The sequence below is a fragment of the Nocardioides cavernae genome (genome assembly GCF_013410035.1).
Taxonomy (GTDB): domain Bacteria; phylum Actinomycetota; class Actinomycetes; order Propionibacteriales; family Nocardioidaceae; genus Nocardioides; species Nocardioides cavernae_A.
Genome location: NZ_JACCBW010000007.1, coordinates 56,493 through 113,111 on the forward strand (window position 1 = coordinate 56,493; position 56,619 = coordinate 113,111).

Annotated in this window: 57 protein-coding genes and 1 riboswitch (1 of these 58 cut by a window edge); of the genes, 27 read left to right on the forward strand and 30 right to left on the reverse strand. The window is 72.0% G+C overall.

From position 1 onward, the window contains the following. Positions 1-100, reverse strand: the 5' end (the start) of a protein-coding gene (locus tag F4692_RS20050) for a hypothetical protein (RefSeq protein WP_179621506.1). It extends 155 nt beyond the left edge of the window; only the first 100 of its 255 coding nucleotides appear in the window; the start codon lies at positions 98-100; its stop codon lies beyond the left edge, outside the window. Positions 101-164: 64 nt separating this feature from the next. Between F4692_RS20050 and F4692_RS20055 the strand changes: the two genes are divergently transcribed. After that, a complete protein-coding gene (locus F4692_RS20055) occupies positions 165-1,151 on the forward strand; it encodes a carbohydrate kinase family protein (RefSeq protein ID WP_179621507.1) in 987 nt (328 codons plus the stop codon). Between the two features lie 19 nt (positions 1,152-1,170). On the opposite strand, the gene F4692_RS20060 is transcribed toward F4692_RS20055, so the two are convergent. Beyond that, complete coding sequence (locus tag F4692_RS20060) at positions 1,171-1,410, reverse strand: sulfurtransferase TusA family protein (RefSeq protein ID WP_308645395.1); 240 nt, start codon at positions 1,408-1,410, stop codon at positions 1,171-1,173. After that, on the reverse strand, positions 1,407-2,534 hold the full coding sequence (locus tag F4692_RS20065) for a cysteine desulfurase family protein (protein ID WP_308645396.1): 1,128 nt from the start codon (positions 2,532-2,534) through the stop codon (positions 1,407-1,409). The genes F4692_RS20060 and F4692_RS20065 overlap by 4 nt, the downstream gene beginning before the upstream one ends. A gap of 165 nt (positions 2,535-2,699) precedes the next feature. Here F4692_RS20065 and ctaC point away from each other — a divergent pair, with 165 nt between their 5' ends. The 5 genes from ctaC (at position 2,700) to F4692_RS20090 (ending at position 8,364) form a co-directional block, all read left to right on the forward strand. Next, positions 2,700-3,590: an aa3-type cytochrome oxidase subunit II gene (ctaC, locus tag F4692_RS20070; RefSeq protein WP_308645397.1), complete on the forward strand. Its 891-nt coding sequence runs from the start codon at positions 2,700-2,702 to the stop codon at positions 3,588-3,590. Then, positions 3,587-5,365, forward strand: a complete 1,779-nt coding sequence (gene ctaD / locus F4692_RS20075; RefSeq protein WP_179621508.1) for an aa3-type cytochrome oxidase subunit I — start codon at positions 3,587-3,589, stop codon at positions 5,363-5,365. The genes ctaC and ctaD overlap by 4 nt, the downstream gene beginning before the upstream one ends. Continuing rightward, positions 5,362-5,760 (forward strand): cytochrome c oxidase subunit 4, encoded by a 399-nt coding sequence (locus F4692_RS20080; RefSeq protein WP_179621509.1) that lies wholly within the window; start codon positions 5,362-5,364, stop codon positions 5,758-5,760. Before ctaD ends, F4692_RS20080 begins: the two co-directional genes overlap by 4 nt. A 105-nt stretch (positions 5,761-5,865) precedes the next feature. Then, positions 5,866-7,098 carry a L,D-transpeptidase gene (locus F4692_RS20085; RefSeq protein WP_179621510.1) on the forward strand — a complete coding sequence of 411 codons (1,233 nt, stop codon included), beginning with the start codon at positions 5,866-5,868 and terminating at the stop codon, positions 7,096-7,098. Positions 7,099-7,200: 102 nt separating this feature from the next. Beyond that, positions 7,201-8,364 (forward strand): RtcB family protein, encoded by a 1,164-nt coding sequence (locus tag F4692_RS20090; protein ID WP_179621511.1) that lies wholly within the window; start codon positions 7,201-7,203, stop codon positions 8,362-8,364. Between the two features lie 82 nt (positions 8,365-8,446). Here F4692_RS20090 and qcrB read toward each other — a convergent pair whose 3' ends face one another. The 4 genes from qcrB to ctaE are packed head-to-tail and all read right to left on the reverse strand — an operon-like array spanning position 8,447 to position 12,893. After that, positions 8,447-10,201 carry a cytochrome bc1 complex cytochrome b subunit gene (qcrB, locus tag F4692_RS20095; protein WP_374757312.1) on the reverse strand — a complete coding sequence of 585 codons (1,755 nt, stop codon included), beginning with the start codon at positions 10,199-10,201 and terminating at the stop codon, positions 8,447-8,449. After that, positions 10,198-11,316, reverse strand: a complete 1,119-nt coding sequence (gene qcrA, locus F4692_RS20100) for a cytochrome bc1 complex Rieske iron-sulfur subunit (RefSeq protein WP_308645398.1) — start codon at positions 11,314-11,316, stop codon at positions 10,198-10,200. Before qcrA ends, qcrB begins: the two co-directional genes overlap by 4 nt. After that, positions 11,313-12,185: a cytochrome bc1 complex diheme cytochrome c subunit gene (gene qcrC, locus F4692_RS20105; RefSeq protein ID WP_179621513.1), complete on the reverse strand. Its 873-nt coding sequence runs from the start codon at positions 12,183-12,185 to the stop codon at positions 11,313-11,315. The genes qcrA and qcrC overlap by 4 nt, the downstream gene beginning before the upstream one ends. Positions 12,186-12,215: 30 nt before the next feature. Further along, a complete protein-coding gene (ctaE, locus tag F4692_RS20110; RefSeq protein ID WP_475118977.1) occupies positions 12,216-12,893 on the reverse strand; it encodes an aa3-type cytochrome oxidase subunit III in 678 nt (225 codons plus the stop codon). 38 nt (positions 12,894-12,931) lie between these two features. Between ctaE and F4692_RS20115 the strand changes: the two genes are divergently transcribed. From F4692_RS20115 to trpD, 3 genes are all read left to right on the forward strand, one after another. Beyond that, on the forward strand, positions 12,932-13,909 hold the full coding sequence (locus tag F4692_RS20115; protein WP_308645399.1) for a cytochrome c oxidase assembly protein: 978 nt from the start codon (positions 12,932-12,934) through the stop codon (positions 13,907-13,909). After that, positions 13,893-14,318 (forward strand): Rv3143 family two-component system response regulator, encoded by a 426-nt coding sequence (locus tag F4692_RS20120; protein ID WP_179621515.1) that lies wholly within the window; start codon positions 13,893-13,895, stop codon positions 14,316-14,318. The genes F4692_RS20115 and F4692_RS20120 overlap by 17 nt, the downstream gene beginning before the upstream one ends. 87 nt (positions 14,319-14,405) lie before the next feature. After that, the gene (trpD, locus tag F4692_RS20125; protein ID WP_179621516.1) at positions 14,406-15,434 is read left to right on the forward strand and encodes an anthranilate phosphoribosyltransferase; all 1,029 of its coding nucleotides are present in this window, start codon (positions 14,406-14,408) and stop codon (positions 15,432-15,434) included. Here trpD and F4692_RS20130 read toward each other — a convergent pair. From F4692_RS20130 to F4692_RS20140, 3 genes are all read right to left on the reverse strand, one after another. Beyond that, a complete protein-coding gene (locus tag F4692_RS20130; protein ID WP_179621517.1) occupies positions 15,431-16,147 on the reverse strand; it encodes a hypothetical protein in 717 nt (238 codons plus the stop codon). The two genes, trpD and F4692_RS20130, sit on opposite strands and share 4 nt — an antisense overlap. 81 nt (positions 16,148-16,228) lie before the next feature. Then, the gene (locus F4692_RS20135) at positions 16,229-16,855 is read right to left on the reverse strand and encodes a YgjV family protein (protein ID WP_179621518.1); all 627 of its coding nucleotides are present in this window, start codon (positions 16,853-16,855) and stop codon (positions 16,229-16,231) included. A gap of 41 nt (positions 16,856-16,896) precedes the next feature. Then, complete coding sequence (locus F4692_RS20140) at positions 16,897-20,928, reverse strand: Ig-like domain repeat protein (protein WP_179621519.1); 4,032 nt, start codon at positions 20,926-20,928, stop codon at positions 16,897-16,899. A gap of 157 nt (positions 20,929-21,085) precedes the next feature. Between F4692_RS20140 and F4692_RS20145 the strand changes: the two genes are divergently transcribed. Beyond that, positions 21,086-21,364, forward strand: a complete 279-nt coding sequence (locus tag F4692_RS20145; protein WP_179621520.1) for an Lrp/AsnC family transcriptional regulator — start codon at positions 21,086-21,088, stop codon at positions 21,362-21,364. A gap of 4 nt (positions 21,365-21,368) precedes the next feature. Here the strand turns inward: F4692_RS20145 and F4692_RS20150 are convergent, their stop codons facing one another. Continuing rightward, complete coding sequence (locus F4692_RS20150; protein WP_179621521.1) at positions 21,369-23,159, reverse strand: DEDD exonuclease domain-containing protein; 1,791 nt, start codon at positions 23,157-23,159, stop codon at positions 21,369-21,371. A gap of 94 nt (positions 23,160-23,253) precedes the next feature. Between F4692_RS20150 and F4692_RS20155 the strand changes: the two genes are divergently transcribed. The 5 genes from F4692_RS20155 (at position 23,254) to F4692_RS20175 (ending at position 27,527) form a co-directional block, all read left to right on the forward strand. Continuing rightward, positions 23,254-23,529, forward strand: a complete 276-nt coding sequence (locus F4692_RS20155) for a hypothetical protein (protein WP_179621522.1) — start codon at positions 23,254-23,256, stop codon at positions 23,527-23,529. A 10-nt stretch (positions 23,530-23,539) separates the two neighbouring features. Beyond that, positions 23,540-24,793 carry an NYN domain-containing protein gene (locus F4692_RS21920; protein ID WP_179621523.1) on the forward strand — a complete coding sequence of 418 codons (1,254 nt, stop codon included), beginning with the start codon at positions 23,540-23,542 and terminating at the stop codon, positions 24,791-24,793. Positions 24,794-24,833: 40 nt separating this feature from the next. Then, on the forward strand, positions 24,834-25,040 hold the full coding sequence (locus tag F4692_RS20165; protein ID WP_179621524.1) for a hypothetical protein: 207 nt from the start codon (positions 24,834-24,836) through the stop codon (positions 25,038-25,040). 121 nt (positions 25,041-25,161) lie between these two features. Continuing rightward, a riboswitch (cyclic di-AMP (ydaO/yuaA leader) is annotated at positions 25,162-25,318 on the forward strand. A 99-nt stretch (positions 25,319-25,417) separates the two neighbouring features. Next, entirely contained in the window at positions 25,418-26,335 is a 918-nt protein-coding gene (locus tag F4692_RS21925) for a C40 family peptidase (RefSeq protein WP_308645400.1), read from the forward strand. A gap of 61 nt (positions 26,336-26,396) precedes the next feature. Beyond that, positions 26,397-27,527: a hypothetical protein gene (locus tag F4692_RS20175; RefSeq protein ID WP_179621526.1), complete on the forward strand. Its 1,131-nt coding sequence runs from the start codon at positions 26,397-26,399 to the stop codon at positions 27,525-27,527. 107 nt (positions 27,528-27,634) lie between these two features. Here F4692_RS20175 and F4692_RS21930 read toward each other — a convergent pair whose 3' ends face one another. The 10 genes from F4692_RS21930 to F4692_RS20225 all read right to left on the reverse strand — a co-directional run bounded on the left by F4692_RS21930 (position 27,635) and on the right by F4692_RS20225 (position 38,852). Continuing rightward, positions 27,635-27,799 carry a Flp family type IVb pilin gene (locus F4692_RS21930; protein ID WP_218858817.1) on the reverse strand — a complete coding sequence of 55 codons (165 nt, stop codon included), beginning with the start codon at positions 27,797-27,799 and terminating at the stop codon, positions 27,635-27,637. Between the two features lie 115 nt (positions 27,800-27,914). Continuing rightward, positions 27,915-28,100 carry a Flp family type IVb pilin gene (locus F4692_RS20185; protein WP_179621528.1) on the reverse strand — a complete coding sequence of 62 codons (186 nt, stop codon included), beginning with the start codon at positions 28,098-28,100 and terminating at the stop codon, positions 27,915-27,917. 178 nt (positions 28,101-28,278) lie between these two features. Further along, positions 28,279-28,929, reverse strand: a complete 651-nt coding sequence (locus tag F4692_RS20190; protein WP_179621529.1) for a response regulator transcription factor — start codon at positions 28,927-28,929, stop codon at positions 28,279-28,281. Further along, entirely contained in the window at positions 28,926-30,491 is a 1,566-nt protein-coding gene (locus tag F4692_RS21490) for a histidine kinase (RefSeq protein ID WP_179621530.1), read from the reverse strand. The genes F4692_RS20190 and F4692_RS21490 overlap by 4 nt, the downstream gene beginning before the upstream one ends. Then, positions 30,488-31,408, reverse strand: a complete 921-nt coding sequence (locus F4692_RS20200; protein ID WP_179621531.1) for a type II secretion system F family protein — start codon at positions 31,406-31,408, stop codon at positions 30,488-30,490. Before F4692_RS20200 ends, F4692_RS21490 begins: the two co-directional genes overlap by 4 nt. A gap of 5 nt (positions 31,409-31,413) precedes the next feature. Further along, the gene (locus F4692_RS20205; RefSeq protein WP_179621532.1) at positions 31,414-33,318 is read right to left on the reverse strand and encodes a type II secretion system F family protein; all 1,905 of its coding nucleotides are present in this window, start codon (positions 33,316-33,318) and stop codon (positions 31,414-31,416) included. After that, entirely contained in the window at positions 33,315-34,721 is a 1,407-nt protein-coding gene (locus tag F4692_RS20210; RefSeq protein ID WP_179621533.1) for a TadA family conjugal transfer-associated ATPase, read from the reverse strand. The genes F4692_RS20205 and F4692_RS20210 overlap by 4 nt, the downstream gene beginning before the upstream one ends. A gap of 1 nt (position 34,722) precedes the next feature. Continuing rightward, positions 34,723-35,985 (reverse strand): CpaE/TadZ family protein, encoded by a 1,263-nt coding sequence (locus F4692_RS20215; protein ID WP_179621534.1) that lies wholly within the window; start codon positions 35,983-35,985, stop codon positions 34,723-34,725. Then, positions 35,982-36,764 carry a Flp pilus assembly protein CpaB gene (cpaB, locus tag F4692_RS20220; protein ID WP_179621535.1) on the reverse strand — a complete coding sequence of 261 codons (783 nt, stop codon included), beginning with the start codon at positions 36,762-36,764 and terminating at the stop codon, positions 35,982-35,984. Before cpaB ends, F4692_RS20215 begins: the two co-directional genes overlap by 4 nt. A gap of 291 nt (positions 36,765-37,055) precedes the next feature. Continuing rightward, entirely contained in the window at positions 37,056-38,852 is a 1,797-nt protein-coding gene (locus F4692_RS20225) for an AMP-dependent synthetase/ligase (protein ID WP_179621536.1), read from the reverse strand. 84 nt (positions 38,853-38,936) lie between these two features. Between F4692_RS20225 and F4692_RS20230 the strand changes: the two genes are divergently transcribed. From F4692_RS20230 to F4692_RS20245, 4 genes are read left to right on the forward strand one after another with little or no spacing between them, the layout of a single operon-like run. Further along, a complete protein-coding gene (locus F4692_RS20230; RefSeq protein WP_179621537.1) occupies positions 38,937-39,374 on the forward strand; it encodes an SRPBCC family protein in 438 nt (145 codons plus the stop codon). 14 nt (positions 39,375-39,388) lie between these two features. Further along, positions 39,389-40,585: an ArsA family ATPase gene (locus F4692_RS20235; RefSeq protein WP_179621538.1), complete on the forward strand. Its 1,197-nt coding sequence runs from the start codon at positions 39,389-39,391 to the stop codon at positions 40,583-40,585. Further along, positions 40,582-40,983: a hypothetical protein gene (locus F4692_RS20240; RefSeq protein ID WP_179621539.1), complete on the forward strand. Its 402-nt coding sequence runs from the start codon at positions 40,582-40,584 to the stop codon at positions 40,981-40,983. Before F4692_RS20235 ends, F4692_RS20240 begins: the two co-directional genes overlap by 4 nt. Then, entirely contained in the window at positions 40,980-41,948 is a 969-nt protein-coding gene (locus F4692_RS20245) for an ROK family protein (protein ID WP_179621540.1), read from the forward strand. Before F4692_RS20240 ends, F4692_RS20245 begins: the two co-directional genes overlap by 4 nt. Here F4692_RS20245 and F4692_RS20250 read toward each other — a convergent pair. Together F4692_RS20250 and F4692_RS20255 are read right to left on the reverse strand one after the other, a co-directional pair. Next, on the reverse strand, positions 41,933-43,171 hold the full coding sequence (locus F4692_RS20250) for an ornithine cyclodeaminase, nickel-pincer nucleotide-dependent (RefSeq protein ID WP_179621541.1): 1,239 nt from the start codon (positions 43,169-43,171) through the stop codon (positions 41,933-41,935). The genes F4692_RS20245 and F4692_RS20250 overlap by 16 nt on opposite strands. Positions 43,172-43,219: 48 nt before the next feature. After that, positions 43,220-43,717, reverse strand: coding sequence for a hypothetical protein (locus F4692_RS20255; RefSeq protein ID WP_179621542.1), 498 nt, complete (start codon positions 43,715-43,717; stop codon positions 43,220-43,222). Between the two features lie 84 nt (positions 43,718-43,801). Here F4692_RS20255 and F4692_RS20260 point away from each other — a divergent pair, with 84 nt between their 5' ends. From F4692_RS20260 to F4692_RS20280, 5 genes are read left to right on the forward strand one after another with little or no spacing between them, the layout of a single operon-like run. Then, positions 43,802-44,614: an alpha/beta hydrolase gene (locus F4692_RS20260; protein ID WP_308645401.1), complete on the forward strand. Its 813-nt coding sequence runs from the start codon at positions 43,802-43,804 to the stop codon at positions 44,612-44,614. Positions 44,615-44,623: 9 nt separating this feature from the next. Next, positions 44,624-45,415 carry a lysophospholipid acyltransferase family protein gene (locus F4692_RS20265; protein ID WP_179621543.1) on the forward strand — a complete coding sequence of 264 codons (792 nt, stop codon included), beginning with the start codon at positions 44,624-44,626 and terminating at the stop codon, positions 45,413-45,415. After that, positions 45,412-46,566: a MacS family sensor histidine kinase gene (macS, locus tag F4692_RS20270; protein WP_179621566.1), complete on the forward strand. Its 1,155-nt coding sequence runs from the start codon at positions 45,412-45,414 to the stop codon at positions 46,564-46,566. The genes F4692_RS20265 and macS overlap by 4 nt, the downstream gene beginning before the upstream one ends. A 4-nt stretch (positions 46,567-46,570) precedes the next feature. Beyond that, a complete protein-coding gene (locus F4692_RS20275) occupies positions 46,571-47,077 on the forward strand; it encodes a flavin reductase family protein (RefSeq protein ID WP_179621544.1) in 507 nt (168 codons plus the stop codon). A gap of 38 nt (positions 47,078-47,115) precedes the next feature. Beyond that, the gene (locus F4692_RS20280) at positions 47,116-47,763 is read left to right on the forward strand and encodes a response regulator (protein ID WP_179621545.1); all 648 of its coding nucleotides are present in this window, start codon (positions 47,116-47,118) and stop codon (positions 47,761-47,763) included. Positions 47,764-47,772: 9 nt separating this feature from the next. On the opposite strand, the gene F4692_RS20285 is transcribed toward F4692_RS20280, so the two are convergent. From F4692_RS20285 to F4692_RS20295, 3 genes are read right to left on the reverse strand one after another with little or no spacing between them, the layout of a single operon-like run. Continuing rightward, positions 47,773-48,726 carry a hypothetical protein gene (locus tag F4692_RS20285; RefSeq protein ID WP_179621546.1) on the reverse strand — a complete coding sequence of 318 codons (954 nt, stop codon included), beginning with the start codon at positions 48,724-48,726 and terminating at the stop codon, positions 47,773-47,775. After that, complete coding sequence (locus F4692_RS20290; protein ID WP_179621547.1) at positions 48,723-49,388, reverse strand: class F sortase; 666 nt, start codon at positions 49,386-49,388, stop codon at positions 48,723-48,725. The genes F4692_RS20285 and F4692_RS20290 overlap by 4 nt, the downstream gene beginning before the upstream one ends. After that, entirely contained in the window at positions 49,385-50,251 is an 867-nt protein-coding gene (locus F4692_RS20295) for a DUF4397 domain-containing protein (RefSeq protein WP_179621548.1), read from the reverse strand. Before F4692_RS20295 ends, F4692_RS20290 begins: the two co-directional genes overlap by 4 nt. Positions 50,252-50,422: 171 nt before the next feature. Here F4692_RS20295 and F4692_RS20300 point away from each other — a divergent pair, with 171 nt between their 5' ends. Then, positions 50,423-51,319 carry an arylamine N-acetyltransferase family protein gene (locus tag F4692_RS20300; RefSeq protein WP_179621549.1) on the forward strand — a complete coding sequence of 299 codons (897 nt, stop codon included), beginning with the start codon at positions 50,423-50,425 and terminating at the stop codon, positions 51,317-51,319. Next, entirely contained in the window at positions 51,316-51,762 is a 447-nt protein-coding gene (locus tag F4692_RS20305) for a GNAT family N-acetyltransferase (RefSeq protein WP_179621550.1), read from the forward strand. Before F4692_RS20300 ends, F4692_RS20305 begins: the two co-directional genes overlap by 4 nt. 10 nt (positions 51,763-51,772) lie before the next feature. On the opposite strand, the gene F4692_RS20310 is transcribed toward F4692_RS20305, so the two are convergent. The 4 genes from F4692_RS20310 to F4692_RS20325 all read right to left on the reverse strand — a co-directional run bounded on the left by F4692_RS20310 (position 51,773) and on the right by F4692_RS20325 (position 55,528). Continuing rightward, positions 51,773-52,246, reverse strand: a complete 474-nt coding sequence (locus tag F4692_RS20310; protein ID WP_179621551.1) for a GNAT family N-acetyltransferase — start codon at positions 52,244-52,246, stop codon at positions 51,773-51,775. A 410-nt stretch (positions 52,247-52,656) separates the two neighbouring features. Next, positions 52,657-53,076, reverse strand: coding sequence for an HNH endonuclease signature motif containing protein (locus tag F4692_RS21980; protein WP_179621552.1), 420 nt, complete (start codon positions 53,074-53,076; stop codon positions 52,657-52,659). Between the two features lie 128 nt (positions 53,077-53,204). Further along, positions 53,205-54,638, reverse strand: a complete 1,434-nt coding sequence (locus tag F4692_RS21495) for an HNH endonuclease signature motif containing protein (RefSeq protein WP_257030102.1) — start codon at positions 54,636-54,638, stop codon at positions 53,205-53,207. A gap of 296 nt (positions 54,639-54,934) precedes the next feature. Further along, positions 54,935-55,528: a hypothetical protein gene (locus F4692_RS20325; RefSeq protein WP_179621553.1), complete on the reverse strand. Its 594-nt coding sequence runs from the start codon at positions 55,526-55,528 to the stop codon at positions 54,935-54,937. A 101-nt stretch (positions 55,529-55,629) separates the two neighbouring features. Between F4692_RS20325 and F4692_RS20330 the strand changes: the two genes are divergently transcribed. Continuing rightward, complete coding sequence (locus F4692_RS20330; RefSeq protein WP_179621554.1) at positions 55,630-56,523, forward strand: hypothetical protein; 894 nt, start codon at positions 55,630-55,632, stop codon at positions 56,521-56,523. Positions 56,524-56,619 lie beyond the last annotated feature (96 nt).

The window sequence follows — 56,619 nt, forward strand, 5'->3', positions numbered from 1 at the left end:
TGCCGAGGTGGCGACCGGCCTCGCGGCCGTCCGCGGCCAGCTCGGCGGGCGTCCCCAGCTCGTCGGAGACCAGGTAGGAGGGGCGGCGTGAGGTCGTCATGGGGACGACGCTAGGGGCTACTGATGCGTAGCCCGAGCCGTACCGGTAGGTAGTGTCTCGCGTCGTGTCCCTCCTCGTAGCCGGATCCATCGCGACCGACCACCTGATGTCCTTCCCGGGCAGGTTCGCCGACAGCCTGGTCGTGGACCAGCTCGACAAGCTCTCGGTGTCCTTCCTGGTCGAGGACCTCGAGGTGCGACGCGGCGGTTGTGCCGCCAACATCTGCTTCGGGCTCGGCAACCTGGGCCTGCGGCCGGTGCTCGTCGGCGCCGTCGGCGAGGACTTCGCCGAGTACCGCGCCTGGCTCGAGCGGCACAACGTGGACTGCGGCTCCGTGCACGTCTCCGAGACCCGTCACACCGCGCGCTTCGTGTGCACCAACGACAGCGCCCACGCGCAGATCGCGAGCTTCTACGCCGGCGCGATGAGCGAGTCGCGCGAGATCGAGCTGAAGCCGATCGTCGACCGCGTCGGCGCCCCGGACTACGTCCTCATCGGGCCGGACGACCCGCAGGGGATGCTGCGGCACACCCAGGAGTGCCGCCAGCGCGGCTATCCCTTCCTCGCCGATCCGTCCCAGCAGCTCGCGTTCGGCGACGGCGACCTGATCCGCCCGCTCATCGACGGCGCGGAGATCCTGTTCTCCAACGAGTACGAGGCCAGCCTCATCACCCAGAAGACCGGCTGGAGCCGCGAGGAGGTGCTCTCGCGCGTCGGCACCTGGGTCGTCACCCTCGGCCCCGACGGCGTGCGCATCGACCGCGAGGGCGAGGAGTCGGTCGTCGTGCAGGCCGTCCCCGAGATCGAGAAGGTCGAGCCCACCGGCGTCGGTGACGCCTTCCGCGCGGGCTTCCTCGCCGCCCTCAGCTGGGGCCTCGGCCACGAGCGCGCCGCCCAGCTCGGCTGCCTGCTCGCGGTGTACGTCGTCGAGCAGGTCGGCACGCAGGAGTACGAGATCGCCCGGGGGGCCTTCCTCGCCCGCTGCGAGGCGACCTACGGCGCCGACGCGGTCGCCGACTTCGAGCCCCACCTGAAGACGATCCGCAGCTGACCCGCGCCCGGGCCGACGCTCAGTCGAGCCGGCGCACGACGTAGCGGGGCCGTCCGTCGTCGGTGACCTCGGCGCGGACGTACTCCTGGCCCTTCATCCGGCACCAGGCGGGCACGTCCACCGCCGCCGCGGGGTCCAGCGCCACCACGGCGAGCAGCTGGCCGACCTCCACCTCGCCGAGGTGCCGCGCGAGCTCGATGACCGGCATCGGGCAGGGCATGGTGGTGCAGTCGAGCTCCAGGGCCGCGCGCTCGCTCACATCCCCACCCGGGACCTGATCTCGGCGACCACGCCGGGCAGCGCGTCGCAGAAGGCGTCGACGTCGGCACGGGTGGTGTCGCGGTGCAGCGAGAGCCGGACGTTGCCGTGCGTGAGCACGCCCATCGCCTCCAGGACGTGGCTCGGGGTCAGCGTGGACGCGGTGCAGGCCGAGCCGCTGGCGATGCCGAGACCGCGCCGGTCGAGCTCGGTGACCAGTGCCTCCCCGTCGACGTAGAGGCAGGAGAACGTCACGAGGTGGGGGAGCCGGTGGTCGGGGTCGCCCACCACCTCGACGTCGGGCACCTCGGCGCCCACGCGACGGCGTACGACGTCGACGAGCGCGTGCTGCCTGGCCCCGACCTCCTCGCGCTCGGCCACCACGGCCTGCAGCGCGGCAGCGGCGGCGAGGACGCCGGGGACGTTCTCGAAGCCGGTCGAGCGCTCGTCGACGCGGTCGTCGCCGGGGAAGGGGTTGCGCCACCGCGCCCGCTTGCGCACGAGCAGCACCCCCACCCCGGCCGGTCCGCCCCACTTGTGGGCCGACCCTGCAGCGGCGGACCAGCCCTCGGGCAGCGGCAGCCGGCCCATCGAGGCGCAGGCGTCGGTGAAGAGCGGGACGTCGTCGGGCAGCGCGAGGCGACCGACCGGCTGGACGGTGCCGACCTCGTGGTTGGCGGTCTGCAGGGCGACCACCCCGACCTCGGGCGACGCGGCCGCCTGCGTGAGCTCGTCACCGCGGACACGGCCGTCACCGGTCACCCCGACCTCCCGGGCACGTGCGCCCCAGGCGACCGCGTGCCGCACCGCGGAGTGCTCCACCGCCGGGTGGACGACGACGTCGCCGCGGCGCGAGCCCCGCACGAGTCCGAGCAGGCCCAGGTGGACCGCGTGCGTGCCGCTCGGCGTGAACGTGACCTCGTCGGGGCGTACGCCCAGCGCCTGCGCCGTCGCGTCGCGCGCGTTGTCGAGCAGCAGCCGCGCCTCCCGACCCGGGCGGTGCAGGCGCCGGGGGTCGGCGTACCCCCGGTCGAGGGCCGCGAGGAGCACCTCGCGGGCCGCCGGGTGGAGCGGCTCGGACGAGGCGCTGTCCAGGTCGCCCGGTCCGGTCATGGGCGCGGTCACAGGGGCAACTTATGCCACGCAGGCGTGGGTCCCACCACAGTTCGGACGACACCCCACCCTGCCCGGCACGACGGAGCCGGATGGGGATACTCTCTACAGGTCGAGAAGGACCGAGAGAGAGGCTCGTCAGTGGGTCTGCAAGTCCCCAACCTTCCAGGTGCGCTCGTGCGGCGCACCCTGAAGGTCGCGCTGCTGGGCGTGACGATGCTGGTGCTGGCCGGGTGCTCCGAGGCCGACCAGCACCAGATCCGCAACCTCGCCATGCCCGACCGCGCGAGCGCGGAGGGCCCCTACACCTACGAGCTGTGGAAGTGGGCGTGGGTCGCCGCGATGGTGACCGGTGTCATCGTCTGGGGCCTGATCTTCTACGCCGTCGTGCGGTTCCGCCGACGCAGCGACGACGAGGTCCCGCGGCAGACGCGCTACAACCTCCCGCTCGAGGTCTTCTACACGATCGCCCCGGTCCTCATGTGCGTCGTGTTCTTCTTCCACACCGTCCGCGTCCAGGACGAGGTCCTCAACATCGACCCCGAGCCCGACGTGACCGTCGAGGTCCTGGGCCAGCAGTGGTCGTGGACCTTCAACCACGGCATCGGCGAGCAGGACCCGAGCGCGACGGCCGAGTACGACAGCGAGGGCGAGGCCGACTTCGCCTACGACTCCTACGTCTACACCTCCGGCACCGGCGCCCAGATCCCGACGCTCGTGCTCCCGGTCGACCAGACCATCCAGTTCAACCTGCACTCGCCCGACGTCATCCACGACTTCGGCGTGCCGGCGTTCCTCGTCAAGATGGACGTCATCCCCGGCCGCGTGAACAAGCTCCAGATCACGCCGACCGTCGAGGGGACCTACGCCGGCAAGTGCTACGAGCTCTGCGGCGTCTCCCACTCCCGGATGCTCTTCAACGTCGAGGTCGTCAGCCAGGACGAGTACGAGGCCTACCTCGCCGACCTGGCCGAGGCGGGCAACACCGCCGAGACCCCCGTCCTCGGTGGCGACTACGTCCGCGAGCAGGCCGGCCTCGAGACCGACTCGGAAGGACACAGCGAGTGACCGCCACCACGTCCACCGCTCCGCAGAGCCCGGCGCAGCCTCCGGAGCAGCCGCGCAAGACGCTCGGCCAGCAGGTCGTCCGGCTGCTCACGACGACCGACCACAAGCTGATCGGCAAGATGTACCTCATCACGTCGTTCGGCTGGTTCCTGGCCGCCGGCCTGATGGCGATGCTGATCCGCGCCGAGCTCGCCTACCCGGGCATGCAGGTCGTCAACGACCAGCTCTACAACCAGTTGTTCACGATGCACGGCACGATCATGCTGCTGCTGTTCGCGACGCCGCTGTTCTTCGGCTTCTCCAACGTGATCATGCCGCTGCAGATCGGCGCACCCGACGTCGCGTTCCCGCGCCTCAACATGTTCAGCTACTGGCTGTTCCTGTTCGGTGGCCTCATCGCCGCGTCCGGCTTCCTCACCCCGCAGGGGGCCGCCGACTTCGGCTGGTTCGCCTACACGCCGCTCTCCGACGCCGTCCGCAGCCCGGGCGTCGGCGGCGACCTCTGGATCATGGGTCTGTGGATGGCCGGTCTCGGCTCCATCCTCGGTGGCGTCAACTTCATCACCACGATCATCTGCATGCGCGCGCCCGGCATGACGATGTTCCGGATGCCGATCTTCGTCTGGAACACGCTCATCACCTCGATGCTCGTGATCCTGGTCTTCCCGATCCTCGCGGGCGCCCTGCTCTCGCTCGAGGCCGACCGGCTCTTCGGCGCCCACGTCTTCGACCCGTCGCACGGCGGACCGATCCTGTGGCAGCACCTGTTCTGGTTCTTCGGGCACCCCGAGGTCTACATCATCGCGCTGCCGTTCTTCGGCATCATCTCCGAGATCCTCCCGGTCTTCAGCCGCAAGCCGATCTTCGGCTACGTCGGCCTGGTCGCCGCGACGCTCGGCATCGCGATGCTCTCGGTGGCCGTCTGGGCCCACCACATGTTCGTCACCGGCGCGGTCGACCTGCCGTTCTTCTCCGGCATGACGTTCCTCATCGCCGTGCCGACAGGCGTGAAGTTCTTCAACTGGATCGGCACGATGTGGGGCGGGAGCCTGTCGTTCGACACCCCGATGCTGTGGTCGATCGGCTTCCTCACCACCTTCCTCTTCGGTGGCCTCACCGGCGTCATCCTGGCCAGCCCGCCGCTCGACTTCCACGTGTCCGACTCCTACTTCGTGGTGGCGCACTTCCACTACGTGGTCTTCGGCACCGTGGTGTTCGCGATGTTCGCCGGGTTCTACTTCTGGTGGCCCAAGATGACCGGCAAGATGCTCGACGAGCGTCTCGGCAAGGTGCACTTCTGGATCCTGTTCATCGGCTTCCACACCACGTTCCTCGTCCAGCACTGGCTGGGTGTCGAGGGCATGCCGCGCCGCTACGCCGACTACCTGCCCGACGACGGCTTCACGACGCTCAACCAGATCTCCACGGTGGGCTCGTTCCTGCTCGGTGCGTCGATGCTGCCGTTCCTCTACAACGTCTACGTCTCCGCCCGGGGTCCGAAGGTCGAGGTCGACGACCCGTGGGGCTGGGGCCGCTCGCTCGAGTGGGCTACCAGCTCCCCGCCGCCGCGCCACAACTTCCACACCCTGCCGCGGATCCGTTCCGAGTCGCCGGCCTTCGACCTCCACCACCCGGAGATCGCGATGCTGGAGCTTCACGAGAACCCGGGTGAGCGCAACGGTGACGTCGCCGACGCCCCGGACGTCGAGGGACGCGAGGAGCTGCTCCGCCAGCGCGCCGAGCGCAACGACCCCAACGAGGGAGACAACCGATGAAGGCCGAGGCATGGATCTTCGGTGTGACCGCGATCTTCGTGGCGGTCGTGACGCCGGCCTACTGGTTCCTCGCCGAGGACTGGACCGGCACGTCCGCCCTGGTCATGACCGCGCTGCTCTTCGGCATGGTGACCCTCTACCTCGGCTTCCACGCCACGCGCATGGACCCGCGGCCCGAGGACCGCAAGGACGGTGACATCGCCGACGGCGCCGGCGAGCTGGGCTTCTTCCCGCCCTACTCGTGGTGGCCGCTGTGGTGCGCGCTCGCCCTCGGCGTGATCGTCTTCGGCACGGCGATGTCGGCCTGGTGGCTCGTGGTCATCGGCTTCACCGTCGGCACCGTGATGACCTGCGGCTTCGTCTTCGAGTACTACCGGGGCGAGCACGCCCACTGAGCGCTCGCGCCGCGCCCATCGACGCTTAACGGAACAGCCCGCCCAGCACGTACGCTGGACGGGCTGTTCCTGTTCCACCTGATCGTCTCACTGGGGGTACGCCGCATGCGCTCTCGCGCGCTCTCGTCCTCGACACCTGCGCTCCGTCGTACGGCCGCCGCCGCGTCGTTGCTGACCCTCGCAGCGGGTCTCTCGGCCTGCACCACGAGCTTGGGTGCGGGAGCCGGGGACGGTGCGGACCGGCCCGGACGCACGGCCGCCGGCGCCGCCGAGACCGCCCCTCCCGAGCCCGTCCGCCTGACGACGAGCTTCGCCGACGCCAAGGCCGTCCCGATCGACGCCCCGGTCACGGTCACGACCCCCGGCGGCACCCTCGACGACGTCGAGGTCACCTCGGCCGCAGGGACGCTGGAGGGCGCGGTGACGGACGGCACCTGGACCTCCGCCACCCGCCTGGAGCCCGGCACCGACTACGCCATCACCGCGACGGCGACCCGCTCCGACGGCCGCACGGTCGAGCGCACCCGGGCCTTCCACACGGTCGACCTCACCCTCGCCGAGCAGACCTACGCCTCCGTCGCGCCGCTCGACGGGGAGACCGTCGGCGTCGGCATGCCGGTCGTCGTCACCTTCGACGTCCCGGTGAGCGACCGCGCGCTCTTCGAGCAGCACATGGAGGTCACCAGCACGCCGGCCCAGAAGGGCTCGTGGTACTGGCTGAGCGACCGCGAGGCCCGCTGGCGCCCCGCGAGCTACTGGAAGGCCGGGACGAAGGTCGCGATCGACCTCGCCATCAACAGCCTGCCCGCCGGCAACGGCGTCTACGGCCAGGAGGACCGGCGCATCTCGTTCGAGGTCGGCGACGCGCACGTCTACAAGGTCGACGCCCGCACCCACCAGATGCAGGTCTTCTCCAACGGCGACCTGCTGCGCACCCTGCCGATCACGACCGGCAAGCCCGGCTTCGTCACCCGCTCGGGCACGAAGGTCATCATGGAGAAGTTCGCCGAGCGGCGGATGAACTCCGAGACGGTCGGCATCAACCGCAACAGCCCGGAGGCCTACGACATCGACGACGTGCAGTGGGCCATGCGGCTCACCAACTCGGGGGAGTTCATCCACGCGGCGCCGTGGTCCGTCGGGTCCCAGGGCTACGCCAACGTCTCCCACGGCTGCACCGGCATGTCGACCGCCGACGCGGGGTGGCTGTACGCCATGAGCCGCCGTGGCGACGTCGTCGAGTACACCGGCACCGACCGCCAGATGACGCTGGACAACGGCTACGGCGACTGGAACCTCTCGGCGAAGGCGTGGAAGCAGGGGTCCGCCCTCTCCTGATGCACACCCGAAATGGGCGGTGCAACCCCATTCGCCTTCCCTAGCATCTCCCGTCGGTCCGCGTCCGCGGGCCGGCACGACGAAGCAGGACGAGGAAGGACGATGGAGCAGCTGACCCCGACGCTCATGAGCTGGGCGTCGATCCTGGAGGACGACACGCGCGAGCAGGCGGAGTCGACGGCACGGATGCCGTTCATCCACCCGCACGTGGCGCTGATGCCCGACGCGCACCTGGGCCTGGGCGCCACGGTGGGGTCGGTGATCCCGACCCTCGGCGCGATCATCCCGGCCGCCGTCGGCGTGGACATCGGTTGCGGCATGATCGCGGTGCGCACCCAGTACGCCGTGGGTGACCTGCCCGAGGACCGCAGGCCGGTCCGGGAGGCGATCGAGCGGGCGATCCCGCTGAATGCCGGCGCGGCGAACCGCACGGTGAGCCGGGAGCACACCGAGGTGCGGCTCGCCCGGTTGCGCGAGCTCGCCGAGGCCGCCGGCTTCGACCCCGGGACGTACGCGCGGCGGTGGGACCTCCAGCTGGGCACGCTCGGGTCGGGCAACCACTTCATCGAGGTGACGGCCGACGAGACCGGGGGAGTGTGGCTGTTCCTGCACTCGGGCTCACGGGGCGTGGGCAACCGGATCGCCCAGAAGCACATCGGCGTCGCGCGCGAGGTCTGCGCGGATGTCGACCTGCCGCACCGCGACCTGGCCTACCTGACGGAGGGCACGGACGACTTCGACGCCTACATCCGCGAGATGCGGTGGGCGCAGACCTACGCCCTGCTCAACCGTGAGGAGATGATGGATCGGGTCGTGCGCCAGTTCGGCGAGTGGGTCGGCGGCGACGTGGAGCGGGTGGAGGAGATCAACTGCCACCACAACTACACCGAGCGCGAGCACCACTACGGCCGGGACGTCTGGCTGTCCCGCAAGGGCGCGATCAACGCCGAGGCGGGTCGGCCCGGGCTGATCCCGGGATCGATGGGCACGGCGTCCTACGTGGTGGTCGGCACGGGCGACCCGGTCTCCCTGCGCTCGGCGCCGCACGGTGCCGGTCGGGAGTACTCCCGGACCCGGGCGCGCAGGACGTTCAACGCCGACGACCTCCGTGCCGCGATGGTGGGCATCGAGTACCGCGACACCGACGCGTTCATCGACGAGATCCCGGCGGCGTACAAGGACATCGACCAGGTGATGTCCGACGCGGCCGAGCTCGTGGAGGTACGCCACGTGCTGCGCCAGCTCGTCAACGTCAAGGGCGACTGACCCGGGTCGTCGCGGACGGCGAAGGGCCCGCCTGGATCATCCAGGCGGGCCCTTCGTGTGTCGTACGTCGTGCGTGCGCGACTCAGTGGTCGCGCAGCGGCACCTCGTCGGTGTCGCGCAGGCGGTGGTCGTCGAACTGGTGACCGTCCGCCGGGTGGTCGAGACCCGACTGGAGCTCGGCCTCGTGCTCGGCGTGGTGGTGCGCCTCCTCGAGCTCGGCCCGGGTGGGCTTCTGCACGTTGTGGCGGTACATCCACGAGGAGAGCCTGGCGCGCAGCTTCTCCGAGCGCGAGTTGGGTGCCGCCACGCCGGCGGCGTCGGTGTCGCCCCCGACGGCGTGGATCTCGTCCCGCTCACGCGCGGTGAGCGTGTAGGCGGCCGTCTCGCTGATCGGCAGGTGCCGCTCGGCGTACTGGCCCTCGGGGGAGCGGGTGATGATGCCCGTCTCGTAGCCGTGGAGCAGCTTCTCGTTGTCGTGGCGCTGCAGCGAGATGCACCAGCGGCGCGTGATCCAGAACGCCAGGAGCGGACCGAGGAAGATCGCGATGCGCATGAAGTAGGTGATCTGGTTGATGCTCAGGTGCAGCTTGATCGCGATGATGTCGTTGCCGCCCGCGGCCCAGGCGAGGCCGTAGAAGGTCATCAGGGCGACCATGACCGCCGTGCGTGTCGGCGCGTTGCGCGGGCGCTGCAGCAGGTGGTGGTCACGCTTGTCGCCGGTGATCCAGCCCTCGATGAACGGGAGCAGCATCAAGATGACGAGCATCAGCGGCGGGACGAGCAGGATCGGGATCAGCACGTTCCACGAGATCGTGTAGCCGAAGATCACGCTCTCCATGTGGCTGGGCATGATCCGCAGCAGGCCGTCCGGCCAGCCCATGTACCAGTCGGGCTGGGAGCCCGCGGTGACCTTCGTCGGGTCGTAGGGCCCGAACTTCCACACCGGGTTGATCGACATCAGGCCACCCATGAGGGCGATGACGCCGAAGACCATGAAGAAGAAGCCACCGGCCTTGGCGGCGTACACGGGCAGCATCGGGTAGCCGACGACGTTCTGCTCGGTGCGGCCGGGGCCGGGCCACTGCGTGTGCTTGTGGTAGACGAGCAGCAGCATGTGCGCCGCGATCAGGGCCAGCAGGATGCCGGGGATCAGCAGCACGTGGATGATGTAGAGCCGCGGGATGATCGACTCGCCCGGGAACTCGCCGCCGAAGAGCAGGAACGACATGTAGGTGCCGACGACGGGCGTCGCCTTGAGGAAGCCGTCCGCGGCGCGGACGCCGGTGCCGGAGAGCAGGTCGTCGGGCAGGGAGTAGCCGGTGAAGCCCTCGAGCGTGCCCAGCAGCAGCAGGATGCAGCCGATGACCCAGTTGAGCTCGCGCGGCTTGCGGTAGGCGCCGGTGAAGGCGACGCGCAGCAGGTGGACCATCATCGAGGCGATGAAGATGGCCGCCGCCCAGTGGTGCATCTGGCGCATCAGCAGGCCGCCGCGCACGTCGAAGGAGATGTGCAGCGTCGAGGCCATCGACTCCGACATGCCGACGCCGCGGAGCTGGTCGTAGGAGCCCTCGTAGGTGATGTGACCCATCGACGGGTTGAACCACAGGGTCAGGAAGACGCCGGTGAGGAGCAGTACGACGAAGCTCCACAGCGCGATCTCGCCGAGCATGAACGACCAGTGGTCGGGGAAGACCTTGCGCAGGTTCTTCTTCATCGCGGTGGCCAGGCCGAGCCGGTCGTCGGCCCACGTGGCCAGCGACCCGGCGGGGCCGGGCTTCTTCGCGGTCGCGGCGTCGGTGCGGTTGCTCGTCGCGACCTTGCTGGTGTCGACGCTCACTGCTTCTCACGCTCCCAGTAGCTAGCCCCGATGGGCTCGGTGAAGTCGCTCTGCGCGACGAGGTACCCCTCATCGTCCACCGCCAGTGGCAGCTGCGGAAGGGGGCGGGCAGCCGGACCGAAGACGACCTTGGCGTGGTCGGCGAGGTCGAACGTCGACTGGTGGCACGGGCACAGCACGTGGTGCGTGGTGCGCTCGTAGAGGGAGATCGGGCACCCCACGTGGGTGCAGATCTTGGAGTAGCAGATGATGCCGTCGACGGTCCACTTCTCCCGGCCCTCGAGCGGGATGATGTCGTCGGGGTCCATGCGGACGATGATGATCGCGCCCTTGGCCTTCTCGGCCTGCTCCTCGGCGCCGTGGAGCTCGGGGTAGCCGTTCTCCTCGCTGGGGAACATCGCCTCCGGGGCGGCGTTGATGAGGTCGCCCATCTCGATCTCGCTGGCGAGGATCGGGGTGCCCACCACGTCGCGGACCAGGCGCATGCCCGGCTCCCAGATCGTGTGGGCCAGCTTGCCGATGTCGAGCGCGTTGCCGGGGGCCAGGTCGCGCAGCACGACGACGGCCGGGAGGCCGAGGAGGCCGACCGCGCCGAGCATGGTGTTGCGCACGAGCGGGCGCCGGCCGATGCCGGCCTCGTCGAGGCCGGTGTTGAGCGCCTCGACGGTGGCCTCGCGGTCCTCGGGGGGCGAGGCCGCCGGGTGGCGCATCTCGACGATCTCGACGTCGGCCATGAGCTTGCGCGCCAGGTGGATGATCCCGGTGCCGATGAGGAGCAGCGTGATGCCGAGCGTGGTGCCGAGGGCGAGCGTGGAGGCGCCCATGCCCGCGAAGGTGTCCCAGTCGTCGCCGACCTCGAAGGAGAAGTAGGCGACGACGAAGAGGACCGAGAAGACCATGGCGGCGATGAACATGGCCGCGATCTGCCGCTCGGCGCGACGCTCGGCCTTGGGGTCGACGTCGGTCGGGCGCCACGTGTGCGCCGGGAGGCCGGGGTCCGCGATCGGCTCCGCCGCGCGGTGCGCCGGCACGTGCGAGTCGGCGCCGGTCTCGTCGCTGTAGGGCTCCGGGGTGCCGTCGGGGCCGTTGACGGGCCGGTTGTCGTCGTTGCTCACGGGTTCACCTTGCTCTTCTTCGTGCGGGTCGTGTGCGACGCGATCCACACCGCCGCACCGACGAGTCCACCGATGCCCAGCAGCCATGCGAACAGGCCCTCGGACACGGGGCCGAGGCCGCCCAGCGTGAAGCCGGCGTACTCGGCGTTGTCCTCGAGGCTGTCGAGGTACGCGATCACGTCGCGCTTCTCCTCGGGGGAGAGGTTGCCGTTGCTGAAGTTCGGCATCTGCTGCGGACCGGTCAGGAGCGCCTCGAAGATGTACTTGCCCTCGACGCCGTGGAGCGAGGGGGCGTAGCCGCCGCGCGGCATCGCGCCGCCGGCACCGTTGAAGTTGTGGCAGGCGGTGCAGTTGGTGAGGAAGATCTGGCCGCCGCGGGAGATGGCCTCCTCGCGCTCCTCCTCCGAGAGGCCCTCGATGGAGTAGTCGGACTCGTTGGGGATGGCCGGGCCGGGGCCCAGCGAGGCGACGTAGGCCGCGAGCGCCGCGGTCTCCTCGTCGCTGAACACCGGAGGCTTGCGCGGCGCCTGCTGGCCGGGCTGCACCATCGGCATGCGGCCGGTGCCGACCTGGAAGTCGACCGCGGCGGCGCCGACGCCCACCAGCGACGGACCGAGCTGGTAGCCCTCGCGCACGGTCGGGACGCCCTCGCCGTTCTGGCCGTGGCAGAACGAGCAGCTGGCGAGGAAGAGCTCCTTGCCCTGCGCGACCTGGTCGGTCTCGCTCGGCTGGCTGTCAGCCTGGGCAGGGGAGAACGCCGTGTAGAGGGAGCCGCTGATCACGAGGCCCAGCAGCAGCACGACGAGACCGGCGAGCGGCCCCCGGCGATGCCGGGAGAGGCGACCAGCGGTTCGGTTGAGCAGACGCACGATGAGTCCTTGCCGGTGTCGGTTCGGTCGTTACTTGATGACGTAGATCGTGAAGAACAGGCCGATCCACACCACGTCGACGAAGTGCCAGTAGTAGGACACCACGATCGCGGTGACGGCCTGCTCGTGGGTGAAGCGCCTGGCCAGGTAGGTGCGGCCGAGGACGAACAGGAAGGCGATGAGGCCGCCGGTCACGTGGATGCCGTGGAAGCCAGTGGTCAGGTAGAACATCGAGCCGTAGGCGGAGCTCGGGATGGTCACGCCGTGGTGGATGAGCTCGGCGTACTCGAGCGCCTGGCCGCCGATGAAGACGGCACCCATGACGTAGGTGAGGATGAACCACTCGCGCAGGCCCCACTTGGTGAAGTTGAGCAGCCCGCCGGTGCGCCCCACCTGGCCGCGCTCGGCGGCGAAGACGCCCCACTGGCAGGCGAACGAGGACGCCACCAGGATCGCGGTGTTGGCGGTGGAGAACGGCACGTTGAGCTTGGCCGTCTCCTGCGCCCACAGCTCCGGGCTCACCGCGCGGATGGTGAAGTAGGCCGCGAACAGCGCCGCGAAGAACATCAGCTCGCTCGAGAGCCAGATGATGGTGCCCACGCTGACCATGCTGGGTCGGTCGTGGTGCCCGTGCAGACGGGAGGCCGGAATCGTCGCAGTTGCTGTCGCCACGGATTCATTATGGCCGTTGAGGGAGGCGAGGGGCACCCCGACCCCCTGTGTAGTGACGTCATAAAGTTCACAGGGTGCTCCCCGTCCTCTCCGCGTCCTCCCAGGACGCCGCTGAGACCCTGCCTCCGTTCACGCTCGGCAGCGTGTTCACCGAGTGGGGGATCGACCCGATCCCGTTCGTGGTGGCGGTGTGGGCGGTCGGCCTGTACGCCCTCGGCGTGGTCACGCTGCACCGCCGCGGCGACCGGTGGCCGGTCGGGCGAACCCTCGCGTTCGTCGGGCTCGGGATGGGCTCGTTCGTGCTCGCGACGCTGTCCGGGCTGGGCCGCTACGACACCACGCTCCTGAGCGTGCACATGGTGCAGCACATGCTGCTCTCGATGGTCGTCCCCCTCGCCCTCGCGCTCGGCGCGCCGGTCACCCTCGCGCTGCGCACGCTCCCCGCGGCGCCGCGGCGCTGGCTGCTCGCGGTCCTCCACTCGCGCCTGGCCACGGTGCTGGCCTTCGCGCCGCTCGCCTTCGTCCTCTACGTCGCGTCGCCCTGGGCGCTCTACTTCAGCTCGTGGTACGACGCCAGCCTCAGCTCGTCGTACGTCCACCAGATGATGCACATCCACCTCGTGCTGGTCGGCACGCTGTTCTTCTGGCCCCTCATGGGTGTCGACCCGGTGCCCGGGCGGGTGAGCCACCCGTTCCGCGTCCTGCTGACGCTCATGACGCTGCCGTTCCACGCGTTCCTCGGCGTGACGATCATGGGGCAGACGAGACTCATCGGCGCCGAGCACTACCTGGCGCTGCGCGAGGGACCGATGGGCGCCTGGCTGCCGCCCGCGCTGGAGGACCAGCACCTCGCCGGCGGGATCCTCTGGGCGAGCGGCGACCTCATCGGCGTGCTGTTCTTCGGCGTCCTGTTCACCCAGTGGCTGCGCTCGTCGATGAAGGAGGCCGCCCGGGAGGACCGGAAGCTGGACCTGCAGGAGCGGCGCGCGCGTGTGACGAGCGCCTCAGGCGCAGGCCCGCGCGGGCACGGTTACGATGCGTCTCGTGACTGATGCATCCGCAGACCGTCCCCTCAAGGTCCTCGTCTACAGCGACGACGTGAACACCCGCCAGCAGGTCATCCTGGCGCTGGGCCGCCGTCCGCACCCGGACCTGCCCGAGGTCGAGTACGTCGAGGTCGCCACCGAGCCCGTCGTCCTCCAGAACATGGACCGCGGCGACATCGCCCTCGCCATCCTCGACGGCGAGGCCGTGCCGGCCGGCGGGATGGGCATCGCCAAGCAGCTCAAGGACGAGATCTACGAGTGCCCCCCGGTGGTCGTGCTCACCGGCCGTCCGCAGGACGCGTGGCTCGCGACCTGGTCGCGTGCCGAGGCGGCGGTCCCGCACCCGATCGACCCGATCCAGCTCGCCGAGTCCGTCGTCGGACTGCTGCGCCCGTCGGTCCCGGCCACCTCCTGACCACTGGCTGACCGCCGGAACACCACCGGCCGACCCACCCTCTGGGCTCACGGCCGCACCCGCTCGGGGCGCCACTAGCCTGATCCCATGTCCCACACCTGGCCCGACGTCCTCTCCACGCTGGTCGCCGGCAGCGACCTGACGACCGAGCAGGCGCGATGGGCCACCGACGAGCTGTTCGCCGGGGCGGCGACGCCGGTCCAGGTCGCGGCGTTCATCGTGGCGCTGCGCGCCAAGGGCGAGACCGTCGACGAGGTCTCCGGCTTCGCCTCGGCCATGCTCGCAGCAGCCAACCCCATCTCGGTGCCGGGCCGCCTCCTCGACGTCGTCGGCACGGGCGGCGACCGGTCGATGTCGGTCAACATCTCCACGATGTCCGCGATCGTCGCCGCCGGCGCGGGGGCACGCGTGGTCAAGCACGGCAACCGCTCGGCGTCGTCGAAGTCCGGTTCCGCCGACGTCCTCGAGGCCCTCGGCATCAGGCTCGACCTGTCACCCGCGCGTGTGGCGGAGGTCGCGGAGGAGGCCGGCATCACCTTCTGCTTCTCCGCCGCCTTCCACCCCGCGATGCGGCACGCGGCGGTGCCCCGCCGCGAGCTCGGCATCGCGACGACCTTCAACATCCTCGGCCCGCTCACCAACCCCGCCCGGCCGCAGGCGCAGGCGATCGGGTGCGCCGACGCCCGGATGGCACCCGTCATGGCGGGCGTGCTCGCCCGGCGCGGGGTGGACGCGTGGGTCTTCCGGGGTGACGACGGGCTCGACGAGCTCACCACGACGACCACGTCGACGCTGTGGCGGGTGCACGACGGATCGGTGACCGAGCACGCCGTCGACCCGCTCTCGCTGGGCATCGCCCGTGCGAGCACCGAGGACCTCCGCGGGGGCGACGCGGCCCACAACGCCGAGGTCGTACGCCGGATGCTGGCGGGGGACGCCGGGCCGGTGCGCGACGCGGTGGTCCTCAACGCGGGTGCCGCGCTCGCGGTGCACGGGGCGCCGGCCGACGACGTCGAGCCCGCCCTGGCCGCCGGGGTGGCGCGGGCCGCCGAGGCGATCGACTCAGGGGCAGCCGCGGCCGCCCTCGAGCGGTGGGTGGCGGCGAGCTCGGCCTAGCTCCGGGGGACCTTCAGCACGTCCTTCGGGTCGGGACGTCTCGGGTCGACCGGGTCGCCGAAGCTGCCGAAGAACAGCTCGTCGGGCAGGCCGGTGTCGTCGGTCAGGGCCATCTTGAGGACGCGGTGCGGGGCCTCGACGGCCACCCACACCGTGACGCGCTCCTCCCCGTCTCGACCTCGCAACGCGATCGCGTCCGTGCCGCCCACGTCCTCGCGCTCGCCGACCTGGATGGTGTCGTAGGTGTCCTTCTTCTTCAGCCGGAACCCACCCAGGAAGCTGTCGAGGTCGCACATCTCGAGGATGGCGTCGTCCCTGCGCTTGTCGACGGCCAGCCAGGACCCGCTGAGACGCGACACGACCGCGTCGGACGCGTCCGTGTGCATGCGCACGAACCGGTCATCGGCCTGGAACCACGCGCCCTCGGTCGTCTTGACGACCCGGATGTCGCCGTCCTCCGTCATCAGTCGTGCGGTGCACTGCTCCTCGTCGAGGCTGATGTCCATGCGGGTGAAGCCCAGCTCGTCGTGCTCCTGGCTGCCCTGGATGCGCATCGACGTGGTCTCGCGCATGTCCTCGAAGGCCGTCTTCGCCATCCGGCGGGGGCCCTGGTCCAGGAAGTCGTCGTCGTCACCCGCCGCGGCGCTGCAGCTGGACAGGAGCAGCGCGGAGCAGACGGCGGCGGCCGCCAGCGCGGCACGTGGGGGAGTCATGTGGGCAACCTCGATCGACGGGAGAGGCCATTGGACCACCTGCGGGCCCCGCCTGTACGTCGAACGGACAGGTCCCCGGGCTCAGGCGAGGTCGAGGACGTAGGAGTCGCCGTCGCGACGGAAGCCGAGCCGGCCGTAGTAGGCGCCCACCATCCCGGGAGGGGTCACCACGCGGCGTATCCCGCGGTCGCTGAGCAGCCCGCTGCGACGCCAGACGAACTCGCCGGGGGAGAAGTCGCGGTAGCGGGGCGTGACGTAGTCGAGGAGCACCTCGGCGGTGTCGTCGGCCTCGCGCACGAGCACCACGCCGACCGTCTCGTCGCCCTTCTGGACGAGGAACGCGGCGTGCGTCGACGCGGGGTCGTGGACAAAGTCGGGGTTGAAGCGGAGGATGTCGGCGCCGTGGACCCTGAGGGTGTGCCGGAGGTACTCGTCGGACGGTCCGACCTCGAGGACCTCGAAGGCGCTCTCGTCGTGCCGCTCGCGCAGGAGGCGGACGATGAACCACAGGTTGATCGCGACGAGCACCGTGTTCATGCCGACCATCGGCCAGACCGACAGCATGGCGTTGAAGACGATGAGGATGACGCACGCGATGGCGTTGAGGACGCGCAGCCGGAGCACGCTGGCCTGGAGCAGCGAGTAGACGAGCAGGGCGCTCCCGCCCCAGCCGAGGACGTCGAGCCAGTGGTCAGCGAGCCAGGTCACGGCGGGAGCCTACTGTCCCGCCGTGACCCGGCTGCCGGTCGTCACTTGACGACGTAGAGCTTGATCTTCTTCGACTTGGCACCGAAGACCTGAGCGTTGCCCATGTAGACGACCTGCAGCGTGTGCTTGCCCGGCTTGAGCTTCGCGAGCTTGAGCGTCTTCTTGCCCTTGTGGACCGGTGCCATGGTGAAGGAGGCGATCTTCTTGCCCTTGTCGAGCACCTGGATCGTGCCGTCGGGGCCCGTGAGCCCGGTGACCGTCAGCGTGATGCCGAGCTGGGCCTTCTTGGTCTTCTTGATCCGGTCCGCCTTGAGCACGCCCGTGACGGTCGCCTTCATCCGCGCCACCGACACCGCCGCGCTGGTCGCGGAACCGTCGGAGAAGCCGGACTTGGTCGCGGTGACGACCACCGCGACGTCGCGCCCGGCGTCCTCCGGCGTGAGCTTGTAGGTCGCGCTCGTCGCCCCGGGGATCGGCGCACCCGTCCTGACCCACTGGTAGGTCAGCTTGGGAGCGGCCTGGGACCAGGTCCCCGTGGACGCCTTCAGGGACTGGCCGACGGTGGCGGTGCCGGTGATGGTCGGCTGGACCGTCGCCTGGAGCGCCCCGGCCGCGGTGACACCGAGGGTGTTGCTCACGGTGACCCCGTCGTCGTGGCTGGGCTTGGTGCCCGTCACCTGCAGCGAGATGGCCTTGCCCATGTCGGCGACGGTGAGCACGTACGTCGTCCCGGTCGCGCCGCTGATGCGTGCTCCGTCGCGCAGCCACTGGTAGCTGTTCGTGACGTCCGGACGGTTCCACGTCGGCGGCACGCTCGTGAGCGTCGCACCCACCGTGCTGCCCCCCGGTGCGGAGATGACCGGGGGCTGGATCGCGGTCAGGCCCGCGTCGACGGTGAACGTCACGCGTGCGGTGCCGATGCTCGCCCCGGCCGCGTTGCGAGCGGTGACGGAGGCGGTGTAGGTGCCGGTGCCGAACTTCTTGGTCGCGGCGAAGGCCAGCGACGGCGTGGTGGCGCTCTCCACGGTGGAGCCGCTGTTCGCCGTCAGCGACACGGCGTACGTCGCCGCACCCGGGACGGCCTGCCACGTGACGACCGGTGCCGTGGGGGACTGGCTCGCCCCGTTGGCGGGCGAGGTGATGACCGGTGCGTTGGTGCTCACCCGGAACGAGCGGTCGGCGCTCCACGGTCCGACGTTGCCGGCGCGGTCGACGCGGCGCACGCGCCACAGATAGTCGGTGTCGCTGGAGGCCAGCGGCTCGTCCGGCGCGTACGCCACCGTTGTCACCCGCTTGGTGAACACGCGGTTGGCGGTCGAGTGGGTGGCGTCGTTGTTCTTGTAGACCTCGACGTCATAGCTGGTCGCGAAGTTCTGCGCCCCCCACCGGAAGGTCAGGGCGTCGCCGGTGGACACGTTGCCCTGCGGGGCGCCCTGGACCACGCCGGGGGTCGTCTTGGTGAACGACCGCGCAGGGGACCACTGCAGACCGTTCTGGCCGCTGTCGACGGCCTGCACCCGCCACCAGTAGGTGCCCTCGGGATAGAGGTCCCCGAGGGAGGTGTAGGTCGTCTGGTCCACGAGGGCGCTGTCGACCACGGTGCCGAACGAGGAGTCGGTGCCGACCTGCACGCGGTACTGGCGCGCCGCCTGGGGGGACCGCTCCGAGGTGCTCGGCCAGGTGTAGGCCTGGTTGTCGGCGAAGTAGTCGTTCCACGAGAACGTGACCTCGGTGTCGTCCTCGATCGCGGGGGTCGCGTCGCTGACCCAGTTGCCCGTCCGGAGCATGGTCGGGGCGGGCGAGGTCTTCTTGAACGAGTGCTGGACCGACCCGGTCGTCGAGCGCGGGTCCGGGCCGCAGTGCTTCGCGTCGGCGCAGGGCCGCACGTGCCAGTAGTACGCACCGGACGACGTGCTGTCGGCGAAGGCCCACTCGCGGTTGGACAGCGTCGTGGCGTACATCGAGCTGGTCGTGGCGGCCATCGAGGTGTCCGCCTCCAGCAGGTTGGTGAACCGCTGGTCACGGCTGACGTAGACGATGTAGAACGCCACGCGCGGGTCGGGGTCCCACCGCAGGACCGGGGTGGCCGGAGCGATGCAGTTGTCGGCGGCCTTGCACGAGGTGGCGTGGGTGCGCGCCTTGGAGCCGGCGAGCGCGATGCCCTGGCCGGTCACCGCGGCCAGCGGCTCGACCGTGTACTGCGCGCGTGGCCCGACCCCGATGAGCTGGTTGCTCGCGTCGAAGGCGCGGACCTGCCACACGTAGTCACCGGGGGCGAAGAGCTCGCGGCTGGTGTCGGTCATCGCCGGGTAGGGGACCTTGTCGCCGAAGAGCGCTCCGCTGATGGGGGCGTAGAAGGTCTGCTCGGCCTGGCCGATGGCCTTGGGGCCGATGTCGACGACGTAGTAGGCCGCGTCGGGGTGCGGCTGCCACGTCATGGTCGGGGCTCCCTTGATGCCGGTCGTCGCCGCGACGGGGGAGACCGGCGTCAGCGCAGGCTTGTCGTGGTCGGGGCGGGCGCCGCTGAGGGTGAAGCCCTCGTAGCGCAGCACCGAGTCCTCGCCGACCGACGTGGTGGCGAGCACGCTCCACCTGAACGGTCCCTGCTCGGGGTCCAGGCGGGTGTCGCCGGACGGGGTGTAGCTGGGCGAGCGCGTGATCGCCTCGACGACGCGGTTGTTGAACTTGTCGAAGACCTCGACGCGGTACTCGTCGACGCCGCTCACCGGGTCCCACGACAGGGTCGGGACGTCGACCTCGTCGCCGTCGGCCGGCGACATGTTGGTGATCGCGGCCGGGTCGTAGGTGAACTGGCGCGGCTCGGAGAACTGTCCCTGCACTCCGGTCACGGTGCCGCCCTTGGCGAACGGGCCGTCGAGGGGACGCACCTTCCACCAGTTGACCCCGGCCTGCAGGCGGCACCGCTCCTGCGTGCGCTGCACGGACCTGGTGCCGGTGTTCAGGTTGATGGCGAAGTTGGTGGGGGTGAACGTCGTGCCCGAGACCCGGCAGGACGTCGTGGAGATCGGGGCGAACCCCGAGGTGTCGCTGACCTGGACCTCGTACTCGGAGGCGTGGTCGACCGGCGTCCACTCGAGGAACACCGGCTTGCCCACCACGGCCTGGTTGGCCGGGTGCACCGCGACCGGCTTGGCGAGGTAGACCTTGCTGAACTCCTCGTGGCTCACCGTGCCCCACTGGGGCGTGTTGCCGGCCGAGTCGACCGCGCGCACGCGCCAGTAGTAGTCCTCGTTGTTGTAGGTGGTGGCGGGGGAGAAGCGCGTGCCGCGGATCCCGGTGACCTCGAAGAGGTCCTCGCTGGGGGAGGCGGCGAAGTTCTCGCTCGTCGAGACCTGGACGTCGTAGGACGCCGCGCCCGGCACGGGGTCCCAGTCCAGGACGATGTCGGTGACCTCCTCGCCGCCGACGGGCGAGACGAGACGGGGGCGGGTGATGCCGACGACGTCGAAGGTCGACAGCGTGCTCGGCAGGGACAGGTAGCTGCCCTTGACCGCCGTCACCTGCCAGAACCAGTCACCCTCGCCGAGGTTGGTCGGGACCACCAGGCTGGTGTTCTTGGTGCTGTAGGAGGTGGCGCCGATCATGTCGGAGTCGGCGTCGACCTGGACCGTGTACGACGTCGCACCGGGCACCGCCGTCCACGCCAGGAGCGGCGGGTCGGCCGGCTGGACCAGGTCGGCACCGGCGGCCGGGCTGGTCGGCGTGGGCGCACCCACCACAGGGGTGCTGAGCGGCGCGGCCGCCCAGTCGGAGCGCTCGTTGCTGGAGGACACGGAGCGCACGCGCCACGTCGAGTCCCCGGACGCGATCGCCTGGGTGGGCGACCAGGCCGTGTTGACGGTGGACGTGACCGTCCCGCCGACCTCGACCTCGTACTTGGCGGCGCCTGCGACGGCGTCCCAGCGCAGCAGCGGGGCCGTGTCGGACACGAGCCCGCTCGGCACGCCGGGTGCAGCGGCCTGCGCCGGCAGCGTCGACCCGAGCAGGGCGGCGACGAGCGCCAACGTGGTGGTGGCGGCTGCGGCGCTGAGCGCGCGCGTCGTGCGAGTCATCCCGGATGGTCCCCTCGTGGTGTGACAGTCGCGGTCACGCTAGGTGGCGGTACGCACGGGGGGAGGTGGAATGGCCCGGCCTGGTCACAAATGACTAGGAGGCCCACCCGATCGGTCAGCCGGTCCCTGCGGGCGCGGCTGGCGCTACGGTGAAGCCATGATCACCGCCATCGTCTTCGTGAAGGCCGACGTCGCGAGCATCCCCGAGGTGGCCGAGGCCATCGCCTCCCTCGACGGCGTGAGCGAGGTCTACTCGGTGACCGGGCAGATCGACCTCATCGCGCTGGTCCGGGTGCGCCAGCACGAGGACGTCGCGTCGGTGGTCGCGGACCGCCTCAACAAGGTCGAGGGCGTCCTCGAGACGGAGACGCACATCGCGTTCCGCACCTACAGCACGCACGACCTCGAGTCGGCGTTCAGCATCGGTCTCGACTGAGGGGTCACCGCACGGGTCGGTGCACCGGCGACGGCAGGCGCTGCTCGTCGAAGGGCACCAAGGACAGACGTGACTGGGTGGCCGCGTCGTAGACCGCGAGGTGGCGCGCGGCACCGCCCACCGGGCAGGTCCACTCGCCGGCCACGTCGACGAGACGGACGCCCGGCGACTCGAGCCAGCGCAGGATCTTCTCCGACTCCTCGGCCGTCGCGGCCGGCACCGGACCGGGTGCGCCGCTGACAGTCTCGGCGCTCGCGGTCAGCTCGCGGACGTACTGGTGGGCGTCGGCGCCGGGCGGGATCACGCCCGCGGCGGCGAGCCGGCCGTGGCGCACCACGTGGACCGACCAGCGGCCGTCGTCCTCCCGCCGGGCCGCGACGATCTCCGGGCACGCGGTCAGCGCGGAGAGGCGCTGGGTGCGGGCGGCGGCGCGGACGAAGGTGGCCAGCCGGTCGCGGTGCACGCCGGCCTCCTCGAAGCGCTCGCGGTCGGCGAGCGAGGTCATCCGCCGGTTGATGGCCTCGACGACCTCGTGCGGGCTGCGGACGAGCGTGTCGCGGAGCTGGCGGACGACCGCTCCGTAGGTGGACGCGTCGGTCGACCCGTCGCACGGCGAGAGGCACCGGCCCATCTCGGCGAGCGCGCACGACGACCCTGACGGCGTCGCAGGGAGCCGGTCGCTGCACTGACGGACGGGGAACGTCTCGTGGAGGGCGGCCAGGCACTTCTCCGCCGTCTTCCGTGACGAGAACGGTCCGAGGTAGTCGGCGTCGTCGTCGAGCACCTTGCGGACCAGCGAGAGGCGGGGCCAGGCCTCCCGGGTGAGCTTGAGGAAGTGGACCTTCTCCGGGAACCGGGAGCGGCGGTTGTACTTCGGCTTGTGCTCGGCGATCAGGCGCAGCTCGCGCACCTCGGCCTCCAGGGGCGTCGCGCACTCGATGCCGGTGACCGACGCGGCCAGCCCGACCATCTCGCCCATCCGGGTGCGGGTCTCGGACGCCGTGAAGTAGGTGCGGACACGGGTGCGGAGGTCACGGGAGGTGCCGACGTAGAGCACGCGGGAGCGGTCGTCGCGGAAGAGGTAGACGCCGGGGGCGTGGGGGAGCCCCTCGGCCAGGTGGCGCTTGCGTCGCTGCGCGGTGGTGACCCGCGAGGAGAAGGTCTGCAGCTCCTCCAGCGTGTGGACCCCGAGGCCGCCGAGACGCTCCATCAGCCCGTGGAGCACGTCGACGGTCGCGCGGGCGTCGGACAGGGCACGGTGGTTGGGGGTCGTGGAGGCGCCGAAGAGGCGCGCCAGCGACGAGAGCTTGCAGTTGGGGGCGTCGTCGCGGGTGATCACGCGTCGCGCGAGCTTGGCGGTGTCGAGCACCTCGAAGCGTGGCCAGGGGCGACCCTGCTCGCGTGCGAAGTGCTGGAGGAACCCCACGTCGAACGGCGCGTTGTGCGCGACGAGCACGCACCCGGCGGCGAACTCCAGGAAGGCGGGGAGCGCGGACTCGATCGGGGGCGCGTCACGGACCATCGAGCTCGTGATGCCGGTGAGCACGGCGATGAACGGCGGGATCTCGGTGCGCGGGTCGACGAGCGTCTGGAACTCGCCGAGGACCTCACCGCCACGGACCTTGACCGCCCCGATCTCGGTGATCATCGAGCCGCCCTCGGCCGAGCCACCGGTGGTCTCGAGGTCGACGACGCAGAACGTGATGTCGCGGAGCGGACGGCCGAGCTCGTCGAAGCTGCGCTGCGCCTCCCAGCGGGACGTCCCGCTCGTGGACCGGGTGGCAGTGGTGCTCATGTGGGGGACGCTAGACGTGGGATCCGACATCGGCGCGACGGCACGCGGACTACGCTGACCGCGCCCGCCCACGCCGTACACCCGAGGAGCACCCGTGCCTGACCAGACCACCGACCTCCGCGTCCCCGGTGACGGCGAGCGGTGGCGGTGCGCCGGATGCGGCAACCTGACCCGGTTCGACGTGACCCGCACCCGGCGGACGACCGAGTACTGGCACTTCGACCTCGCGGGCGAGCACCAGGTCGAGGAGCAGACCGTGCGCTCGGAGGACGTCGAGTCGGTGTCGTGCCGGTGGTGCGGACGCACGGACGCGATCGAGGTCGTCGACCGCGCCTCGGCCGACACGGCCGCCGACCCGGCCGCGGGCTGACAGGGACCAGGTGACCGGCACCGCGCCGCTGCCCGAGCGGCTCCCGGAGCGGCTCCGACTGCGCATCGTCGCGCTCGTCTCCGCGGTGCTGCCCTCGGTCACGCCCGTCCCCTCCCCGTTGCGCAAGGTCGCAGGCTTCGCGCCCGCGCGACGGGCGCGCCTGGGGGGTGCGGCGATCTGGTCCGCGCTCGAGGACGACGAGTTCCGCGAGCACGCCTCCGTCCAGGTGGCGGCCGTCCCCCCGGTCGGTGAGGACCCGGTCGAGGACGCCGCGCGGGCGTGGCTCGCGCGCCCCGAGGGGTGGGAGTCGGTCGTCGACGGGCTCGTCGAGTCGCTGGTCGAGGACGAGTCACGCGACGAGCAGGTCCATGCCGCGCAGGCCAGGTTGACGGCGCAGCTCGCGGCGGTCCAGGCCGAGCTCGCCGCCGCGCGGGCGGAGCACCGCGAGGAGCTGGAGCGGGCCAGGGCGGAGCACAAGGTCCTGCGCCAGCGCCTGGGCGAGGCCCGCGGTGTCCTGCGGGCAGCCGAGCAGGCGCGCGACGCGGCGTACGCCGCGCGTGACGAGGCGCTCGCCGCCGCCGGTGCCGCCACCCGCGCCGCCGAGGTGGACGTACGCCGCATGCGCGCGCAGCTCGAGGAGGCGGAGGCGGGCCTGGCCGCCCAGCGGCGCGACTCCCGCTCGGAGCGCGACGCCGCCAGCATCCGTGCCCGGCTGCTCCTCGACGCCGTGGTCGACGCCGCCACCGGGCTGCGGCGCGAGCTCGGCCTGCCGGCCGTGAGCGGCTCTCCCGCCGACGCCGTGGAGTCCGAGCTGGCCGGCATCGACGCGGCCCCCGCCTCCAGCGCGCCGGCGACGCCCGCGCTGCTCGAGCAGACGCTCGCGATGCCGCGCGCGCGGCTCGTCGTCGACGGCTACAACGTCACCAAGCAGGCGTGGCCGACCGCCAGCCTCGAGGCGCAGCGCAGCCGGCTCGTGCAGGCCCTGGGGCCGCTCGTGGCGAGGTCCGGGGCGGAGACCACCGTCGTGTTCGACGCCGCCGAGTCGACCGTCCGCACGGCCATGCCGGCGCCGCGGGGCGTGCGGGTCGTCTTCAGCCCCGAGGGCGTCATCGCCGACGACGTGATCCGGCAGCTCGTCTCGGCCGAGCCGCGCGGCCGGGTCGTCGTCGTGGTGACGGGGGACCGGGCCGTGGCCCGCGACGTGGCGCGCGCGGGTGCTCGCGCGGTGCCCGTCACCGCACTCCTCGGCGTGCTGGGGGCCTGAGCCGAGCCCGTTGTCGGTGGTCCCTGTCACCGTTCCGGACATGACGACACGGATCGACTGCGACACCTGCGTGGTGCGCGGGCTGCACTGCCACGACTGCGTGGTGACGGTGCTCCTCGGCCCACCGCCCGAGCTGACCATCGACGACGACGAGATGGCGGCGCTCGACGTGCTGGCCTCGGGTGGCCTGGTGCCACCCCTGCGGCTGGTCGAGCCCGTCGCGGGGCCGGTGGTCGAGTCCGCCTGACGGACCGATCACCCGACACGCGTCCACAGTTCGCCCGAAGATTGGCGAGCCCTGCGGGTCCCGTCTAGGGTGGTGCCCGACGTCCGTGGCAGTGGGTCACCAGGCCCGCGCGGGCGTCGCGCCGAGTCGAAGGCCACATCCCCCGCACCACCTGTGGCCGACGAGCCGGGGAACCACACTTCCCCCTGGGGTGAATCCCCTGTGAGGCGCACTGCGCGAGCGGTGCGTGGAGCAGGGGTAGGACATGTCGTGCCGAACCCGTCAGCTCACCCGGTAGGCGTACGACACCCCGAGGAGTACCCCCGCTCGTGGCTCACGCCCGCACGCGAGTTGGCGCGACCGTTCTAGGTCTCACCGCGATCGCTGCCATCGCCTTCGTGCCTGCGACCCCCGCTCAGGCCGACCCCGACATCAAGGACGTCAAAGCCAAGGTCGACCGTCTCTACCACGAGGCCGAGGCCGCGCAGGAGCGTCTGCACGACGCCCGGCTCGACCTCGCCGACCTCCGAGGCGACCTGTCCGGCCTGAAGGCCGACCAGGAGCGTCAGGACGAGCGCCTCGACGCCGTCCGCGCCCAGGTCTCCGACGCCGTCGTCCGACAGCTGGAGGGCGAGGGCATCTCGACCGTCGGCCAGATCGTGGTCTCGGAGGACCCCGGCGCCTTCCTCGACTCGCTGTCGACGATGTCGTCCTTCAACGACCTCCAGTCCTCGCTCCTGTCGGACTACGACACCGAGCTCGAGGCCCTCGAGATCCGCCAGGAGGCGACGGCCGACCGGACCGCCGAGATCGCGGAGCTCACCGAGCAGCTGAGCGTCGAGAAGGAGACGGTCGACGACAAGCTGGCCGACGCCAAGGAGCTCCTCGCCGACCTCGAGGCGGAGGAGCGCGAGCGCCTCCTCGCCTCGCGCGGCAGCGCCCGCATGCCCGCCTCGGTGCCGGCCTCCGGCCGCGCGGCGGCGGCGGTGCAGTACGCCATGGCGCAGGTCGGCGACGCCTACGTCTACGGCGCGATGGGCGAGAACGCCTTCGACTGCAGCGGCCTCACCATGCGCGCGTGGGCCCAGGCCGGCGTCTCGCTGCCGCACTCGTCCAGCGCGCAGTTCAGCAGCGGCCCGCGGATCGCCGCGAGCGACCTGCAGCCGGGCGACCTGGTGTTCTACTACAGCCCGATCAGCCACGTCGGCATGTACATCGGCAACGGCATGATCGTCCACGCCGCCAACCCGGGCACGGGGGTCGCGGTGTCGGGCCTCTACTCGATGCCCTACGTCGGCGCGGTCCGCCCTGGCTGACCAGCAGACCTCGAAGGCCGGCCGTCCACTCCTGTGGACGGCCGGCCTTTCGCTGTTGCTGGTGGCCGTCCTCGCCGTCGTGCTGACCCGCGACGACCGTCGTGAGGTCGAGCCGCGGCAGGTCGACGTCCCGCGGGCCAGCCCGGCGGCGGCGAGCACCGCCCTGGCGGACTTCGTGGCCGGCGTCCGGGCAGGCGACGAGGGCCTGCCGGGCGATGCGGGCAGCAACGCCCGGGCGCTGGGGCTGTCGTCGGTGACCGCGAGGTACGTCGACCAGGTCGGCACCGTCGGCGAGGACGGGTCGTGGTCCGGCGTCGTCGAGGTGTCGTGGCAGGTCGACGGCTTCGACGCGCAGCCGGCTCGCGCCGAGGTCGCCGTCTCCTTCGCGCCGGAGGGCGACGGGGTCGCGATCACCGGGTTCGGCGGGGAGGGCGCCGGCCGGGTGCCCCTCTGGCTGGGCGGCGCGCTGGCCGTCGCACGGGCGGACGGCGTCCTGGCGATGGTGCACGGCGACCAGCGCGAGGCCCGGGCCGTCGTGGAGCGCGCACGCCGGGGGATCGGCGTGGTGCGGCAGGTGCTGCGCGACTGGACGGGGCCGGTCGTGGTCGAGGTGCCGGCGAGCGCCGCGGACCTCGACGCGGCCCTGGGGGTCGAGCCCGGGACGTACGCCGGGGTGGCGGCGGTCACCGCAGCCGTGGGCGGCTCGGCCGGACGCGGCGCGCCGGTGCACGTCTTCGTCAACCCCGACGTCACCGAGGGGCTGCGCCGGGCGGGAGCCCAGGTGGTGATGAGCCACGAGCTCGCCCACGTCGCCACGGACGCCGTACGCACCCCGATCGAGCCCTGGCTGCTCGAGGGGTTCGCCGACTGGGTGGCGCTGCGCGACACCCGACTGCCCGACCGCACCACGCTGGGGCGGGCGATCGCCGCGGCGCGACGCGACGGCGTGCCGGGCGCGCTCCCGACGGCGGCGGACCTCGACCCGCGCGGGGCGGACCTGCAGGCCCGCTACGAGGAGGCGTGGCTGGCCTGCCGGATCATCGCGGAGCGGCTGGGGGAGCAGGGGCTGGTCGAGGTGTACGAGCGCGTCGCCCGCGGCGGCCGTGTGGGCCGCGAGCTGGCGCGGGCGGGCCTGCCGGTCGCTGGGCTCACCCGCGCGTGGCGCCAGCGGCTCGCTGACCTGGCCGGCTGAGCAACCCGGAACGCACTGGAGGCGACCAGCAATGCTGGTCGCCTCCAGTGCGTTCGGGCGGTCGTGTCCTCGGCGCCCCATGCGCCGGGGTGGCTGTCGAGCAGGCGTCAGATGACGCCGGCCAGCCAGTCGGCGAGACCGCCGAAGTAGGTGTCGAGCGCCGTGCCGAACAGGCCGACGCCCGCGACGATGACGATCGCGATGAAGCCGACCAGCAGGCCGTACTCCGTGGCGGTGGCGCCGCGCTCGTCGCGCTCGTGCGTGGGTGTCACGGTGTCTCCTTGTCGCAGGTGTCGCAGCTGTGGCAGTTGTCGTAGGTGTCCCGGATGAGGAAGGGGCCGGCCACTCCGCGTCGGAATGGCCGGCCCCTGCATCAGGAACGGTTGGTCACCAGCCGTCGACGGTGTCCGCGAGGCCCTCGAAGAAGCCGTTGAGCGCGTCGCCGAAGAGGCCGACACCCACGACGATGATGAGGGCGATGAGGCCGACCAGCAGGCCGTACTCGGTGGCGGTGGCGCCCTTCTCGTCGTCCTTGCGGCCGACGATCATGAGGGTGATGAACTTCTCGAGCATGGTTTTCCCCTTAGGTGTCTGTGTGATGAGTCTCGGTTCCGAGCCCGCGAGGCCCGTCGAGAACAACTCTGCCCGGTTCTGCGGCCTGGCGGATCGGGTGATCGGCCCGCTTCGGATAGCCCCTTGTGACTAGTCCCGGACCACCCCGCCGCCTCCGGCGATGACCCGACCGGCCAGGTCAGAAGCCCCGCTGGGGCGACGCGTGGTCGAGCAGGCCGAGGCGCATCGCCGCGACCAGCGCCTGCGCGCGGTTGGCGGCCCCGAGCTTCTGGTAGATGTGGGTGATGTGGGTCTTGGCGGTGGACTCGCTCATGTAGAGCGACCCGGCGATCTCGCCGGTGCCCATCCCGTCGGCGAGCAACGCCAGGACCTCCTCCTCACGCGCCGAGAGCTTCGGAGGCGCGGGCGCGGTCGCGCGGCGCATCATGGCCGCACTCAGGCCGGCGCAGAGGAAGGTGCGCGGCGCGACGGCCGCGTGGCGAGCGGCGCTCACGACGTCGGACGCCTTGCTGTCCTTGCCCACGAACGCCGAGGCACCGGCCTCCATGGCGGCGAAGATCTGGTCGTCGCCGGCGTGCATCGTGAGGACCACGAGGCCGACCGCGTCGGTCGTGCTCCGCACCTGGCGCACGACCTCGAGGCCGTGCCCGTCGGGGAGCTCGAGGTCGGTGACGACCACGTCGGGATCGAGGTCGCCGAACGCCTGCACGCCCTCGGCGACCGAGCCGGCCTGGCCGACGACCGACATCTCGTCGTCGCGCTCGAACGCGCGTGCCAGGCCCTGGCGGATGAGCTCGTGGTCGTCGATGAGCAGGACACGGGTGGTCATGCGTACTCCTTCGTGGCGGTGGCCGGTGGGGTGGTCGGGGGGGAGTGGAGGCGGACGACGGTGCCGCCGCCCTCCCGGGGCGTCACCTCGAGCGAGGCCTCGATGCCGGCGGCGCGCTCCTGCATGCTCTGCAGGCCCCAGTGGCGCTCCTTGGGCCTGGCGTTGCCGATGCCGTCGTCCTCGACCTCGAGGAGCAGAGTCGTGCCGTCGGAGACCAGGGTGACCCACAGGTTCTCGGCCCGGGCGTGCTTGCGCACGTTGCCGATCGCCTCCTGCGCCACGCGCAGGAGCTCGGTCTCGGTGCGAGGCGGGAGCGCGGGACCGGACTCGTCGAGCACGAGGTTCACGCGCACGTCCATGTCCTGGGTCACCTGGTGGACGTAGTCGGCGAGCGCGCCGGACAGGCGGTGGTCGGCGACGTGGTGGCGCAGGTCGAGGATGGAGTAGCGGATCTCGGCGACGATGCGGCTGATCTCGTCGCGCAGGGAATCGGCCAGCGCGACCGTCTCGTCCTCCTCCGACACCGAGGCGATCTCGTCGACGATGTAGCCGAGGGCGGCGAGCTCCTGGGCGACGCCGTCGTGCATCTCGCGGGCGATCCGCTTGCGCTCCTCGGCCGTCGCGAGGCGACGCACCTCGTCGAAGAGCACTGCGGTGTCGAGGCGCAGGGCGAACTCGTCGGCCACCGTCTGGGCGACGCCGCGGACCGCGTCGGGCCAGCCCTCGGTGCGCTTGAGGACCACGCTGCCGAGCTGGTGGCCGGCGCCGCGGAGGCCGATGACGAGCACGTCGCTCTTGTGCTCGTGATTGGCGCCGAGGGCGTGGCTGGCCAGCGAGCTGGTGTCGCCGTGGCCGGCCAGCTGGACGAGCGGCTGGCCCCACGCGTGGCCGTAGACGGCGACGCCGGTCGCACCGGTGCCGTCGCGGAGTCGGCCGGCCAGCTCGGTGGCGAGCTTCACGCTGTCGAGGCCGACCTCGCCGCGGCTGGCGAGGTCGTGCAGCTGGCTCATCAGCTGGTGGGTCGCGACGTAGGGCGCCTGCCGTTGCTCGAGGTCGCGAATGCTGCGGGTCTGCACACCCGCCAGCACGCCCACCCCCAGGCCGGTGAGGAGCCAGAACCCGGCCGACTGCAGCACGTCCATCGACGGCGGGTCGGCGGACACCCGGCTGCCGATCACCAGGGCGGCGGTGGACACCAGGAACGCGTTGGTGGCGGACAGCCACCCCAGCCGGATGCCGGCGACGAGCGGAGGTACGGCGAGGTAGAGCAGGATGGCCTCGTCCCGCGTCGGCTCCGACCCGACCACGGCGGCAACCAGCATGGCCTCCACGACCGGCACCCAGCGGTGCTGCGACTCGACGCCCACCCGCTCGACCAGGCTGGCGAGGGCCGCCAGCAGCCCGAGCGCGACGACCAGGGTCGCGACCTGCCCGACCCCGTCCGCCGAGACCGCTCGACCGACGACCAGTGCGATGGCGAAGACGCGCACCGCCGTGGTGATGCGCCAGCTGCGCCGCGCGGACGTGGGTGCGTCGGCCGACGCGACGAGGTCGAGGATCACCCGAACAGGTCACCCATCCCCAGGAAGACCGGCCCGATCACGACGATGAAGATGACGGGCAGGATGAAGAAGATGACCGGGAAGAGGATCTTGACGGGCACCTTCTGGGCGGCTTCCTCCGCGCGCTGGCGGCGCTTGGTGCGCATCTCGTGGCTCTGGATGCGGAGCACGCGGGCGATCGGGATGCCGAGGCTGTCGGCCTGCACCATGGCGAGGCAGAAGGACTTGAGGTCGGCGAGGCTGGTGCGCTCGCCCATCGCGCGCATCGCCTCGGAGCGACCGATGCCGAGCTGCATCTCCTGCAGCAGCCGCGAGAACTCCTGCGCGAGGGGACCGCTGGTGTTCTTGGCGACGCGTGCCACCGCGGCGTCGAAGCCGAGCCCGGCCTCGACGGAGATGGTCAGCAGGTCCGCCGCGTCCGGCAACGCGTCGCGCATCAGCGTCTCGCGCTTGTCGCCGGCGTTCTTGAGCAGGACGTTGGGCAGCATGTAGCCGAAGGCCGCGAAGCCCGCCGTGAACAGGAGCAGGCGGTCGACGCTGGACTCCCGGGACAGGGCGAACAGGAACCCGAGTGCACCCAGGACGCCCAGCCCGAGCACCTTGAGGCCGATGATCCGGTTCACGTCCCACGCCGGCGGGTTGCCGGCGATGTCGAGCCGGTGGGCGATCTTGGCGGCGGTGTCGGCCCTGGTGATCTTGCGTCCGATGCCCACCAGCCGACCGCCGAGCGGCGCGATCACTCGCTCCGTGAACGGCCGCTCGAGCTCGGCCGTCATCACGCTTGGTGCGCTGCTGATGGCGTTGACGGCGGCCACGGACCGCGCGACGGCGCGGCGCTCGGAGGTGAGCACGCCCATGATCGACAGCGCGGTGACGATGGACAGGAAGAGGAGACCGGCTCCGAGCAGAAGCAACATGGGTGTCACACCTTGATCTTGGTCAGTCGAGACATCACGAAGCTGCCTGCCGCCAGCATCCCGATGGCGACGGCGCACATCACGTACCCCGTACCGGTCGTGTACAGAGGCTTCACGAAGTCGCCCTTGAACACAAGCATGTAGCAGAACAGCGCGATCGGCAGGCCGGTCAGGACGTAGCCGGAGAAGCGGCCCTCGGCGCTGAGCACCCGCACCTGTCGACGGAGGTACTCGCGGTCGCGCAACGTCTCCGACACGGTGTTGAGCAGCTCGGCGAGGTTGCCGCCGACCTCGCGCTGGATCCGGATCGCCATGACGACCCAGGAGAAGTCCTCGGACTCCATCCGCTCGGCGACGTTCTCGAGGGTCTCCTCGATCGGGATGCCGAGCCGCTGCTCGACCAGCGCCCGTCCGAGCTCACCGGCCATCGGCTGGTGACCCTCGCGGACCACCGTGTCGACCGCCTGGGGGAGCGAGAGACCGGCCGAGAGACCGCCGGCCATCAGGGTGAGGGTCTCGGCGAGCTGGGCGTTGAAGGCGGCCAGGCGCTTGCTGTGCTTGCGCTTGAGCCACCACCACGGGACGAACACGCCACCGATGAACGCGATCGCCATCAGGGCGCCGCCCTTGAGGACGAACCCCGCGAAGGCGGATCCGATGGCGATCGCCCCATGGAGGAGCAGCCACTCGGCCGGCTTGAGCGGGGAGCCGGCACCGGCGAGCCGCTTGGCGAGCTTGTCCTCGAAGTCGCCCTGGACCACCGTGCCGGCCAGGCCGACGGCGGCGTCCTTGAGCGAGCCCTCGGCCTTGGGGCGTCCGCTGCGCTTGCCGCTCGCGCTCGTCTGGCCGCTCTGGGCGAAGTAGCTCTCCAGGCGCTGGTCGCTCAGTGACTTGCCCGCTCCGCCACCCAGGGCGAAGGCGAGGATGCCGGCCAGGCCGAGCCCGAAGGCGAGCATGCCCACCAGGAACCCGGTCCGGCCGATCATGGGCGTGCCCGCCTCGACCGTGCGGGGCGCTGCAGCGGTGGGTGCCGCGTCGCCCAGCCCGACCAGGGCGGAGTCGGTGTAGGTGGCCCCGCCGTCTGAGAGCGTGGCCTCGACCCGCTGCTCGCCGGACGTGCCCTCGGGAAGCTCGAAGGTGACGAGGACCTGGGAGGCGAGCGCCTGCGCCTGGGCGGAGAACACCGCGCCGAGGGCTCCGGCGTCGGCCGTGATGACCTGACCGCCGGCGCCAGACGCCAGGGTGTCGAGGGTGGCCTGCTGGGCCGCGGACTGGGCGAGCGCCACGACGTCGACGACGACGCCCGACTCGGCAGCCGCCGTGGTGATCTCGTCGATGCCGGTGGAGCTGCCGGTGTCGGCGCCGTCGGACAGGACGAGGAGGGAGCGCGCGCCGTCGGCGCCGGCCAGGTCGGTCGCGGCCGCGACCGCGTCGTACATCTTGGTGCCGGGTGCGAGCTGCACGCCGGCGAGGGCGTCGACGACGGCCTGGTGGTCGGTCGTCGGCTCGATGGTCTGCTGGACCTTGCCGGCGAAGGTGACCAGGCCGATCCGTACGTCCTCGGGGGCGGCCTCGAGGAAGGAGTCGATGGCGCTCGTCGCAGCGGCGAGCTTCTCGCCCTCCATGCTGTTGCTGGCGTCGAGGACGAGGACCGTGGTGCGCTCGACCGCACCGCCCTCGACGGTCTCCGCGGACGCGTCGACCGCCTCGCCGTCCACGGTCACTGCGACGCTGTCGAGATCCGGGGACGCCCCGCCGGGGAGCTGGTCCACGCCCAGCAGCATCGACACGCTGCTGCCGTCCGACTCGACGTGGTCGATGTCGATCTCGTCCGCGGCGAACGCCGCGGGGCCGAGCGCCAGGGCCCCGAGGGCCACGGCGATCGCGACGACGGACGGGACGCGCCTCATCGGAAGCCCCCGTGGGTCGCGAAGACGGCGGGGTCGACGTGGACGCCGTGGTCGGAGAGCCGCTCGAGGAAGCGGGGGCGGAGGCCGGTCGAGACGAGCTCGCCCTGGAACTTGCCCTGGTCGTTCATCCCGGCGGAGTAGTCGAAGAGGAACACGTCCTGGGTGGTGATGATGTCGCCCTCCATGCCCACGATCTCGGTGATGGCCGTGATGCGGCGGGAGCCGTCCTTGAGACGCGTCTGCTGGATGATGAGGTCGACCGCGCTGGACACCTGCTCGCGGATGGCGCGCACCGGGAGGTCCATGCCGGCCATGAGCACCATGGTCTCGAGGCGGGCGAGCGCGTCGCGGGGCGTGTTGGCGTGGAGCGTCGAGATCGAGCCGTCGTGGCCGGTGTTCATCGCCTGCAGCATGTCGAGCGCCGCGGCGTCACGGATCTCGCCGACGACGATGCGGTCGGGACGCATGCGGAGCGAGTTCTTCACCAGGTCGCGGATCAGGACGGCGCCCTTGCCCTCGATGTTCGGCGGGCGGGACTCCAGGCGCAGGACGTGGTCCTGGCCGAGCCGGAGCTCGGCGGCGTCCTCGATCGTGACGATGCGCTCGTCGTCGGGGATGAAGGACGACAGCACGTTGAGGGTGGTCGTCTTGCCGGCGCCGGTGCCGCCGGAGACGAGGATGTTCAGCCGGCCCTTCACGCAGGCCTCGAGCAGGCTCGCCGACATCGGCGTGAGGCTGCCGAAGTTGATGAGGTCCTGGACCGTGTAGGGGTCCTCGGAGAACTTGCGGATCGTCAGCTTGGAGCCGTCGAGGGCCAGCGGCGGGATGATCGCGTTGACACGCGAGCCGTCGGGGAGACGGGCGTCCACCATCGGGCTGGCCTCGTCGACGCGACGCCCGATCTTGCCGACGATCTTGTCGATCGTGCGCCGCAGGTGGGCTTCGTCGGAGAAGCTCGTGCCGGTCTTGACGAGCTTGCCGCCACGCTCGACGTAGATCGAGTCGTAGGCGTTGACCATGACCTCGGACAGGTCGCCGTCGCGCAGCAGCGGCTCGAGCGGCCCGTAGCCCAGGATGTCGTCGGAGATCTCCTGCGTGATCCGGGTGCGGTCCGCGCCCGACATCACGACGTCGGTGGCGGCGACGGCGCCCTGGAGCGCGAGCCGGACGTTGCTCTCCAGCTCGCTCTGCGTCATGTGGACGTCGTAGAGCTTGGGGCCCAAGGAGGCGACGAGCTGGGCATGCACCGCGCGCTTGACGTCCTCGAACGGGTCGCGGGTCGAGGTCCGGGCGGCCTTCGGCGCACCTGTCGACGGGGCGACCGCCGGCGACTTCTCCTGGGGTGCGTCGACGCCTTCGCTGCGGGCCCGCTGGGCGGCGGCGAGCCGGTCGGTGAGTCCCATGTCAGGCCTTCCTCAGACGGAAGCGGCCGGCGGCGGCGCGGGGCTTGCCCTCGACCTCCGGTGCGGCCTCGGCGGCGCGGGCGGTGCCCGCGATGGACGTGGCGAAGGCCTTGATGGCCTTGCTGTTGGGGTGGCTGGCGTAGGCGAGCACGAGCGGCTCACCCCGGTTGACCGCGGCCAGGACCTCACGGCTGGACGCGAGCGTGCAGTCGGCCTTGAGGCCCAGCGTGGACTCGAACTCCTCGGGCGAGAGGCCGACCTTGGCGTCGGCCCGGTTGAGCACGAACTTCCACTTCTCGCGCGGGAAGTTGAGCAGGTCGAGGGTCTGTGTGGCGAGCTTGAGGCCCTTCAGCGCGGGGATGTCCAGCGTCCCGACGAGGACGAGGGTGTCGGTCCGGTCCAGTGCCCCCAGGGCGAAGTCGTCGAACACCCCCGAGGTGTCGACCACCACGTGGTCGTAGACGCGCACCAGCACGTCCAGCAGCCGGCCGACGTCATCGGCGGTCGCCTGGTCGGGGGAGTCGAGGTGGACCGGGGCGGCGACGACGCCGAGCGTCTTGGAGTACGGCGTCACCATCGTCTCGACGGCGTCCACGTCGATCTCGCCGCGGAACGCGCCCAGGTCGCTGAGCGTGCGCATGGGCGTGAGCTGCAGCATGATCGCGATGTCGCCGTTGTTGACGTCGAGGTCGACGATGCAGACCGAGCTGCCCTGCTCGGACAGGGTGACGGCGACGTTGGCGGCCATCAGGCTCTTGCCGACACCGCCCTTGGTCGAGAAGACGGTGGTCAGCTGGCCGGTGGGCCGCTCGGCCTCCTCGCGCGCGGCCTCCGCGCGCGCCTGTGCCTCCGACAGCGCGGCGCTCGCTGCCGCCTGGGCGGCGGCCTGCGTCTCGTCCTCGAGGGTCTGCGTGATGGCGTTCGACACCGACCGCGCGCGGCTGACGGCGGTGGTGAGCCCGGCGAGGTCGCGGGACTCCACGACCTCGCGCATGCCGCTGCGGAGGGCGGTCGACAGCGCGTGGGCGTCGACCACCTCGCGCAGGAGGATCACGCCGAGGTCGGGCTTGTGCACCCGCGCCCACTGGGCGAAGACCGCGGCGTCGTCGACCGGGACCGACGGGCCGATCACGACCGCGAACTCCTGCGGCGTGGCGGAGATGTGCTCGCTCAGGGCCTCCATGGACCCGAGGGGGACGGAACCGTGGAGCATCGCCTGCAGGACGCTCAGGCGAGACCCGTCCGTCTCGACGATGGCCGTCATCCAGCGTTCCCCCTGTACGTCTCGGGGAGGATGTCGCGCGGGTAGGCGCCCTCCTTGTCCACGGACTTGGTGTCCTCGCCGAGGAGCGCGAACGTGAGCTCGGTGGTGCGGTCGGCCAGGATCAGCTTCTCGGCCTCCTCCTGCGTCACGGCAACCGTGAGGATCGTGCGCGGCACCTCCTCGGTGACCTGGTCGCCCTCCTCGGTGGTGACCGTGCGCGAGGAGACCGACGTGGTGCCGACGCCGATGACGGGCACCCGGGGCAGGACGATGCGGGTCACGGAGGACAGCGTCTGCTCGCTGCCGTCCGGCAGCCGGCGGATCGGAGCCGCGGAGGTGAGGAAGATCGCGACCTCGGAACCGGGGTTCACGAATCCGGCGACGCGCTCGAAGTCGGTGAGCTCCACCGACATCGCCATCTTGTCGTCCGGGATGACGAGGTTCTCGATGGCACCGATGGTGCCGAAACGGTCGGCGATGATCTGCTCACCGGGGTAGATCGAGCCCAGGGCCACGAGCTCGGAGATCGGGTCGGTGCTGTTGAGCGCGCCGTCCACCATGTCGTCGCGACGGACTTCCTTGGTGTCGAACTTGCCCTCGTCCTGGGCGGACGAGACCGTCTCGCCGGCCTCGATGACCGAGGTCGCGACGAGGACCTCGACGAGCTCCTGGCCCTCGGTCGCGCGGTCGTCGATGCCCTTGACGTAGAGGACGATCATGGCGGTGCCGAGAGCGGCGATGAGTACGGCCACGATGAGCAGCATGGAGCGGCGAGCCATCTGGACATCCTTCTGAGGAGTCGGGGGAACCTGAGTGCGTGTGCTCGGTCGGGGGACCCTCGCCAGATCGATGCGGCGACGCTCGTCGCCGATCGCTGGAGGTCCCGGATCCGTCCCAGCGCAGCGAATCTAGGGGCCCGCGCTCAGGCGTGTGGGCTAAACCTCCCAAACCACCCGATGGTGGTCCGGGCATGGCCCGAAGTGACTAGTCCGTCCTAGTCACGGTCTAGCCCGGGGTCGGTCGTGCCAGCACCACCGTCGCCCCGGCAGAGGGCGTACCCAGCCCCGGGTTCAGCCCAGGTAGAGCGCGTCGACGTGCTCGCGCGCCTGGCTCATCACCACGCGCCGCTTCAGCTTGAGGCTGGGCGTGAGCTGTCCGCCCTCCTCGGTCCACTCGTCCGCGAGGATCGCGAACTTGCGGATGGCCTCGGCCTTGGAGACGGCCTTGTTGGCCTCGTCGACGGCGTCCTGCACCGCCGCGACGAGGTCCGGGTCGTCGAGGAGGTCCTTCACCTCGCCCGACTTGCCGTGCTGCTCCGCCCACCCGGGGAAGGTCTCGCGGTCGATGGTGACGAGTGCGCCGATGAAGGGCTGGCCGTCGCCGACGACGAGGCACTGGTCGACGAGCGCGTGGGCGCGCAGCCGGTCCTCGAGGACGGCCGGGGCGACGTTCTTGCCGCCGGCGGTCACCAGGATCTCCTTCTTGCGCCCGGTGATCCGGACGAACCCCTCGTCGTCGACCTCGCCGACGTCACCGGTGTGGAACCACGCGTCACTGTCGAGCGCCTCGGCGGTCGCGGCGTCGTCGCCCCAGTAGCCGGGGAACACCTGGCCGCCGCGGAAGAGCAGCTCGCCGTCGTCGGCCACCCGCACGCTCGTGCCGGGCAGCGGCCGTCCGACGGTGCCGATCTTGGTGGCGTCGGGGAGGTTCGCCGCGAGGGCGGCCGTCGTCTCGGTCAGCCCGTAGCCCTCGAGCACGGTCAGGCCGATGCCGCGGTAGAAGTGGCCGAGGCGGTCACCGAGCGGCGCGCCGCCCGAGATGGCGTACGCGCAGCTCCCGCCGAGCGCCTGGCGGAGCTTGCCGTAGACGAGCTTGTCGAAGACCGCGTGCTGGGCGCGCAGGCGTACGGGCACCCGCTTGCCGTCCTGGGCCCGCGACCAGGCGATGGCGGTGTCGGCAGCGCGGTCGAAGATCCTGCCGCGTCCGTCCGCGGTGGCGCGCTGGGAGGCGGTGTTGAAGACCTTCTCGAACACGCGGGGGACCGCGAGGATGAAGGTCGGGCGGAACTCGCCGAGGTCGGCGACGAGGTTCTTGATGTCGGAGCTGTGCCCCATCCGCGCGCGGCTCTTGACGCAGCCGACCTGGATGATGCGGGCGAAGACGTGGGCGAGCGGGAGGAAGAGCAGCGTCGAGGCGTCCTCGGTGTCGAAGAGCTCGCTGAGCTCGTCGACCGCCACGCCGAGCTCGAACATGAAGTTGCCGTGCGTGAGCATGCAGCCCTTGGGCTTGCCCGTCGTCCCGCTGGTGTAAATCAGCGTCGCGAGGTCGGCCGGGGTCGCGGTCGTGCGCCGCTCCTCGAGCAGGTCGTCGGAGATGTCCGAGCCCAGGCGGTCGAGCACGTCGACGGCGTTGTCCTGGATCGACCAGACGTGCTGCAGCTCGGCGAGGTCGGCCGCCTGCCGGGCCTCGCGCACGCGGGCGAGGTGCTCGGGCCCCTCGGCGACCACGGCGCGGGCGCCGGAGTCCTGCAGGATCCAGCCGATCTGCTCGGCCGACGAGGTCTCGTAGATCGGCACGGTCACGGCACCGGCGAACCAGATGGCGTAGTCGAACAGCGTCCACTCGTAGCGTGTCTTGGAGAGCAGCGCGACACGGTCGCCCGGCGCGACGCCGGCGGCGACGAGCCCCTTGGCCACCGCACGGACCTGCTCGTGGAACTCGGCGGCCGTGACGTCGACCCACCCGTCGCCGGTGTCGCGGCTGAAGACCGCCGCGTCGGCGGCCTCACGCGCATTGCGGACGACGTCGTCGGTGAGGTTCCCGGTCGTCGGGATGGAGATGGAGAGCGGTGTGGCGAACTCCCGCACGGTGGAACCTCCTAGGAGTGGTCGATGCGCCGCTGAGGCTATCGCGGGAGCACGGCCGACATCCCCGTGGGCTAGGCTCCGGCCATGGCCGAACAGACCTCCTCGTCGATCGTCATCGAGGCCCCTCCGGCCGACGTCATGGCCGTCATCGCCGACTTCGAGGCCTACCCCGAGTGGGCCAAGGGCGTGCAGAAGGCCGAGGTCACCGCAGGCGGCGCGGGCGGTCGCGCCGAGCAGGTCTACTTCGCCCTCGACGTGTCGCCGATCAAGGACGAGTACACCCTCGCCTACGACTGGGACGGTGAACGCGAGGTCACCTGGACCCTCGTCGAGGGCAACATGCTCAAGGCGCTCGACGGCGCCTACACCCTCGTCGACCGGGGCGACGGCAGCACCGAGGTGACCTACCGGCTCGCCCTCGACGTCAGCATCCCGCTGATCGGCATGCTCAAGCGCAAGGGCGAGAAGATCCTCATCGACACCGCGCTGAAGGGCCTCAAGAAGCGCGTCGAGTCCCTCTGACTCCCGGGTCCGGGATGCGGATCCTGCTCTTCACCGGCAAGGGCGGCGTCGGCAAGTCCACCCTCGCCGCCGCGACGGCCTGCGCCACCGCAGCCGCCGGCCACCGGACGCTCGTGCTGTCCACCGACGCGGCCCACTCGCTCGCCGACGCTCTCGACGTCCTCCCGACGTCCGAGCCCGCCGAGGTCGCTGAGAACCTCTGGATGCAGCACGTCGACGCGCAGGACCGGTTCGAGCGGTCGTGGTCCGACATCCAGGGCTACCTCCTCAGCGTCCTCGACGTCGCCGGTGTCGACCCGGTCGCCGCGGAGGAGCTCACGGTCATCCCGGGCGCCGAGGAGGTGCTGGCGCTGCTCGAGGTGCGCGCGCAGGCGAGGTCGGGGGAGTGGGACGTGCTGGTCGTCGACTGTGCCCCGACCGCGGAGACGCTCCGCCTGCTCGCCCTGCCCGAGGCGCTGGGCTGGTACATGACCCGGGTGCTGCCGGTGGAGCGGCGCGTGGTCAGGGCGCTCAAGCCGGTCCTCACCCGCGCCGCGGGCGTACCCATGCCCTCGGACTCCGTCTTCGACGCGATCGAGCGGCTGCACGCCGACCTCGACGACGTCCGGGCGGTCCTCACCGGCCCGGAGACGTCGGTGCGCCTGGTGCTCACGCCGGAGTCCGTGGTGCTCGCCGAGGCGCGTCGCGCCTACACCTTCCTGACGCTCTTCGGCTACGGCGTCGACGCCGCGGTCGTGAACCGGGTGTTCCCCGACGGCGGGGCGGACGAGTGGCGCTCGACGTGGGTGGCCGCCCAGGCCCGCGTCCTCGCCGACGCCGCCGACTCCTTCGCCGGGCTCGACCTGCGCACGTCGGTCTACCGCGCCGCCGAGCCGGTCGGGCGCGAGGCGCTGCTGGACCTGGCCGCCGACGTGTACGGCGACGCGGACCCGCTCGCGCACGGGACCGCGGTCCCGCCCATGGGCGTGCGGTCGCGTGCGGGCGGTGTCGTGCTCTCCCTCCCGCTGCCGCTGGCGGAGCAGGACGACGTACGACTCGCGCGCAAGGGCGACGAGCTCGTGGTCTCGGTCGCGTCGTATCGTCGCCTCCTGACGCTGCCCTCCGGCCTGGCGCGCCACCGGGTGGCGGGCGCGCGGGTGCGGGACGGCGAGCTGCAGGTCCGGTTCACCGAGCCGGACGACGAGCCCGAGACGCCGCAGGAGACGCCGTGACAGACGCCGACGACGCGCCCGACCCCCGCGAGGTCGGCTCGCTCGGGGACGAGGCCGCCAAGCTCTTCGGCGCCCTGGCCGGCTGGGCACGCGAGCAGGCGGGCGAGGCCGAGCACGGGCTCGGTGGGCTGGCGGGCCAGGCCGCCGCGGCGGTGCACGACCTGGACGAGCACCTCGCCACCGGCTCAGCCGAGTGCACCGTGTGCCCGGTGTGCCGCACCGTCCACGCGGTGCGCCAGCTCAGCCCGGAGGTGACGTCGCACCTGACGAGCGCCGTGTCCTCGCTCGCGCAGGCCGCCGCGGCGCTCGTGGCGAGCCTGGACACCCGCCCCCCGAGCAGCACCGACGAGCCGGTCGAGCACATCGACCTGTCGGACGACTGGCCCGAGGACGCGTGAGCGGTCCGGGGGCCGGCGTCGTCGTCGGTGTGGACATCGGCGGCACCAAGGTGCTCGCGGGTGCCGTGGCCGAGGACGGAACGGTCGTGCGCACGGCGACGCGCACCACGCCGGGACGTCGGGTCGTGACGCAGCAGGTGGAGGACGCGCTCGTCGCGGCGGTGCTGGCCGCGGCTGAGGGCGAGCCCCTGGCCGGGGTGGGGGTCGCTGCCGCCGGCTTCGTCGACTCTGCGGGGGAGCGGGTCATGTTCGCCCCGCACCTGCCGTGGCAGGGCCAGCCCCTGCGCGACCTGCTGGTCGCCCGCCTCGGCTGCCCGGTGGGCCTGGACAACGACGCCAACTGCGCGGCGCGGGCCGAGGCGCACCACGGCGCCGCCCGGGGCGCCGCGTCGGCGCTCATGATCACGATGGGCACCGGCATCGGGGGAGCCGTGCTGCTCGACGGGCGGGTCGTCCGCGGGGCCAACGGGATGGCCGGCGAGTTCGGGCACATGCAGGTGGTGCCGGACGGCCAGGCCTGCGAGTGCGGCCGCCGGGGTTGCTGGGAGCAGTACTCCTCGGGCAACGCGCTGGTCCGCAGCGCGCGGGGGCTGATGGCCGAGCAGCCCTCCGTCCTGCTCGAGATGAGCGGCGGGCGTCCGGAGGCGGTCACCGGCCCGATGGTCACCGCGGCCGCCGAGGGGGGCGACCTCGTCGCACGCCGGGCGTTCACGTCGATCGGCGACTGGCTCGGTGTCGGCGTCGCGAACCTGGTCGCCGCCCTCGACCCCGAGGTGGTGGTGATCGGCGGCGGCGTCTCGGCGGCCGGCGACCGCCTGCTCGAACCCGCACGCGCTGCGCTGCGGCGTACGCTCGTCGGCGCCGCCCACCGGCGCGTGCCGCCGCTGGTCGCGGCCGAGCTCGGCCCCGGCGCCGGGATGATCGGCGCGGCGCGGCTGGTGCGGGACGCTCAGGTCCTGCGGTAGTCCGCGACCAGCTCCAGGGCGAGCTGCTCGAGGAACAGCCCGACGTCGGTGACGATCCCGCGGCCCTGGCTGGTGCCCCGGTCCGCGAGCTTGGTGACCGTCGACGGGTTGATGTCGACGCACACGATCGGGACGGTGGCGGGCAGGATGTTGGCCGTCGCGACCGAGTGCAGCTGCGTCGCCATCATCAGGCAGTAGCCGACCCCGGCGACCTCCGCGCGCATCGCCCGCTGGCCCTCGATGACGTCGGTGTGGACGTCCGGCAGCGGGCCGTCGTCGCGCACCGAGCCGACCAGGACGTAGCGCTTCTCGTGCGTGACGAGCGCGTGCATGATGCCGCTGGTCAGCACGCCGGTCGCGACCGCGTCACCGATCGAGCCCGCCTTGCGGATGGTGTTGAGGGCGCGCACGTGGTGCTCGTGGCCGTGCTCGAGCCCGTGGGTCGCGACGTCGACGCCGAGGCTGGTGCCGTAGAGCGCGCTCTCGATGTCGTAGGTCGCCAGCGCGTTGCCGGCGAACAGCACGTCGACGTAGCCGCCGCGCACCAGCGCGACCATCGCGGGGACGGCGCCGGTGTGCACGATGCCGGGCCCGGCGACCCAGAGCAGGCGCTTGCCCTCCGCCCGCACCCGCTTCATGCCGTCGGCGACCTGGCGCACGATGACCGTCTGGGGGCGGTCCGAGCCCCCGTCGGTGCCGACGGACGCGAACGCGTCCGAGGTCGGGGCCTGGCTCGGCACGACCACCTCGATGCCGGCCGCGCCCACGACGATGCGCATGCCCTCGCTGACATCCGCCATGGGCACCGTCCGCACGCGCAGGCCGCCGTCGTCGGACTCGTCGACCACGAGCCCGCAGTCCATCTCGGGGTTCTCCACCGGGTGCCACGCGCCGTCGAGGCGTACGCGCGTCTCGAGGTTGGTGGTCGAGTAGAAGCCGTCGGGCAGCACGCCGTCCCGGTCCGCGGTCGCCAGCGCCGCCTCCCGCTCGCCGATCGGGTTGACGCCGCGCGTCTGCAGCCGCATGAGCAGGCGCTGCAGCGACGCGTCGTCCTCGGCCTCGATGACGATCCGGGCGCTGCTGGGGTCGTGCGCGTCGTGACCGACGTCGAACTGCTCGATGACGTAGTCGCCGCCGTAGTCGCGGATGTCGTCGAGGACCCGCGACAGGATGCCGCTGTCCATCAGGTGACCGGTGACCTCGATCGTCTCTCGCACCCCCACCCGGCTGACCCTACGTCGTGGCCGCGCGGGGCACGGACGGAGGCCGGGTCACACGCGCGAGCCGTCGTCCCAGGGGTCGCGGGGGGAGCGGGGCATCTCGCGCACGAGGTAGACGAAGCCGCCGACGAACCAGGCGACCAGCGCCCAGCCGAGGAGCGGGGTCACGTAGATCGAGAGCAGCCCGACGACGAGCGCGACCAGGGGCGAGACGAAGACGCCCGCCCACGCCACGCCGCGCTGCCAGGTCCGTGGACGCGGCAACGGCGGCGGGGGCGGCGGCTGGAAGCGCTCGGACGCCGCGACCGCCTGCTCGCGGACCTCGACCTCGTCGTCGTCGACGAGGTCGTCGGGCAGGTCGCCGACGAGGTCGGCGGTGGTCGCGGTGGTCCCGGCGGGCCCGCTGGTGGGCGCGTCCGTGTGCTCGTCGGTGGATCGGCCGGCGGTCTCGCCCGACGGCTCGTCGTCGAGCACCGGACGCTCGCCGTAGTGCGCGACGATCTCGCGCCAGGCCAGCTCGGTCCGGCTCTCGTCGCCAGGGGTCGTCACGCTGTCACGGTACCCGTCCGGTGGTTCCGCGGACCCGGTGGTTCGGCACGCCGGACGGGGCCCGCGGTGGTGCACACTGTGCCCGTGAAGATCCCGTTCCTCGGCGGCCGGCAGGCACTCCTCGACCCCACCCTCGTCGCGCCGATGTCGACGGCGGCCCGTCCCGAGCTCACCGGGGGCCGCCGGATCGGCGTCCTGGTCCAGCACGGCTTCACCGGCAACCCCGCCTCGATGCGCCCGTGGGCGCAGGACCTCGCCGAGCGCGGGTACGCCGTGGAGATGCCGCTGCTCCCCGGCCACGGCACGCGGTGGCAGGACCTCAACAAGGTCACCTGGGACGACTGGGTCGCGACCGTCGAGGGTGCCCTCGACAAGCTGGTCGCGGAGAACGACGCCGTCGTCGCCGTCGGGCTCTCGATGGGCGGCGCGCTCTGCCTGCGGCTCGCCGCCGACCACGGGGACGACCTCGCCGGCATCGTCGTCGTCAACGCGGCGGTCGACACCCTGCGCAAGGACGTCAAGCTCCTCCCGGTCCTCAAGCACGCCGTCCCGGCGATGCCCGGCATCGCCAACGACATCAAGAAGCCGGGGGCCGACGAGCACGGCTACCCGATGACCCCCCTGCGGGCGGCGGCGTCGATGTTCGCGGGGTACGCCGAGCTGCGCCGCGACCTGCCTCGTATCACCATCCCCGTGCTGTTCTTCCGCTCGGCCGAGGACCACGTCGTCGACATCTCGAGCTCGCGCGCCATCAACGCGGGCCTGTCGTCCAAGGACTTCGAGGAGCGCGTGCTGGAGGACAGCTACCACGTCGCGACCCTCGACCACGACGCCCCGCGGATCTTCGCCGAGTCCGCGGAGTTCATCGAGCGGGTCACCCGCGAGCAGCAGGGCTAGGCTCGGCCCGTGCTCTATTGGTTCCTGAAGTGGATCGCCCTCGGGCCGGTGCTCCGCCTCGTCTTCCGGCCCAAGGCCTACGGCGTGGAGAACGTGCCGGACGCAGGACCCGCCATCCTGGCGAGCAACCACCTGTCGTACGCGGACTGGCTGTTCATGCCGCTGACGCTGTCGCGCCGCGTCACCTTCGTCGCCAAGGCCGAGTACTTCACGACCCCGGGGATCAAGGGGTGGTTCCAGAAGAAGTTCTTCACCGGTGCAGGACAGGTGCCGATCGACCGGTCGGGTGCCAACGCGGCCGACGGGGCGATGAGGTCCGCGATGAAGATCCTCGCCGAGGGTGAGCTGTTCGGGATCTACCCCGAGGGCACGCGCTCCCACGACGGCAGGCTCTACCGCGGCAAGACCGGTGTCGCCCGCCTGGCGCTGGAGACCGGGGCGCCGGTGATCCCGTGCGCGGTCGTCGGCACCGACGTCGTCGCGCCGACCGGCAAGGTCTACGGCACCTGGACGCGCCCCGTCGTGCGCTTCGGCAAGCCGCTCGACTTCTCCCGCTACGCGGGGATGGAGAACGACCGCTACATCCTGAGGTCGATCACCGACGAGATCATGTACGAGATCATGCGGCTCTCGGAGCAGGAGTACGTCGACCTCTACGCCAGCAAGGCCAAGGAGCTCGAGAAGGAGGCGCGGGAGAAGGCCAAGCAGGCCGCCGCCGAGCAGGCCGAGCGGGAGAAGGCGGAACGCGAGCAGGCGGAGCGCGAGCAGCCCGGCGGCTCCGCGGAGCAGAAGGCGTCCTGAGCGCGCACCACGCGTCGTGGTCGCCCGCGACGCGCGGCGACTCCGAGCTCGCCGTCGAGGACCGGCTCTACTCGGCCCTGGCCATCGTCCGGGTGGTCGTCACCGTCAACATGGTCGGGCTCAACGCCTACCGGCGTGACAACTTCGAGCACCCCGACCTCGGCCTGGCGGTCGTCGTCGCCCTGGCGGCATGGACCGTGGCGGCGACCTGGCTCTACCGCGACCGCGCCCGGCGTACGGCCGTCCTCCTCGTCGCCGACCTCGCGATCGTGCTCGCCGCCCTGGTCGTCACGCCGTGGGTGAAGTCCCCGGACTTCAACGCGACGATCCCGGGGTTCTACGTCATGGGCGCCTTCTTCGCCTGGGCCATCCACTGGCACTGGCGCGGCGGGCTGGTGGCGTCGGCGCTGATCGCCGCCTTCGACCTGCTGCCGCGCTCCGAGGTCGACCAGGGCAACTACGGCAACACCTTCCTCATCCTCATCGGCGGGCCGATCGTCGGTTTCATGTGCGAGTCGCTCCAGCGGATGGCGCGGGAGCGGGACGCGGCCGAGCGTGCGGCCGCGGCGGCCGAGGAACGCACCCGGCTGGCCCGGGCGGTCCACGACGGCGTCCTCCAGGTGCTCGCGATGGTCCAGCGGCGTGGAGCCGCCGACGGCGGGGAGTGGGCCGAGCTCGGCCGACTGGCCGGGGAGCAGGAGCGCGGCCTGCGCTCGCTGATCCGCCAGCAGGACACGGTGCCGACCGGTGCCGGCGGCCGCGTGGACCTCGCCGGGGCGCTGGAGGCGATGGCCACGGCGCACCCGGTGCGGGTCGAGGTGGCCACCCCGGGCGGCGCGGTCCTCGTCGAGGCGCACGTGGCCTCGGAGGTCGTCGCGGCGGTGAGCGCCTGCCTCGACAACGTGCTGGCCCACGTCGGGCCCGGTGCCACCGCGTGGGTCCTCGCGCAGTCGGCGCCGGACGAGGTCACGGTCTCGGTGCGCGACGACGGGCCGGGGATCGGCGAGGGCAGGCTCGACGAGGCGGCGGCGCAGGGACGGCTCGGCGTCGCGTCCTCGATCCGCGGCCGGGTCGAGGAGCTCGGCGGGACGGCGCGGCTCGAGAGCGGCTCGTGGGGCACCGAGTGGGAGCTGGTCGTCCCGCTAGCGTGAGCGGGTGACGATCCACTCCGGCCACCCGTTCCCGACGCCCGACGACCCCGTACGCCGCCTGCGCGGGCGCCAGGGCGGCACCGTGTCGCTGTGGACCGCGGGTGACGCCGACGAGCGCGCCGGCCTGACCGTCACGTCCTGGATGGTCGCCGGGGGCGAGCCCGGCCGGGTGCTCGCCCTCCTCGACCCCGACGACGATCTGACCGAGCTGCTGCTGGGGACCGGGCGCGGCGTCGTCCAGCTGCTGGGCTGGGACGACCGTGGGCTCGCCGACGCGTTCGCAGGCACCGCCCCGGCGCCCGGCGGTCCGTGGCGTACGACCGAGTGGGTCGCGACCGACCACGGGCCCCGGCTGGCCGGCGCCACGAGCTGGGCCCTGGTCACCGTCGAGACCGACGTCGAGGTCGGGTGGTCCCGGCTGGTCACGTGCACCCTCGACGAGGTCGTGGTGGGCGCGGACGACCGACCCCTCGTGCACCGGCGGGGTCGATACGTCTCGCCGGAGGCCTGAGGGGTCTACGCTTCCGGCAGACGTCGGGAGGGGGACCCATGGTGAGGGTGATGGTGGTCGACGACCACCCCATGTGGCGCGATGCCGTCGAGCGTGACCTGCAGGCCGCCGGCCACGAGGTGGTCGCGGTCGCCTCCAACGGCCGCGAGGCGATGGCGCGCTTCCCCGCGGCGGCGCCGCAGGTCGTCGTCCTCGACCTGCAGCTGCCCGACCACAGCGGCGTGCAGGTGACGAGCATGATGCTCGAGCACGACCCGACCGCGCGGGTGCTGATCCTGTCGGCGAGCGGTGAGCAGACCGACGTCCTCGACGCGATCAAGGCCGGGGCGACGGGATACCTCGTGAAGTCCGCCTCGAGCGCCGAGCTGATCGACGCGGTGACCCGCGTCGCCGACGGCGACACCGTGTTCACGCCCGGGCTGGCCGGTCTGGTCCTCGGTGAGTTCCGCCGCATAGCCGACGGACCCGCCGACGACCCGGTCGACCAGCTCACCGAGCGCGAGACCGAGATCCTGAAGATGGTCGCGACGGGCATGAGCTACAAGCAGATCGCCGCTCGCCTCGTGCTGTCCCACCGCACCGTGCAGAACCACGTCCAGAACACGCTGCGCAAGCTGCAGATGAACAACCGTGTGCAGCTCACCCGATGGGCGATCGAGCACGGCCTCGACGACACCCGGGAGTGAGCCGGCCCGCTACGACGGCACCGTGACCGCCGCGACCACGCGGTCGCCGACGTCGCCCGCGGTCAGGCGTACGGTCCACTGGCCCTCGTCGTCGGCCTCGCCGCACGGCGTGAGGGAGGCCGTCGAGTCGCCGCACGCGAGCGACAGGACGGACGCGGAGCGGACCACCCGGACGTCGTCGGGCTGGGTCGCCGAGACCGTGAGCGCGGTGGTCGTCACGAGGCCGCGGCCCTCCGCCGACCCGCTCCGCTCGACGACGCCGTCGAGGTCGTAGCGGACCAGGATGGTGGTCGCGTCGTCGAAGACGTAGGAGGCGCGGGTGAACGTGACCCGGTCCGGTCCCGAGGCCTGGCGGCCGTCGGCGACCACCTCGACGCTGCTGGCCTCCACCGGGTTCGTGCTCTCCGACTCCGGGAGCGAGAGGTCGAGGGCGTCGATGGGCGTCGTGGTGTGGATGCGGTGCGTCACCTGGACGGTGCCGTCGGCGCGCACCTCCGTCACGGTGCGCGAGGTGCCGGCGGCCGGCCACCCGGGCGTGCCGGCCGACGCGGCTGGTGGCCGTCGCGCACCGGGTGCGTCGTCGCGGGCCACCCACCACACCGCGGCGCCGCCCACCCCGACGCCGAGGAGCAGCACGGCGACGGCGAGCGAGGCGGCCGGCCCGCGGGACCGCGACGGCCCGGGACCGGGCGCCACCTGGGGAGCGGGTGCGACGCGCGGCGCGGCCTCCGACGGCGCCGGGCGGCGGGGCGCGACCACGCGGGGTGCGACGACAGGGGTTGCCGAGGCACTGGCAGCCTCCGTGGCGGGCTCCTGAACCGGGGCGGTGGGTCGCTGCGCCGGGCGCTGCGCCGGAGGCGGTGTCGTCGTCTCGGGTCGCGCGCTCGTGCGCGGGGCGGGCGGCCGCACCGGCGGCGGGAGCACCGTCGGCAGCTGCTTCTTGTAGCCCTTCTTGCGGGTCACTGATCCTCCGGTGGGCCGAGGGGGACGGCGGTGACGACGGCGAGGTTCTGGTAGCCCCCGCGGTCGGGTTCGTACGGCGGGGCGCAGGTGACGAGGGTGAGGCGGAGGTCGCCGGACGCGTCGAAGATCCAGCTGTCGTCGGCGAGGCTGCCCTGCGGCACGAGGCGGCGCGCATCGATGCGGAACACCTGGCGCAGGCGGGAGGACTCGAGCACCACGCGGGTGCCCGGCTCGAGGGTGAGCAGCTCGGCGAACGGCCCGAGGCCCTGGGTGCGCGAGTCGACGTGTGCGGCGACGAGCACCGACCCGAAGGGGTCGCCGATCCGCGACCCGCCCCGCCACCAGCCGGCGTTGTCCACGTCCGCGGGGACGTCGAGCACACCGGCGGGTGTGGTGCCGACGCGGTCCACCGGCACCCGACGTCCGCTCGGCAGGACGACGAGCCGCGGCGCCTGCGGGGACACCACCGACTCCGCGCGCCGCGCCGCGGGGACGGACGACTCGGCGTCCGGCGAGGCGGCCGGGGACGAGGTCGGCGATGCGGTCGCGGAGGCGGAGGTGGAGGGGGTGCGGGTGCGCGATGGGTCTGCGTCGGTGCTCGCGCAGCCCGGGACGACGAGCACGGCGACGGCCGCGGGGACGAGTGTCCGGAGGATCCTCATCCCGACAGGCTGCTCGGCGGGCCGGCCCGCCGGTGCCGGCGCACGGAGCCGCGCACGGCGCCGGTCGCGGCCAGCACGGCGAGCGCGCCGAGGAGCAGCCACGCGGCTGCGGGCCCGCCAGCGGCGCCGTCCGCGAACGTCGTCACGGGCGTCTCCGCGAGACCCGCCGAGCCGGTGTCGATGCGCGAGGGCTGCACGCTGCCGTCCGGGGACAGTGCCTCGGTGTGGGCGATGACACTCATCGACCCGTCGCGCGGGTTGCCGTAGGCGTAGATCATCGACAGCGTCCCGGCCTCGAGGCTGACGTCGAGGGGACCGAGGATCGGGTCGGCCTCGGCGCCGGAGGGCAGCAGGGCGACCTCGATGCTCCCGGCCGGCACGTCCGCGTCCGCGAACTCGCCGTTGGCGATGTTGGTGAAGACGGTCTGGCCGTCGACCTGGACGTCCGCGGGGGCCACGGTGGCGGTGTGCGCGAGGAGCACGCGCGCCTTGTCGGGTCCGATCGGGCCCTCGGGTGCGGCGTACGCGTGGACGACGGGGTCACCGTCCACCTCGGCGGGCAGGTGCAGCACGACGTCGCTGCTGGCCCCGGCCTTCACGTCCAGGGTGTGCTCGACGTCGGCGCCGCCTCCGGAGAACGCGACCCGGTGGCTGCCCGGCGCGAGCTCGAACGGCCCGAGGACGTCACCCACGCCGGCACCGGTCGCGACCTGGCGACCGTCGACGGACACGTCGACCGACGCGCCGGGCACCGCCTGGATGACCGTCACGCTGGCGGCCGTCGGGCTCGCCTCCGAGCTCGCGACACCGAGGCCGAGGACCGCGAGCACCGCGGCCAGGCACGAGAGAAGCATTCGACGCATGGCATTCCACCCCCGTAAGGCGACCCCTGACGCGGGTCGCGATCCCACGACAACACCGCCGGAGCGGCCGCTCAACCCCTATATGGGGTACGCCGGTCTGGACCGGTCTCCCCAGGGGTAGGTTTCGGCAACGCGACGTCCACAGGGTCGACACGAAGGGGGTTCCAGGACGTGGGAGACACGGCCACGACGCTCGAGGGCTACCTCGGCAGGATCGGTCTGACGGAGACGCCTCGACCGACCCTGGAGGGGCTGCGACGCGTCCACCGCGCGCACGTCTCGCGGATCCCCTACGACAACCTTTCCACGATGCTCGGTCGCCCCGACCCGGCGACGCCGTCCGCGGCCGTCGCGCGGGCGGTGGCGGGAGGACGGGTCGGCTACTGCTTCCAGCAGAACGGCGCCCTCGCGTGGCTGCTGGCCGGGCTGGGCTTCTCGGTGAGCCGTCGGCACGGCCACGTCTGGTTCCGTCCCGAGGACGAGCTCGGCACCGGTCTGAACCACCTCGTCCTGGTCGTCTCCGGCCTGCCCACCGACGCGAACCCGGGTGGGCACTGGTGGGCCGACGCCGGGCTGGGCGAGGGGTTCGCCGAGCCGTTGCCGCTCGTGCGGGGGGACCACGTCGTCGACGGGTGGTCGTACGGCATCGGCGCCGGCTTCGGTGCGCAGGCGGCCGGGCGGCCGACGGGTCCCGCCGCGTGGACCTACCGGCACCTCCCCGGCGGGGTCCTGCGCGGGATCGTCGTGACCGCGCGCGACCACTCGGCCGCGGCCGTCGACGCGGCCCACGACGCACTGACCGGACACGACCGCTCACCGTTCCGGCGCGTGGTCGTGGTCCAGCGGATCGACGGGCCGCGACAGCTGACCGTCCGGGGGCTCGTGCACACCGTGCTGACCCCCGACGGCCGCGAGCAGCGCGACCTCACCTCGTACGCCGAGTGGCGCGCCGCCCTGGCCGACGACCTGCTGCTGCCCACGGACGACGTCACCGACGATGAGTGGTCCGGGCTGTGGGAGCGGACCCGCGCCTCGCACCGCGCCTGGGACGAGGCGGGGCGGCCATGAGCGCCGAGTGGCGCCGGACGACGCCGGACGACGCCGTCGCGCTGCGCGACCTCGAGCGGGCCGCGAGCCAGGCCGGGCTGGCCCACGTCTTCGGGTCGCTGCCGTACCCCGACGACGACGTCCTCGCCCGGTGGGTGCTGCTGCTCGACGACCCCGAGGTGGTGGTCGAGGTCGTCGAGGACGAGGGCGGCCTGGTCGCGCTCGCCGCCCACGACGGGACCTCGCTGCGCCACCTCGCCGTCCGCCCCGACCGGTGGGGCTCCGGGCTCGGGCGCGAGGGCTTCCGCCGAGCCGAGGCCGCGGGCGCGCGGAGACTGTGGGTGCTGGAGGCCAACTCGCGGGGCCGTGGGCTCTACGAGTCGCTCGGCTGGGCGCCGACGGGGGTGACCCAGGAGTGCCCGTGGCCGCCGTTCCCGACCGAGGTGGAGTACGGCCGCGGTTGACTGCAGCACGTCAGAGCGGGCGCTTGAACCCGACGTGGCTCGCGGCATACCCGGCCCGCTCGTAGAAGCGGTGGGCGTCGGTCCGCGTCCGGTCCGTCGTCAGCTGGGCCAGGCTCGCGCCACGGGCCCTGCCGTAGTCGTGCGCCCAGTCGAGCAACGCCTGCCCCAGCCCACCACCCCTCGCGTCGGCCGCGACCCTGACCGCCTCGATCTGCAGCCGCGTCGCACCGGCGCGCGACAGTCCGGGGAGCAGCGTGAGCTGCATCGTCCCGACGACGTCGCCGGCCCCGTCCCGGACGGCGATCAGCAGGTGGCGCGGATCGTCGTCGATCTCCCGGAAGGCCCGGAGGTACGGCCCCATCTCGCCCGACTCACGCCCGGCACCGAGGGGGTCGTCGGTGAGCAGCGCGACCAGGGCCGGGACGTCCTCCTCGACCGCACGTCGCACCTCGAAGCGGCGCTCGCCCACGACCACAGCGTCCATGCGCAGAGGATGGCACGGGGGAGGGGACGGGGCTGTGACGGCGCTGACCTGGAACGCACCGGCCCGCGCCACGTCGTCGGGCACCGACCGCGACCCGACGCCCCCGTCATCGCACTCACCTGGCTGTCGGTGGTGATCGCCGGTCGGTTGGGTGCCGGTGGCGTCGCGTCGGAAGCGGTAGCCGTGGGGGCTGGTCAGTCGTGAGTCCCGGTTGCGGTGGTCTCGTAGTGCCAGGCGCTGTGGGTCTTCAGGCGGTGGTGGGTGCGGCACAGCGGGGCGAGGTCCGACGTACTCGTCGCTGCGCCGGCGTCGAACGGGATCACGCGGTCGAGGTCGCAGGCGATGCTCCTGGAACGGCCCGCGCCACGTCGTTGGGCAACGATCGCGACCCGACGCACCCGTCATCGCCCTCACCTGGCTGTCGGCGGTGGCCGCTGGCCGGGCGGGAGGCCAGGAGCACCCGGAGTGGAGGTCAGGCGTGCCTGTGGCCCCGCCCTCGTGGTGACGGGCGGGGTGTGGGGCGGGGTCATCGTCGGCGGGGTCGCGGGATGTCGGGTGGCGGTCCGGGTGTCGATCGCTCGGGTTCCGGTGGGGTCGCGTCGGAAGCGGTGGCCGTGGGGGCTGGTCCAGTCGTACGTGCCGGGTGCGGTGGTCTCGTAGTGCCACGCGCTGTGGGTCTTGAGGCGGTGGTGGGTGCGGCACAGGGGGGCGAGGTTCGACGTACTCGTCGCTTCGCCGGCGTCGAACGGGATTACGTGGTCGAGGTCGCAGGCGATGCTCCTGGAACGGCCCGCGCCGCGTCGTTGGGCAACGATCGCGACCCGACGCACCCGTCATCGCCCTCACCTGGCTGTCGGCGGTGGCCGCTGGCCGGGCGGGAGGCCAGGAGCACCCGGAGTGGAGGTCAGGCGTGCCTGTGGCCCCGCCATCGTGGTGACTGGCGGGGTGTGGGGCGGGGTCATCGTCGGCGGGGTCGCGGGATGTCGGGTGGCGGTTCGGCGTCGATCGCTCGGGTTCCGGTGGGGTCGCGTCGGAAGCGGTGACCGTGGGGGCTGGTCCACTCGTATGTCCCGGGTGCGGTGGTCTCGTAGTGCCACGCGGAGTGGGTCTTCAGGCGATGGTGGGTGCGGCACAGTGGTGCGAGGTTCGACGTCGAGGTGGGTCCGCCGGCGTCGTAGGGGGTGACGTGGTCGAGGTCGCAACGGCGGGCGGACCGGGTGCACCAGGGGAAGACGCAGGTGCGGTCGCGGATGATCACGGCCTCGCGGATCCGGGTGGTGGGTTCGTAGGCCGGGGTGGTGAGCTCGGTGGTGAGGTCGATGACGGGTCGGATGGTGACCTTGGTGCGGGTGTCGGTGCACCAGTCCTTGACCTGGTCGAGCAGGACCAGGCGCTGGCCTTCTTCGAGGCGACCGTTCTGATCGAGGATCGGGCCGTCCGGGGTCGGGCTGGCGCTGAAGTGGGCGTGGAGGACGACCTCGCGGGCGTGCGGTAGGTCGGGTCTCGATACGCCCGCTCGTTCCTCACGGGCTACTCGACCGCCTTCATCAGTGGCGCAGGCTGCTCGACCACCTGCAGAGAAGGCGAGGTCGAGGGCGGCCTGGGTGCGGGCGAGCTCGCCCAGGGCGGCGGAGCGGCGGACGTCGAGCGAGGCGTCCGACCCGAGGGCCTTCATCGTGGCGGCGCCGTGAGCCAGTGCCCGGTCCAGGTCGAGGGCGTCGGCGATGTCGAGCTCGGCCTCGAACCGCATGGTCCCGGCGTAGTGCACGTCCTCGGAGTTGAGGGTGGCGTGGCGGGGGTCGACGTGCTGCCACCCGTCCTCCGGATCAGCAGACGGGTCCGCGTCGGCGAGGTCGTAGCGCTTGATCGCCTCGGCCACGAGCCGGTCCAGCTGCGCGGGACCGATCCGCCCGGCCACGGCAGCGACCTGCGCGTCGACGAAGGCTGCGGCCTCGACCGTCAACGGAGGTGAGGAGTGGATCGTCGTCTCGGCGACCGACCGGGCCCGCCACGCCGGCACTACGCCCGACTGCACGGCCGCGTGCAGGCGGGGGAGGCGGTGGCGCAGCTCGAGGGCATGCCCGACGAGCCGCTTCGCCGCGGTCGTGGAGATGCCCAGCACGGCACCGAGCTCCGCGACGCAGAACTCTGCGACCAAAGGCGTACCCGGTCCTGCGATGGGCTCTTCGTGCTCACAACCCGGGACGGTGAACGACGCGGCGGAGTGGATCGATTCCGGCGGGTGCAGGTCGGCCCACCGTGCGGCGAGGTCGAGCCGCCGGGCTGCGGCGGCGTTCTCGAGATCGCGGGCTGAGCGGATCGAGGCGAGCAGGCCGGCGACGGAGAGGTCGTCGTCGACCTCCGCTGCGTCCCATTCAAGCGTATCGATCATGTGTTCGATTATATGCGTGAGGTCCGACAGTCGGACGTGGCGGAGCGTCAAGATCGGCCTGAGTTTCGACACGGGCGCGGGGCGCCCTGCTCAACCAGCGGTCGGGTGGGCGACGGGCGCCCTGCTCACAGCGGCGGACGGGCGGGCGCCCTGCTCAACCAGCGATCGGGGTGGAGTGGCCTTGGTTTCGACACGGGCGCTGGGCGCCCTGCTCAACCAGCGGTGGACAGGCGCGGGTCGCCCCTGCCCGACCAGCGGCGGGCGGACCCGACGCGCCCGTGCCCGCCGCCGAGACCTCACGTCCGCCGACGTCGTCGCGACCCGAGCGCGGTGGCGACGACGAAGGCGAGGACGGCGGCGCTGCCGACCACCCAGGTGACGACGTCCGCCGCGCTCGGCGACGAGCGACGCGACGACCGCGCGTCCGGGACGACCTCGCGCCGCACCTGGGACACGTCGGGAGCGGTCGGCTCGCCGGTCAGGCGTTCGACCGTGCGCACCAGCCGGGGCGAGGCCGGGGCCGTGCCACCGCACGAGCTCGCGGTCAGGCGGTCCGCGTCGGCGTTCGCGAAGACGACGTAGTGCCGGTCGACGACCATGCCCTCGAGTCCGCACGACGCGCCCGAGGCGGCCGACTCGACGACCGCGACGGACCCGACCTCGCCCTGGTGGACCGCTTCCACCGCGATCGTGTAGGCGACCGGGTCGGTGCTGCTCACCACGCCGCCACCCGCCGGCTCCCCGATGTCGACCACGGTGCCGGTGAAGACGTGGTCGGCGAGCGCGACGAGGTCGGCCGGGCGCTGGGAGGCGCACGAGCACGCGAAGCCGGGCGACGCGCTGCCGACGACCAGTGCGGTCGGGAACGCCAGCACGGTGAGTGCTGGCACCGCGACCAGCCGGATAAGACGCATGGTCGTGGGACGGCGAGGTGCCGACGGCGGTTCCCCGCCGCCCGGGCGCGGGGAGCGACGCACCTAGGATCGAGTGCATGGCCGACCCGCTGCTGGAGATCGCCGACGACCTCTACGCGCTGCCGCTCGCGGACTTCACGCCCGCACGGGACGCGCTCGCCAAGGAGCACAAGGCCGACAAGCAGCTCGCGGCCGGCATCAAGGGGTTGCGCAAGGCGTCGGTCGCGGCCTGGGTGGTCAACCTCCTCGTCCGTCGCGACCCCGACCAGGTCGACCAGGTCCTCGCGGTGGGGGAGGCGCTGCGCGACGCGCAGGAGAACCTCGACGCCACCCAGCTGCGGGAGTTCACGAAGCAGCGGCGACAGCTCACCGCCTCGGTCACCACGACCGCGCGCCGGATGGCACGGGAGGAGGGGGTGAGGACCACCCAGTCAGTCGCGGACCAGGTCGAGGCGACGCTCACCGCGGCGATGCTCGAGCCCGACGCCGCCAGGGCGGTGCGCAGCGGCCTGCTCGTCACCGCCCTCGCCGCCACCGGCCTCGGTGACCTCGACCTCAGCGGTGCGGTCGCCCTCCCGGACGCCCTCGGCTTCAGCGCTACGGCACGTCCGGCGCCAGCGCCCGACCCCTCGCAGCGGCCCCAGCTCCACGTGGTGCCCGACCCCGACGCGGACGAGAAGGCTCGCGCCGCCGCCGACGAGCGCCTCGCCGAGGCCCGGTCGGTCCTCAAGGAGGCCGAGAAGGAGCACCGCGCGACCCGGCGATCGGTCGAGAAGCTGCAGGCCAGGACGCTCCAGGTCCAGTCGGAGATCGACGAGCTGCGGAGCCGGATCGCCGAGCTGGAGGGCACCCTCGAGGAGGTCGACGACGAGCTGGGGGAGGCGGAGGCGGCCCAGGCCGAGGCCGAGGAGGCCGTCGAGGAGGCCCGCGCCGAGATGGACTCGGCCAGGGCCGCCCGCGACCGGCTCTAGCTGTACTGATCGGGCACGTTGGTCGAGATCGTGTGACGACACGATCTGAATGAGCTTGGAAGGCGAAGACCTCCGGGCGTGGAGTGGAGCTGTCTA

Excerpts from the sequence above, each read along its gene's own strand:
- F4692_RS20290 (WP_179621547.1), bottom strand. The coding sequence starts at position 49,388 with ATGAGGATCCTCCGGACACTCGTCCCCGCGGCCGTCGCCGTGCTCGTC.
- F4692_RS20130 (WP_179621517.1), bottom strand. The coding sequence starts at position 16,147 with ATGACTCCCCCACGTGCCGCGCTGGCGGCCGCCGCCGTCTGCTCCGCG.
- F4692_RS20165 (WP_179621524.1), top strand. The coding sequence starts at position 24,834 with ATGACGACACGGATCGACTGCGACACCTGCGTGGTGCGCGGGCTGCAC.
- F4692_RS21495 (WP_257030102.1), bottom strand. The coding sequence starts at position 54,638 with ATGATCGATACGCTTGAATGGGACGCAGCGGAGGTCGACGACGACCTC.
- trpD (WP_179621516.1), top strand. The coding sequence starts at position 14,406 with ATGTCCCACACCTGGCCCGACGTCCTCTCCACGCTGGTCGCCGGCAGC.
- F4692_RS20140 (WP_179621519.1), bottom strand. The coding sequence starts at position 20,928 with ATGACTCGCACGACGCGCGCGCTCAGCGCCGCAGCCGCCACCACCACG.
- F4692_RS20190 (WP_179621529.1), bottom strand. The coding sequence starts at position 28,929 with ATGACCACCCGTGTCCTGCTCATCGACGACCACGAGCTCATCCGCCAG.
- F4692_RS20235 (WP_179621538.1), top strand. The coding sequence starts at position 39,389 with ATGCGGATCCTGCTCTTCACCGGCAAGGGCGGCGTCGGCAAGTCCACC.
- F4692_RS20205 (WP_179621532.1), bottom strand. The coding sequence starts at position 33,318 with ATGAGGCGCGTCCCGTCCGTCGTCGCGATCGCCGTGGCCCTCGGGGCC.
- F4692_RS20215 (WP_179621534.1), bottom strand. The coding sequence starts at position 35,985 with ATGACGGCCATCGTCGAGACGGACGGGTCTCGCCTGAGCGTCCTGCAG.
- F4692_RS20280 (WP_179621545.1), top strand. The coding sequence starts at position 47,116 with ATGGTGAGGGTGATGGTGGTCGACGACCACCCCATGTGGCGCGATGCC.
- F4692_RS20120 (WP_179621515.1), top strand. The coding sequence starts at position 13,893 with ATGCGTCTCGTGACTGATGCATCCGCAGACCGTCCCCTCAAGGTCCTC.
- F4692_RS20080 (WP_179621509.1), top strand. The coding sequence starts at position 5,362 with ATGAAGGCCGAGGCATGGATCTTCGGTGTGACCGCGATCTTCGTGGCG.
- F4692_RS20210 (WP_179621533.1), bottom strand. The coding sequence starts at position 34,721 with ATGGGACTCACCGACCGGCTCGCCGCCGCCCAGCGGGCCCGCAGCGAA.
- F4692_RS20085 (WP_179621510.1), top strand. The coding sequence starts at position 5,866 with ATGCGCTCTCGCGCGCTCTCGTCCTCGACACCTGCGCTCCGTCGTACG.
- F4692_RS20295 (WP_179621548.1), bottom strand. The coding sequence starts at position 50,251 with ATGCGTCGAATGCTTCTCTCGTGCCTGGCCGCGGTGCTCGCGGTCCTC.
- F4692_RS20145 (WP_179621520.1), top strand. The coding sequence starts at position 21,086 with ATGATCACCGCCATCGTCTTCGTGAAGGCCGACGTCGCGAGCATCCCC.
- F4692_RS20230 (WP_179621537.1), top strand. The coding sequence starts at position 38,937 with ATGGCCGAACAGACCTCCTCGTCGATCGTCATCGAGGCCCCTCCGGCC.
- F4692_RS20150 (WP_179621521.1), bottom strand. The coding sequence starts at position 23,159 with ATGAGCACCACTGCCACCCGGTCCACGAGCGGGACGTCCCGCTGGGAG.
- F4692_RS20305 (WP_179621550.1), top strand. The coding sequence starts at position 51,316 with ATGAGCGCCGAGTGGCGCCGGACGACGCCGGACGACGCCGTCGCGCTG.
- F4692_RS20185 (WP_179621528.1), bottom strand. The coding sequence starts at position 28,100 with ATGCTCGAGAAGTTCATCACCCTCATGATCGTCGGCCGCAAGGACGAC.
- F4692_RS20200 (WP_179621531.1), bottom strand. The coding sequence starts at position 31,408 with ATGTTGCTTCTGCTCGGAGCCGGTCTCCTCTTCCTGTCCATCGTCACC.
- F4692_RS20330 (WP_179621554.1), top strand. The coding sequence starts at position 55,630 with ATGGCCGACCCGCTGCTGGAGATCGCCGACGACCTCTACGCGCTGCCG.
- F4692_RS20090 (WP_179621511.1), top strand. The coding sequence starts at position 7,201 with ATGGAGCAGCTGACCCCGACGCTCATGAGCTGGGCGTCGATCCTGGAG.
- cpaB (WP_179621535.1), bottom strand. The coding sequence starts at position 36,764 with ATGGCTCGCCGCTCCATGCTGCTCATCGTGGCCGTACTCATCGCCGCT.
- F4692_RS20310 (WP_179621551.1), bottom strand. The coding sequence starts at position 52,246 with ATGGACGCTGTGGTCGTGGGCGAGCGCCGCTTCGAGGTGCGACGTGCG.